Origin of the sequence: Streptomyces zaehneri, from assembly GCF_032248645.1 — a bacterium.
Classification (GTDB): domain Bacteria; phylum Actinomycetota; class Actinomycetes; order Streptomycetales; family Streptomycetaceae; genus Streptomyces; species Streptomyces coriariae.
Map to the genome: position 1 here is coordinate 57,672 of NZ_JASTTJ010000029.1, position 50,230 is coordinate 107,901.

Annotated in this window: 47 protein-coding genes, 1 tRNA gene and 1 riboswitch; of the genes, 15 read left to right on the top strand and 33 right to left on the bottom strand. The window is 71.7% G+C overall.

The features are described from left to right. Nucleotides 1–49: 49 nt before the first annotated feature. The 5 genes from QQM72_RS35270 to QQM72_RS35290 form a co-directional block, all read right to left on the bottom strand. Nucleotides 50–1,168, bottom strand: a complete 1,119-nt coding sequence (locus QQM72_RS35270; RefSeq protein WP_314224871.1) for a hypothetical protein — start codon at nucleotides 1,166–1,168, stop codon at nucleotides 50–52. Next, nucleotides 1,165–1,995: a hypothetical protein gene (locus QQM72_RS35275; protein ID WP_314224872.1), complete on the bottom strand. Its 831-nt coding sequence runs from the start codon at nucleotides 1,993–1,995 to the stop codon at nucleotides 1,165–1,167. The genes QQM72_RS35270 and QQM72_RS35275 overlap by 4 nt, the downstream gene beginning before the upstream one ends. Nucleotides 1,996–2,027: 32 nt before the next feature. Continuing rightward, nucleotides 2,028–2,753 (bottom strand): LPXTG cell wall anchor domain-containing protein, encoded by a 726-nt coding sequence (locus QQM72_RS35280; RefSeq protein ID WP_314224873.1) that lies wholly within the window; start codon nucleotides 2,751–2,753, stop codon nucleotides 2,028–2,030. Between the two features lie 522 nt (nucleotides 2,754–3,275). Next, the gene (locus tag QQM72_RS35285; protein ID WP_314224874.1) at nucleotides 3,276–3,824 is read right to left on the bottom strand and encodes an ATP-binding protein; all 549 of its coding nucleotides are present in this window, start codon (nucleotides 3,822–3,824) and stop codon (nucleotides 3,276–3,278) included. A gap of 202 nt (nucleotides 3,825–4,026) precedes the next feature. Beyond that, on the bottom strand, nucleotides 4,027–4,422 hold the full coding sequence (locus QQM72_RS35290; RefSeq protein ID WP_314224875.1) for an STAS domain-containing protein: 396 nt from the start codon (nucleotides 4,420–4,422) through the stop codon (nucleotides 4,027–4,029). Nucleotides 4,423–4,661: 239 nt separating this feature from the next. Here QQM72_RS35290 and QQM72_RS35295 point away from each other — a divergent pair, with 239 nt between their 5' ends. After that, nucleotides 4,662–5,597 (top strand): RNA polymerase sigma factor SigF, encoded by a 936-nt coding sequence (locus tag QQM72_RS35295; RefSeq protein ID WP_314224876.1) that lies wholly within the window; start codon nucleotides 4,662–4,664, stop codon nucleotides 5,595–5,597. Nucleotides 5,598–5,829: 232 nt separating this feature from the next. Beyond that, a complete protein-coding gene (locus QQM72_RS35300; RefSeq protein WP_314224877.1) occupies nucleotides 5,830–6,873 on the top strand; it encodes a DMT family transporter in 1,044 nt (347 codons plus the stop codon). Here QQM72_RS35300 and hutI read toward each other — a convergent pair. The 4 genes from hutI to hutU form a co-directional block, all read right to left on the bottom strand. Then, nucleotides 6,813–8,009: an imidazolonepropionase gene (gene hutI / locus QQM72_RS35305; protein ID WP_314224878.1), complete on the bottom strand. Its 1,197-nt coding sequence runs from the start codon at nucleotides 8,007–8,009 to the stop codon at nucleotides 6,813–6,815. The two genes, QQM72_RS35300 and hutI, sit on opposite strands and share 61 nt — an antisense overlap. Nucleotides 8,010–8,209: 200 nt before the next feature. Next, entirely contained in the window at nucleotides 8,210–9,559 is a 1,350-nt protein-coding gene (locus QQM72_RS35310) for a formimidoylglutamate deiminase (RefSeq protein WP_314224879.1), read from the bottom strand. Then, nucleotides 9,556–10,758, bottom strand: a complete 1,203-nt coding sequence (locus QQM72_RS35315) for an allantoate amidohydrolase (protein WP_314224914.1) — start codon at nucleotides 10,756–10,758, stop codon at nucleotides 9,556–9,558. Before QQM72_RS35315 ends, QQM72_RS35310 begins: the two co-directional genes overlap by 4 nt. A gap of 140 nt (nucleotides 10,759–10,898) precedes the next feature. Then, a complete protein-coding gene (gene hutU, locus QQM72_RS35320) occupies nucleotides 10,899–12,563 on the bottom strand; it encodes a urocanate hydratase (protein WP_314224880.1) in 1,665 nt (554 codons plus the stop codon). A gap of 419 nt (nucleotides 12,564–12,982) precedes the next feature. Here hutU and QQM72_RS35325 point away from each other — a divergent pair, with 419 nt between their 5' ends. Genes QQM72_RS35325 through QQM72_RS35340 form a run of 4 tightly spaced genes read left to right on the top strand, consistent with a single transcriptional unit; the run spans nucleotide 12,983 to nucleotide 15,313 of the window. Further along, complete coding sequence (locus tag QQM72_RS35325) at nucleotides 12,983–13,432, top strand: hypothetical protein (RefSeq protein ID WP_314224881.1); 450 nt, start codon at nucleotides 12,983–12,985, stop codon at nucleotides 13,430–13,432. After that, nucleotides 13,429–14,346 (top strand): transcriptional regulator, encoded by a 918-nt coding sequence (locus QQM72_RS35330; RefSeq protein ID WP_314224882.1) that lies wholly within the window; start codon nucleotides 13,429–13,431, stop codon nucleotides 14,344–14,346. Before QQM72_RS35325 ends, QQM72_RS35330 begins: the two co-directional genes overlap by 4 nt. A gap of 34 nt (nucleotides 14,347–14,380) precedes the next feature. Further along, nucleotides 14,381–14,917 carry a roadblock/LC7 domain-containing protein gene (locus QQM72_RS35335; protein ID WP_314224883.1) on the top strand — a complete coding sequence of 179 codons (537 nt, stop codon included), beginning with the start codon at nucleotides 14,381–14,383 and terminating at the stop codon, nucleotides 14,915–14,917. A gap of 21 nt (nucleotides 14,918–14,938) precedes the next feature. Then, nucleotides 14,939–15,313, top strand: a complete 375-nt coding sequence (locus QQM72_RS35340; RefSeq protein ID WP_314224884.1) for a roadblock/LC7 domain-containing protein — start codon at nucleotides 14,939–14,941, stop codon at nucleotides 15,311–15,313. A 52-nt stretch (nucleotides 15,314–15,365) separates the two neighbouring features. Here QQM72_RS35340 and QQM72_RS35345 read toward each other — a convergent pair whose 3' ends face one another. From QQM72_RS35345 to QQM72_RS35355, 3 genes are all read right to left on the bottom strand, one after another. After that, the gene (locus QQM72_RS35345; protein WP_314224885.1) at nucleotides 15,366–15,950 is read right to left on the bottom strand and encodes a hypothetical protein; all 585 of its coding nucleotides are present in this window, start codon (nucleotides 15,948–15,950) and stop codon (nucleotides 15,366–15,368) included. 112 nt (nucleotides 15,951–16,062) lie between these two features. Beyond that, nucleotides 16,063–17,004: a MurR/RpiR family transcriptional regulator gene (locus QQM72_RS35350; protein WP_314224886.1), complete on the bottom strand. Its 942-nt coding sequence runs from the start codon at nucleotides 17,002–17,004 to the stop codon at nucleotides 16,063–16,065. Then, nucleotides 17,001–18,509 carry an aromatic amino acid ammonia-lyase gene (locus QQM72_RS35355; protein WP_314224887.1) on the bottom strand — a complete coding sequence of 503 codons (1,509 nt, stop codon included), beginning with the start codon at nucleotides 18,507–18,509 and terminating at the stop codon, nucleotides 17,001–17,003. Before QQM72_RS35355 ends, QQM72_RS35350 begins: the two co-directional genes overlap by 4 nt. Before the next feature lie 329 nt (nucleotides 18,510–18,838). Here QQM72_RS35355 and QQM72_RS35360 point away from each other — a divergent pair, with 329 nt between their 5' ends. After that, entirely contained in the window at nucleotides 18,839–19,264 is a 426-nt protein-coding gene (locus tag QQM72_RS35360) for a hypothetical protein (RefSeq protein ID WP_020128496.1), read from the top strand. Nucleotides 19,265–19,861: 597 nt separating this feature from the next. Here the strand turns inward: QQM72_RS35360 and QQM72_RS35365 are convergent. After that, on the bottom strand, nucleotides 19,862–21,250 hold the full coding sequence (locus QQM72_RS35365; protein ID WP_054244172.1) for a cystathionine beta-synthase: 1,389 nt from the start codon (nucleotides 21,248–21,250) through the stop codon (nucleotides 19,862–19,864). A 160-nt stretch (nucleotides 21,251–21,410) separates the two neighbouring features. Between QQM72_RS35365 and QQM72_RS35370 the strand changes: the two genes are divergently transcribed. The 3 genes from QQM72_RS35370 to QQM72_RS35380 all read left to right on the top strand — a co-directional run bounded on the left by QQM72_RS35370 (nucleotide 21,411) and on the right by QQM72_RS35380 (nucleotide 25,022). Continuing rightward, nucleotides 21,411–22,448, top strand: a complete 1,038-nt coding sequence (locus QQM72_RS35370) for an SGNH/GDSL hydrolase family protein (RefSeq protein WP_314224888.1) — start codon at nucleotides 21,411–21,413, stop codon at nucleotides 22,446–22,448. Nucleotides 22,449–22,694: 246 nt separating this feature from the next. Then, nucleotides 22,695–23,915 carry an acetyl-CoA C-acetyltransferase gene (locus QQM72_RS35375; protein ID WP_314224889.1) on the top strand — a complete coding sequence of 407 codons (1,221 nt, stop codon included), beginning with the start codon at nucleotides 22,695–22,697 and terminating at the stop codon, nucleotides 23,913–23,915. A 297-nt stretch (nucleotides 23,916–24,212) separates the two neighbouring features. Next, the gene (locus QQM72_RS35380; RefSeq protein WP_314224890.1) at nucleotides 24,213–25,022 is read left to right on the top strand and encodes a hypothetical protein; all 810 of its coding nucleotides are present in this window, start codon (nucleotides 24,213–24,215) and stop codon (nucleotides 25,020–25,022) included. Nucleotides 25,023–25,025: 3 nt separating this feature from the next. Here QQM72_RS35380 and QQM72_RS35385 read toward each other — a convergent pair whose 3' ends face one another. After that, the gene (locus QQM72_RS35385) at nucleotides 25,026–25,337 is read right to left on the bottom strand and encodes a hypothetical protein (RefSeq protein ID WP_314224891.1); all 312 of its coding nucleotides are present in this window, start codon (nucleotides 25,335–25,337) and stop codon (nucleotides 25,026–25,028) included. A 104-nt stretch (nucleotides 25,338–25,441) separates the two neighbouring features. Between QQM72_RS35385 and QQM72_RS35390 the strand changes: the two genes are divergently transcribed. Beyond that, complete coding sequence (locus QQM72_RS35390) at nucleotides 25,442–25,669, top strand: DUF4287 domain-containing protein (protein ID WP_314224892.1); 228 nt, start codon at nucleotides 25,442–25,444, stop codon at nucleotides 25,667–25,669. 88 nt (nucleotides 25,670–25,757) lie between these two features. On the opposite strand, the gene QQM72_RS35395 is transcribed toward QQM72_RS35390, so the two are convergent. From QQM72_RS35395 to QQM72_RS35405, 3 genes are all read right to left on the bottom strand, one after another. Beyond that, on the bottom strand, nucleotides 25,758–26,651 hold the full coding sequence (locus QQM72_RS35395; protein WP_314224893.1) for a Bax inhibitor-1/YccA family protein: 894 nt from the start codon (nucleotides 26,649–26,651) through the stop codon (nucleotides 25,758–25,760). A gap of 233 nt (nucleotides 26,652–26,884) precedes the next feature. Continuing rightward, complete coding sequence (locus QQM72_RS35400; RefSeq protein ID WP_314224894.1) at nucleotides 26,885–28,060, bottom strand: 4-hydroxybenzoate 3-monooxygenase; 1,176 nt, start codon at nucleotides 28,058–28,060, stop codon at nucleotides 26,885–26,887. A 209-nt stretch (nucleotides 28,061–28,269) separates the two neighbouring features. Beyond that, a tRNA-Leu gene (locus QQM72_RS35405) sits at nucleotides 28,270–28,353 on the bottom strand. A 391-nt stretch (nucleotides 28,354–28,744) separates the two neighbouring features. On the opposite strand from QQM72_RS35405, the gene QQM72_RS35410 reads away from it, so the two are divergent. Then, nucleotides 28,745–29,515 carry an ABC transporter ATP-binding protein gene (locus QQM72_RS35410; RefSeq protein WP_314224895.1) on the top strand — a complete coding sequence of 257 codons (771 nt, stop codon included), beginning with the start codon at nucleotides 28,745–28,747 and terminating at the stop codon, nucleotides 29,513–29,515. Nucleotides 29,516–29,565: 50 nt separating this feature from the next. After that, nucleotides 29,566–32,094: an ABC transporter permease gene (locus tag QQM72_RS35415; protein WP_314224896.1), complete on the top strand. Its 2,529-nt coding sequence runs from the start codon at nucleotides 29,566–29,568 to the stop codon at nucleotides 32,092–32,094. 62 nt (nucleotides 32,095–32,156) lie between these two features. Here QQM72_RS35415 and QQM72_RS35420 read toward each other — a convergent pair whose 3' ends face one another. The 13 genes from QQM72_RS35420 to QQM72_RS35480 form a co-directional block, all read right to left on the bottom strand. After that, on the bottom strand, nucleotides 32,157–33,446 hold the full coding sequence (locus QQM72_RS35420) for a cyclopropane-fatty-acyl-phospholipid synthase family protein (RefSeq protein WP_314224897.1): 1,290 nt from the start codon (nucleotides 33,444–33,446) through the stop codon (nucleotides 32,157–32,159). Nucleotides 33,447–33,840: 394 nt separating this feature from the next. Next, nucleotides 33,841–35,235 carry an NAD(P)/FAD-dependent oxidoreductase gene (locus tag QQM72_RS35425; RefSeq protein WP_054244164.1) on the bottom strand — a complete coding sequence of 465 codons (1,395 nt, stop codon included), beginning with the start codon at nucleotides 35,233–35,235 and terminating at the stop codon, nucleotides 33,841–33,843. Between the two features lie 492 nt (nucleotides 35,236–35,727). Continuing rightward, on the bottom strand, nucleotides 35,728–36,681 hold the full coding sequence (locus QQM72_RS35430; protein ID WP_314224898.1) for a Ppx/GppA phosphatase family protein: 954 nt from the start codon (nucleotides 36,679–36,681) through the stop codon (nucleotides 35,728–35,730). Continuing rightward, the gene (locus QQM72_RS35435) at nucleotides 36,678–37,223 is read right to left on the bottom strand and encodes a DUF501 domain-containing protein (protein ID WP_314224899.1); all 546 of its coding nucleotides are present in this window, start codon (nucleotides 37,221–37,223) and stop codon (nucleotides 36,678–36,680) included. Before QQM72_RS35435 ends, QQM72_RS35430 begins: the two co-directional genes overlap by 4 nt. Nucleotides 37,224–37,363: 140 nt before the next feature. Then, nucleotides 37,364–37,840 (bottom strand): FtsB family cell division protein, encoded by a 477-nt coding sequence (locus QQM72_RS35440; RefSeq protein WP_314224900.1) that lies wholly within the window; start codon nucleotides 37,838–37,840, stop codon nucleotides 37,364–37,366. 158 nt (nucleotides 37,841–37,998) lie between these two features. Beyond that, nucleotides 37,999–39,285 (bottom strand): phosphopyruvate hydratase, encoded by a 1,287-nt coding sequence (eno, locus tag QQM72_RS35445; RefSeq protein WP_054244161.1) that lies wholly within the window; start codon nucleotides 39,283–39,285, stop codon nucleotides 37,999–38,001. 428 nt (nucleotides 39,286–39,713) lie between these two features. Further along, complete coding sequence (locus tag QQM72_RS35450) at nucleotides 39,714–40,430, bottom strand: transglycosylase family protein (protein ID WP_314224901.1); 717 nt, start codon at nucleotides 40,428–40,430, stop codon at nucleotides 39,714–39,716. 3 nt (nucleotides 40,431–40,433) lie between these two features. Next, a riboswitch (cyclic di-AMP (ydaO/yuaA leader) is annotated at nucleotides 40,434–40,620 on the bottom strand. Between the two features lie 205 nt (nucleotides 40,621–40,825). Next, nucleotides 40,826–41,851, bottom strand: coding sequence for a transglycosylase family protein (locus tag QQM72_RS35455; protein ID WP_314224902.1), 1,026 nt, complete (start codon nucleotides 41,849–41,851; stop codon nucleotides 40,826–40,828). A 204-nt stretch (nucleotides 41,852–42,055) separates the two neighbouring features. Continuing rightward, nucleotides 42,056–43,351: a cytochrome P450 family protein gene (locus QQM72_RS35460; RefSeq protein ID WP_314224903.1), complete on the bottom strand. Its 1,296-nt coding sequence runs from the start codon at nucleotides 43,349–43,351 to the stop codon at nucleotides 42,056–42,058. A 113-nt stretch (nucleotides 43,352–43,464) separates the two neighbouring features. Continuing rightward, entirely contained in the window at nucleotides 43,465–44,460 is a 996-nt protein-coding gene (locus QQM72_RS35465; protein ID WP_314224904.1) for a nucleoside triphosphate pyrophosphohydrolase, read from the bottom strand. Nucleotides 44,461–44,539: 79 nt separating this feature from the next. After that, complete coding sequence (locus tag QQM72_RS35470) at nucleotides 44,540–45,184, bottom strand: SurA N-terminal domain-containing protein (protein WP_142264683.1); 645 nt, start codon at nucleotides 45,182–45,184, stop codon at nucleotides 44,540–44,542. A gap of 146 nt (nucleotides 45,185–45,330) precedes the next feature. Beyond that, the gene (locus tag QQM72_RS35475) at nucleotides 45,331–45,831 is read right to left on the bottom strand and encodes a hypothetical protein (protein ID WP_314224905.1); all 501 of its coding nucleotides are present in this window, start codon (nucleotides 45,829–45,831) and stop codon (nucleotides 45,331–45,333) included. 27 nt (nucleotides 45,832–45,858) lie between these two features. Next, on the bottom strand, nucleotides 45,859–46,689 hold the full coding sequence (locus QQM72_RS35480; RefSeq protein WP_314224906.1) for a glycoside hydrolase domain-containing protein: 831 nt from the start codon (nucleotides 46,687–46,689) through the stop codon (nucleotides 45,859–45,861). 275 nt (nucleotides 46,690–46,964) lie between these two features. On the opposite strand from QQM72_RS35480, the gene QQM72_RS35485 reads away from it, so the two are divergent. Beyond that, complete coding sequence (locus QQM72_RS35485; RefSeq protein ID WP_314224907.1) at nucleotides 46,965–47,369, top strand: hypothetical protein; 405 nt, start codon at nucleotides 46,965–46,967, stop codon at nucleotides 47,367–47,369. On the opposite strand, the gene QQM72_RS35490 is transcribed toward QQM72_RS35485, so the two are convergent. The 3 genes from QQM72_RS35490 to QQM72_RS35500 all read right to left on the bottom strand — a co-directional run bounded on the left by QQM72_RS35490 (nucleotide 47,354) and on the right by QQM72_RS35500 (nucleotide 49,735). Next, nucleotides 47,354–47,479 (bottom strand): hypothetical protein, encoded by a 126-nt coding sequence (locus tag QQM72_RS35490; protein ID WP_314224908.1) that lies wholly within the window; start codon nucleotides 47,477–47,479, stop codon nucleotides 47,354–47,356. The two genes, QQM72_RS35485 and QQM72_RS35490, sit on opposite strands and share 16 nt — an antisense overlap. Nucleotides 47,480–47,882: 403 nt before the next feature. Then, a complete protein-coding gene (locus QQM72_RS35495; RefSeq protein ID WP_314224909.1) occupies nucleotides 47,883–48,719 on the bottom strand; it encodes a hypothetical protein in 837 nt (278 codons plus the stop codon). A 251-nt stretch (nucleotides 48,720–48,970) separates the two neighbouring features. Further along, on the bottom strand, nucleotides 48,971–49,735 hold the full coding sequence (locus QQM72_RS35500) for an HNH endonuclease family protein (protein ID WP_314224910.1): 765 nt from the start codon (nucleotides 49,733–49,735) through the stop codon (nucleotides 48,971–48,973). Between the two features lie 189 nt (nucleotides 49,736–49,924). Here QQM72_RS35500 and QQM72_RS35505 point away from each other — a divergent pair, with 189 nt between their 5' ends. Then, the gene (locus QQM72_RS35505; RefSeq protein WP_314224911.1) at nucleotides 49,925–50,110 is read left to right on the top strand and encodes an antitoxin; all 186 of its coding nucleotides are present in this window, start codon (nucleotides 49,925–49,927) and stop codon (nucleotides 50,108–50,110) included. Nucleotides 50,111–50,230: the final 120 nt, after the last annotated feature.

A 50,230-nucleotide genomic window follows, 5' to 3' on the forward strand; every position in this document is an offset into this window, starting at 1 on the left:
GCCGCTCGCTTCCGCGCGGGCGCACGGTCAGGTGATACGGCTCTCTCACTCACGTGGATCCCTTCCTGCCGGGAGTCGTGGGAGTCGTGGGACTCGTCGGATGGTCTTCGTGCGGTGCGGAGAGCCGGCCCGCCGGGCCCGGACCGGTGTCCGGGGTGAACCACGGCAGGGTCGTGTTCGGGGTGGGGGGCGCGGGCCTCGGGGGCGCGATCGCCGGCTTGCGCCTGCGTCCGTGCCCAGGGGCGTCGCGCCCGTGCCCGGGGGCGGGCGAGGGCCGTCGGGCGCCGTGGCGCGGGCGTACCCGGTCCACCACCGCCATCCCGATGCGGAAGACCGCCGCCGGCACCACCAGGCAGAGCAGGATCCAGAACAGGGTCACGCCCCAGGGGCGCCCCACCCCCCACGGCTGTTCGGCGAGGACCTTCCCGCCGTACCTGAGGGAGACGGTGTAGTCGCCGTGGGCGCCGGCGGTGAGTTCGACGGGCAGGTCGACACGGGTCTTCTCGCCGGGGCCGAGCGTGCCGTGCCACTGCCGCTCGTCCCACTGCGGGGCGAACACCCCGTGGGCGGTGCCGACCTGGAAGACGGGGTTCTCGACGGCCGCGGTGCCCACGTTGCCGACGGTGAAGGTCAGCGTGCGGGAGGGCGGCGCCCCGAACCAGGTCAGCAGGGAGCCGGAGCCGTCCAGCCGGGTGTCGCTGAGCACCGCCAGGCGTCCGCCGGCCGTCTGCGCGGGAAGCGGTTCGACCGGGTGTCCCGCCACCTGGAACACCGCGTCGGCCCGCGCCTTCGCTCCGGTCGCGGTGGCCACGTGCACCACACAGGGGCACGGCACCGGCGGCTCGGTCACCGGCAGCGTCCGGCTGAAACGGCCGTCCGCGTCGGTGGTGACGGCGCGGCCGTCGGCGTTGGCACAGGAGTTGGTGCCGCCGACCACGCCCCGGGCCGGTGTCGCCTGCCCGCAGACCAGCAGCATCAGCAGCGTGCGCGACCGCCAGCCGGTGCCGTTGACGGTGATCGAACCGCCCGTGCCCGCCTGCGCCGTGGAGAGGGTGACGGCCGGTTTGCCCTCCGCGGCGGCGGCCGGGCCGGCCGAGAGCGACGAGAGCGGGAGCAGCATCAGCAGCAGGGCCGGCAGCAGCGCCGTGATCCGGGGCTTGCCTCTCATGTCGGTGCTCCCGTCGCCGCCGCCCGGTTCGTGGCCGTTCCGCGCCCGCGTCGCCGTACGGCCACCGCGGCCGCCGTGACCGACAGCGCGCCGGCCGCCGTGCCCGCCGCCGCGCCCCAGGGCACGAACCGCGCCGACGCCCGCCCGGTGGCCCGCGCCGCGCCCGGCGCGGTCACCGTGAGGCGGACGGTGACGGCGTCCAGGGCCGGACGGTCGGGCCACGGTTCGTCGAGCGTGAGGCGGCGGCCCGGGGGCAGCCGGACGGGCAGGGTGCGCGGGGCGCGGTCCAGGACGGCGCCGAGAACGCCGTCCGCGTGTACGGCGAGCCGCGGGACGAGGTCCGTGGTGCCGCGGTTGACCAGCTCGTACGTGATGCGGTCGCCGCGCACGGCCACGTGCTCGACGGTCAGCGCGGCCAGCTCGGGGCCGCCGACCCGGATCAGCAGCCGGACGGCGGACTCCCGGCCGGTGGAGTCCCGTACGAGGAGTCGGCCGGCGCGGTCGCCGGGCGGCGCGTCCGCCGGGACCGTGACCGTGAACGGCACCTCGGCGCGGGTGCGGGCGGGGATGCCGAGGGCAGGTTCGGCGAAGGCGACCCGGAGCCCGTCGCCGGTGGCGCGCAGCCGTACGGTGAGCGGCCCCGTGCCCCGGTTGGTCACGGCGAGCGTGTCCTGGAGCACCGCGCCGGGCGTGCCCTCCGCGTAGAAGGACGGCCGTCCCCCGCCGGAGGGCGCGACCGACCAGCCGCCGGCGGTGGCCGGGGTGGCCGCGAGCAGCAGCGGCAGCGACAGGGTCAGCAGCAGGGCACGGGCGGCGGCGTACGGCATCGGCGGCTCCAGCACTCGTACGAGGGGGACGGTCAGCGGGGGGCGCGTGCCGTCCGGCCCCGCCGGGTCAGCCACAGGGTGCCCGCCGCGCCCGCGAGCAGCACCGTGCCGCCGAGGGTGCCGAGGGCGATGGCAGAGTCCTCGGGGCCGGTCTGCGGGAGGCCGCCGCCGGAGCCGCCGTCACTCGTGGCGCCACCGCTCGTGCCGCCACCGCTCGTGCTGCCGCCGCTCGTGCCGCTTCCTCCGCCCGACGCGGTCACGTCGAGGGTCAGCGAGGGGCCCGCGTTGTTGGCGGGCGTGCAGGTGGTGGTCGTCCCGAGCGCCTTGATGGTGAGCACGCCGGCCGTGAAGGTGACCTTGCCGGTCTTCTTCGGGGTGTACGTGCCGCTCAGGTCGTTGATCTTGATGGGGGTGTTCTCGGGGATCGCGGCCTGGTTGGCGGGGCCGGTGACCTCGAGGGTGCCGCTGTCGGCGCCGCCCAGTCGGATCGTGGCGCTCGGCTTCATGGAGCCCGCGCCGAGTTCGACGGGGCTGGACGAGACGCCCTTCTGCCAGGACATGGTGATCTTGTAGCCGCTGCCGCTCCTGACGCCCTTGATGTCGATGGGCGACACGGCGCTCTTGTCGCCGATGGGCGTCTTACAGGCGTAGTTGACGTTCACGACCTCGGCCATGGCCGCGGGGGCGGCCATCCACACCGCCGAGCCGGCCAGGGCCGCGGCAGTCGCGAGCGCGGCGGTTCGCTTCCGGTACGACACGGTCCCGTCCCCTCACTCCCACCGCCCCGCCCTTACTGACGAGGCATCAGATTGAGCCGTCAAGGTACGCCCGGGGCGATGAGGAGGGAAGAGAACATACGCCCCGGAGTTGTGGCGATCCGGCGTGCGGGTTCGGGGGGTTTCGAGGACGCCCGGACTCCCCCCCGGCGCCACAGCGACAGAGGAACGACGACCGCCCCGCCGGGCCGCCGACACCGCCCCGAATGACCGATCCGCCCACCGCGCTCCCCCGGGACCGGGGCCTGACCGACGGGAAGCGGGACCGGGGGTGCCGCCGGCCGGGAGCGGGCCCAGGAGCCGCTCGCCCGGAAGTCGACGCAGGAGCCCGCCGGGCCGGAAGTCGACGCAGGAGCCAGCCGGCCCGGAAGCCGACGCAGGACCCCGCCGGGCCGGAAGTCGGCACAGGCCGCCGGAAGCAGGCCCGGGGGGCGAAAGGTGGCCTGGGCCAGGGGTGGAAGGTTCCCGGATCCCGGAACGGAAGGTTCCCGGGCCCCGGGGTGGTCAGGCCGGGGCGCCCAGTTCCGCCCAGACCGTCTTGCCCGCGATGTCCGGGGTCCGTACGACGCCCCAGTCCAGGCACAGACGCTGGACGATGAACATGCCGTGGCCGCCGGGGCGGCCCGCCCGGTGCGGGGTGCGGGGGGCCGGCTGGCCCGTGCCGCGGTCCGAGACCTCGACGCGGATCACCTTGTTGTCGCAGCTGAGGACCATCGCGTCCGGCCCCTCGGCGTGCAGGCACGCGTTGGTGACCAGCTCGGAGACGACGAGCAGCACGTCCTCCGCGGCGGCCCGTCGGTCGGCGGTGGCCGCGGGCAGCCAGGCCCACGCGTAGAGCGCCTGGCGGGCGAAGTCGCGGGCGAGCGGGACGACCCCGCTGGCGCCGTCGAAGCTCAGCCGACGTACCTGGCGGCCGCCCTGCGACCCGGACGCCACGGTCGCCGCGCCCCCTGGGGACGCCTCGACTCCCGGTGCGCCCGCTTGGGACGCCCCAGGAGCGTCGCCGGGCTCCGGACCGCGGTCGCCCGGCGAACAAGGCCGGGTGGTGCTCATCAGCGCTTCACCTCACCGATTCCCCGATTCACCGGTTCACAATTCACAAGTCGGATCACTGCAAGTCTGCACATGGGCGGACGGCGTTCGCGTCGGCATTGCCGCCGACATGTTCGGGTTCTGGATGTCTCCTGCCCGAGAGAACCGCCGGAACACCCCCCGTTCACGTCCGTTCGCAACCGTTTCCGGCGGACGGCGAAGCTCAGCCGTCCTCGTCACGCTCGTCGTGCCCGTCGCTCAGGGCGGCTTCGACCGTGTCGTGCACGGTGAACACCGCGTCCGCGCCGGTGATCTCGAAGACCCGCGCCACCACGGGCAGCATGCCCGCCAGATGGACCCCGCCGCCGGCCGCCTCCGCCTTCAGGCGGGCGCCGAGCAGCACGTTGAGCCCGGTGGAGTCGCAGAACTCCAGACGCGTGCAGTCCACCACAAGGCGACTGAGCCCCTTGGAGAGGCAGTCCTCGAGTGGTTCACGCAACAGATCGGCGGTGTGGTGATCCAACTCACCCGCCGGGGTCACCACGGCGCTGGAGCCCTCTTGCCGCACCTCGACCAGAAGCCGGCCAGACTGTGCGCTGCCGACCGTCCCGCGGTCCATGCCGTCTCTTCTCCTGGGGTCGTTGACTGCTTCCTGACGCCCTCGCACCCTACGCCTTCGACCCGCACCTCAACACCCGAACAATCACACACAAACAGACATACTCGGACAAAATGCACTTGCGGCGGGGCAAGTAAAGCGGGTAGGGCTAGGAGAAGCACGTAACCGACACGGCCGGCTTCGGAGGCGCCGCACACCGCAGTGCACTCACTGGCTTCGGCAGCCATACGCCGAGAACGATGGAGGACATCATGTCACCCCGGCTCGACGCACCGCCTACCCGCGGAGCGACGTCGACACCCCCTCCGGAACAAGAACATCTGAAACCCATCGCGCAGGACGCGGCACCGGACGTCGACCCCACCGACGTCCTCGCCGGACTTCCGGAGATCCCCCCGTACGACGAGGTCGGAGCCGTCGACGCACGGGCCCTGTCCAAGACCCTGTTCGCACGGCTCGAATCCCTCGAAGAGGGCACGTACGCATACTCGTACGTCCGCAACACCCTCGTCGAACTGAACCTCGCCCTGGTCAAGTTCGCCGCCTCCCGGTTCCGCTCCCGCAGTGAGCCGATGGAGGACATCATCCAGGTCGGCACCATCGGCCTGATCAAGGCGATCGACCGCTTCGAGCTGTCGCGCGGCGTCGAGTTCCCGACCTTCGCGATGCCAACCGTCATCGGCGAGATCAAGCGCTTCTTCCGCGACACGTCGTGGTCGGTGCGCGTCCCGCGCCGGCTCCAGGAGCTCCGGCTCGACCTGGCCAAGGCGGGCGACGAACTGGCCCAGAAGCTCGACCGGGCGCCCACCGTCGTGGAGCTGGCCGAGCGTCTCGGCATCTCCAACGAGGAGGTCGTCGAGGGCATGGCCGCCTCCAACGCGTACACGGCCTCGTCGCTGGACGCGCAGCCGGAGGAGGACGACTCCGAAGGCGCCCTCGCCGACCGCATCGGCTACGAGGACCACGGACTCGAGGGCATCGAGTACGTGGAGTCGCTGAAGCCGCTGATCGCGGAGCTCTCGTCCCGCGACCGGCAGATCCTCTCCCTCCGCTTCGTCGCCGGTCTGACCCAGTCGGAGATCGGTGAGGAGCTCGGCATCTCGCAGATGCACGTGTCGCGGCTGCTGTCGCGGACCCTGGTGCGGCTGCGGAAGGGGCTGACGGTCGAGGAGTGACCCGTCCCGTCCGTGTCCGGGTGCGCCCCGGACACGGACGCCGGTGTCGCCCCGGCCTCTCGCCTCCGCCCTCCTCGGAAACCTCCCCACGGAACCGTCCGGTTCTCCGGGGCCCCTGGTGTCCTCATGCTGAAAACCCCCTGGCCGGATTCCCGTCGGTGACTACTCTGGCTCAGCCCTCTGACCAGCAGAGCCGCTGGGCCAGTCGCGTCATCTGCTCATGAGGAGCCCCATGCCCGACTCCCCTGCCTCCGCTCCTGCCTCGCCCGTTCCTGCCTCGCCCGTTCCTGTCCCGTCCGCCCCTGCTGCCGGTCCCTCCGCGCTCGGGCGGCTCGCCGATCTTCCCGTTCTGCTCGTCGCCGTCGTCTGGGGTTCCAGTTATCTCGCCGCCAAGGGCGTCACCACGGCGGACACCGTGCCGGCCGTGCTGGTGCTGCGGTTCGCCGTGGTGCTGCCGGTGCTGGTGGTCGTGGGGTGGCGGCGGCTGCGCGCGCTGAGCGGGCCGCAGTGGCGCGGGGCCGGGGTGCTGGGGCTGATCCTGGCCGGGATCTTCCTGCTGGAGACCTACGGTGTCGTGCACACCTCCGCGACCAACGCCGGGCTGATCATCAGCCTGACCATGGTGTTCACGCCGCTCGCGGAGAGCCGGGTGCGCGGGGTGCGGCTGCCGGGGGCGTTCATGGCGGCGGCGGGGCTGTCGGTGCTCGGCGTGGCGCTGCTGACGCAGGGCGCCGGGTTCACCGCTCCGTCCGGGGGCGATCTGCTGATGCTGGGGGCGGCCGTCGCCCGTACCGTGCACGTACTGGCCATGGCGCGCATGGACTCGGTACGCGGCGCCGACGCGCTGTCGCTGACGACGGTCCAACTGGGTTCCGCGGTGGCCGTGTTCGCGGTGCTGGTGGCGCTGCCGGGGGCGGGCGCCTCACCGTGGGCGGCCGCGGCGGACTTCGACGGCGGCGACTGGCTGGGGCTGGTCTACCTCTCCGTGTTCTGCACGCTGTTCGCGTTCTTCGTCCAGATGTGGGCGGTCCGCCGCACGTCGCCGTCCCGGGTCAGCCTGCTGCTGGGCACCGAGCCGGTGTGGGCGGCGGCCGTGGGCATCGCGCTGGCCGGGGACCGGCCGGGGTGGCTCGGCTACGTGGGCGCGGTGCTCGTGCTCCTCGGCACCGGATGGGGGCGGACGGTGGCGGACCGGGACAAGGGGCCGGAGCCGGCTCAGACGACCCGTACGCCGCGCCGCCACACCCCCGAGACGAGCGGCACGCCGGGCCGGTAGGCGAGGTGGACGTGGCTCGGGGCGTCCAGGAGCGTCAGGTCGGCACGGGCGCCGGGGGCCACGCGTCCCACGTCCGTGCGGCGCAGGGCAGCGGCGCCGCCCGCGGTCGCCGACCACACCGCCTCGTCCGGTGTCATCCCCATGTCCCGCACCGCGAGCGCGATGCAGAACGGCACCGACGAGGTGAAGGACGAGCCGGGGTTGCAGTCCGTGGAGAGGGCGACGGTGACGCCCGCGTCCAGCAGCCGGCGCGCGTTCGGCCACTCGGCCCGGGTGGAGAACTCGGCGCCGGGCAGCAGCGTGGCGACCGTGTCGCCGCTCGCGAGGGCGTCCACGTCCGCGTCCGTGAGGTGGGTGCAGTGGTCGGCACTGGCCGCGTCCAGCTCGACCGCCAGCTGCACGCCGGGCCCGTAGGAGAGCTGGTTGGCGTGGATGCGGGGGTGCAGTCCCTTCGCCCTGCCCGCGGTGAGGATCGCGCGGGCCTGGTCGCCGTCGAAGGCGCCCTTCTCGCAGAAGACGTCGATCCAGCGGGCGTGCGGGGCGCAGGCGTCGAGCATCTCGCCGGTGACCAGGGCCACGTAACCGGCCGGGTCGTCGGCGTAGTCGGGAGAGACGATGTGCGCGCCGAGGTAGGTGACCTCGTCGGTGTGGGCGGCGGCGAGGCGCAGGGCGCGGGCCTCGTCGGCGACCGTCAGGCCGTAGCCCGACTTGGTCTCGAAGGTCGTGGTGCCCTGGCGCAGCGCCTCGGAGAGGAAACGGGTGAGGTTCGCCTCCAGTTCCCCGTCGGTGGCCGCCCGGGTGGCCGCCACCGTCGTGCGGATGCCGCCCGCCGTGTAACCGCGGCCCGACATCCGGGCGTTGAACTCCTCGGTGCGGTCGCCCGCGAAGACCAGGTGGGAGTGGGAGTCGACGAAGCCCGGGAGGACCGCCCGGCCGCCGGCGTCGACCCGGTTGTCAGTGGCGGGTGCTTTGCTTGATTCACCGGTCCACACGACGCGGTCGCCCTCGATGACGACGGCCGCGTCCCGGACCAGCCCGAGCGGGGTGCTGTCGCCGAGGGAGGGATCGTTGGTGACCAGCGTGGCGATGTTCGTGATGACGGTGGTCGTGCCGGTCGTGCCGGTGCTGCTGCTCATCGTCGTGTCCTCGTGGGGGGCGGGAGCCGGTGGTGGTCGCTGGGGCGTTTCTTTCGGATCGGTTCGGATCAGGCGGCCGTGTCCGGTGCGGTGCGTCGCGAGGCGGAGCATGATCCGCGTACCGGGTGTACGCGGGTCGTGCGACAACGCCGCGAGGTGCCGTGCCGGGCGCCCTGGACCCGGGCTGACCCGAAAGCGCCCTAGGCGTGCAGGGCCGCCACGGCCCGCGCGAGGGCCTGCGGCACATCCGGTACGAGCGTGTGCGCCCCGTCGCGTACGACGTGCCGCCCGGCGACGACCGTATGGCGTACGTCCGCCGCGGTCGCCGCGAATACGGCCGTCTCGGCGCCGAGCCTGGGCGGCGGGCCCGCCGTCCTGACCGAGTCGAGCGCGATGGTCGTGAAGTCGGCGGCCGCGCCGGTCTCCAGGGTGCCCGCGTCCGGGTTGCCGAGGGCCGCGTGGCCGTCGGCGGAGGCGGCGCGCAGCAGGGCGGACGCCGTCCAGTGGCCCCGCGTGCGGGTGCGCAGCCGCTCGTTCAGCTCCATGGCGCGGGCCTCTTCGAGCAGGTCGATGACGGCGTGGCTGTCGGAGCCCAGGGAGAGTGGTGAGCCCGCGGCCTGGAGGGCGACGGCCGGGCCGATGCCGTCGGCGAGGTCCCGTTCGGTCGTCGGGCACATGCAGGTGCCGGTGGCGGAGCGGCCGAGAAGGGCGATGTCCTCGTCGGTGAGATGGGTGTTGTGGACGCCGGTGGTACGCGGTCCGAGGACGCCGTGCTCGGCGAGCAGCTGCGTGGGCGTACGGCCGTGGGCCGCGCGGCAGGCGTCGTTCTCGGCGGTCTGCTCGGACAGGTGCACATGCAGCGGCGCCCGGCGCTCCTCGGCCCAGCGCGCCACCGTCGCCAGTTGTCCGGCGGGCACGGCCCGTACCGAGTGGATCGCCGCCCCGATCCTCGCGTGATCCCGTTCCTTGAGAAGTGCGCAGCGTTCGGCCCAGGCGTCCGCGTCGCCGTCGGAGAAGCGGAGCTGGTGGGCATTGGGGGGCTGTCCGAAGCCGGCGGACAGATAGGCGGTGTCGAGGAGGGTGATCCGGACACCGGCTTCGGCGGCGGCCTCGATCAGGGCTTCGCCCATGGCGTTGGGGTCGGCGTAGGGGGTGCCGCCGGGCGCGTGGTGCAGGTAGTGGAACTCGCCGACGGCCGTGATGCCGGCCAGCGCCATCTCGGCGTACACGGCACGGGCCAGCTGGTGATAGGTGTCCGGGGTGAGCCGGTCGGCGACCGCGTACATGACCTCGCGCCAGGTCCAGAAGGTGCCGGAGCCGACCTGCACGGTGCCGCGCAGGGCGCGGTGGAAGGCGTGGCTGTGGGCGTTCGCCAGGCCGGGCAGGGTGAGGCCGCGCAGGATCTCGGCGCCGGGCGGCGGGGTGCCGACGCCCGTCCGGACGGCGGTGATGCGGCCGTCCGTCACCTCCAGGGCGACGCCCGGCTCGACGTTCGTGTCGAGCCAGGCGTGCTCCAGCCAGTACGTCCGTGTCCGCTGCGTGGGGGTCACCGGCAGGCCAGTCCTTCCAGTACGTCGGCGAGGGCGTGCACCCCGGCCACGCAGTCGTCCTCGGCGGCGAACTCGGCCGGGGAGTGCGAGACACCCGTGGGGTTGCGCACGAACAGCATGGCGGTCGGGATGGTCCCGGAGAGGATTCCGGCGTCGTGTCCGGCGCCGGTGCCCAGGACCGGGACCTTGAGGTCCGTGTCGCTGCCGAGGATGCGCGCGAGTTCGTCGCGCAGGGCGTGGTCGAACTCGACGACGGGCGTGAACGACTCACGGACGACGGCCAGGTCGATGCCGTGGCTCTCGGCGTACTCGCGGGCGGCCTTCTCCACACCGCCGACCACGGTGTCGAGAGCGTCCTGGTCGGCGGCGCGGGAGTCGAGCCAGCCGCGCACCAGGGAGGGGATGGCGTTGACGCCGTTCGGCTCGACGGAGATCTTGCCGAACGTGGCGACGGCGCCCGCGAGCCGGGCCTCCCGGCGGGCGGCCAGCACGGTCTCGGCGTACGGCAGCATCGGGTCGCGCCGGTCCACGAGGCGGGTGGTGCCGGCGTGGTTGGCCTCGCCCCGGAAGTCGAACCGCCAGCGTCCGTGCGGCCAGATGGCACTGGCCAGGCCGACCCGGTCGCCGCTCAGGTCGAGGGCGCGCCCCTGCTCCACGTGCAGCTCCACGAAGGCGCCGATCCGGGCGAGCCGCTCGGGGTCCGCGCCGATGGCGTCGGGGTCGTGGCCGGCGGCCTCCATGGCCTGCGGAAGGGTGATCCCGTCGCCGTCGGTGAGCCGGTGGGCCTGCTCCGGTGTGAGCCGGCCCGCGGTGAGCCGGGAGCCGACACAGGCGAGTCCGAAGCGGGCGCCCTCCTCGTCACCGAAGTTGACGAGAGCGAGCGGCCTGGTGAACGTGACGTCCCGCGCGCGGAGTTCGTCGAGCGCGGCGAAGGAGGACACCACGCCCAGGGGCCCGTCGAAGGCGCCGCCGTCCGGCACCGAGTCGAGGTGCGAGCCGGTGACGACGGCGTCGCCGGCCGCCGGGTCCCCGAGCCACGCCCACTGGTTGCCGTTGCGGTCGACCTCGTAGGTCAGGCCCCGCGCCTCGGCCTGTTCCCTGAACCACGACCGGCAGTCGGTGTCGGCGGCGGTCCAGGCGTAGCGGCGGTAGCCGCGGGACTCGGAGTGCCGTCCGACGGGCGCCAGCTCACGCCACATCTCCTGGAAGGAGGTATTGGCCGCCGCCGGCCGTGGGCCGTCGTCGCGCGGGGCGGGGCCGGTGGGCGCCGGACCCGCGGTCGGCGACGAGGGCTCGGCTCCCGCCGGACCGTGGCCGCCCCGCTCGTCTCGCGGAAGGGTCACGCGTCGTCACCTTCACGCATGGGCACCCGCACGCCCCGCTCGTCGGCGACCGATTCCGCGATGTCGTACCCGGCGTCCACGTGCCGGATGACGCCCATGCCGGGGTCGTTGGTGAGGACGCGGCGGATCTTCTCGCCGGCGAGCTTGGTGCCGTCGGCCACGGAGACCTGGCCGGCGTGGATGGAGCGGCCCATGCCGACGCCGCCGCCGTGGTGGATCGACACCCAGGACGCCCCGGACGCCACGTTGACCATGGCGTTCAGCAGCGGCCAGTCGGCGATCGCGTCGGAGCCGTCGAGCATCGCCTCGGTCTCGCGGTACGGGGAGGCGACGGAACCGCAGTCGAGGTGGTCGCGGCCGATGGCCAGCGGGGCCGCCAGCTCGCCCGACGCCACCATGTCGTTGAAGCGCTCGCCGGCCTTGTCGCGCTCGCCGTAGCCGAGCCAGCAGATACGGGCGGGCAGGCCCTGGAAGTGGACGCGCTCGCCGGCCAGCTTGATCCAGCGGGCCAGCGACTCGTTCTCCGGGAAGAGGTCGAGCATCGCCCTGTCGGTCTTGGCGATGTCGGCCGGGTCCCCGGAGAGCGCCGCCCAGCGGAAGGGGCCCTTGCCCTCGCAGAACAGCGGGCGGATATAGGCGGGGACGAAGCCGGGGAAGGCGAACGCCCGGTCGTATCCGGCGAGTTGGGCCTCGCCGCGGATGGAGTTGCCGTAGTCGAAGACCTCGGCTCCGGCGTCCATGAAGCCGACCATCGCCTCGACGTGCTTCGCCATCGACTCGCGGGCCCGGGTGGTGAAGCCGGCCGGGTCCTTCTCGGCGGCGTCGGCCATGTCCTCGAAGGCGATACCGGTGGGCAGGTAGGCGAGCGGGTCGTGCGCGGAGGTCTGGTCGGTGACGATGTCGATGGGGGCGCCCGTCGCGAGGAGCTGCGGGACCAGCTCGGCGGCGTTGCCGAGGAGGCCGATGGAGAGCGGCTTGCGCTGGTCGCGGGCCGCTACGGCCAGCTGGAGCGCGTGGTCCAGGCTGTCGGCCCTGACGTCCAGGTAGCGGTGCTCGATGCGGCGCTCGATGGCGCGCGGGTCGCAGTCGATGCAGATCGCCACGCCGTCGTTCATCGTGACGGCGAGCGGCTGGGCGCCGCCCATGCCGCCGAGGCCGGCGGTGAGGGTGATCGTGCCGGCGAGGGTGCCGGAGAACTTCTTCGCGGCGACGGCGGCGAAGGTCTCGTAGGTGCCCTGGAGGATGCCCTGGGTACCGATGTAGATCCAGGAACCGGCGGTCATCTGGCCGTACATGGTCAGGCCCAGCTGCTCCAGCCTGCGGAACTCCTCCCAGTTGGCCCAGTCGCCGACGAGGTTGGAGTTGGCGATGAGGACACGCGGGGCCCACTCGTGGGTCTGCATGACGCCGACCGGGCGGCCGGACTGCACGAGCATGGTCTCGTCCTGCTTGAGGGTCCTGAGCGTGCGGACCATCGCGTCGAAGGAGCGCCAGTCGCGGGCCGCCTTGCCGGTGCCGCCGTAGACGACGAGCTTGTCGGGGTGTTCGGCGACCTCGGGGTCGAGGTTGTTCTGGAGCATCCGCAGCGCGGCTTCCTGCTGCCATCCCAGGGCGCTCAGTTCCGTACCGCGTGGCGCTCGTACGGGGCGGGGTCCTGACATGGTCTGCCTCCTTGCGGATGGGTGATCCCGGCGGTTGTTGCTGTTGTTATTCACATCCTGACTCGATGAATAGGGCTAGTCAATACATCGGGGCCATGGCATCGCGGTCGCGGCATCGCGGCCATGGCATCGGGACCACCGCGCGCGGAGGCGTTGACGGGAAGAAGGGGGCGCGCGTTTTCGCGTTCACCACCCCGCAGGAACATGCGCGCCGTTGACGCGCGCCGCTGGGCTGGTGTTGAACGGTGGAGAAGGGGCGCATGGGGCGCCGATTCGGCCCGAAACGGGGTCAGTCGACCCACGTTAGCCGCCCCGCCGCATGTTCCGCCGGAAAATGCCAGAAGACTCACCCCTCGACGCCTACGTTGCGTAGCTTCTTCATCACTCAGCCGAACCGAAGGCGGGAGGGGAGCCCAACGGTGCCCGGAATCGACGAGTGTCTACTGGAGGCCATGCGGCTGCCCGGTGCCCGGGGTGCCGCGCTGGTCGACTGGACCAGCGGGCTGGCCCTGGGCGCGGTCGGGGAGTTCCCCGGCGGCGACCACGAGGCGGCGGCCGCCGAGGCCGCCGAGGTGGCCCGGCTCACGGCCGAGCAGCGGGCGTTCGCACCCGACGGCTACGACCGTCGCGACGGCCAGGACGACCACGACGGCCGCCAAGACGGCCAGGGGAGCGGGGGCGGGGTCGCCGATCCTCCGGTCGAGGACCTGATCATCAGCAACCGGGACAGCTACCACGTGCTCCGCTTCGTACCGACGTCCTTCGACAGCAGCGTGTTCCTGCACGTGTGGCTGGCCCGGCCGGACGGCAACCTCGCGCTGGCCCGTATCCGGCTGGGCGAGATGGCCGGACGGCTGGTGCTGGGGTGACCGCGGTGAGAACGACCCCGCAGGGGACGACCCCGCCGCCCCGGCTGCCCGTGCGGGAGAAGTCGGCGGCCCGGGAGCGCGGCGGCGGACTGTCGCCGATGCTGAACCGGCTCGCGGCCGAACGGGCGACCGGTGTCCTGGAGTGCGAGCGCGGCTCGCTCTACCTCGCCGAGGGCCGAGTGGTGCACGCCGAGAGCCCCCTCGCCCCGGGCCTCGACGTGCTCCTCCTGGCCCACGGCACGCTCGCCCCCGCCGTCTGGCAGGACGCGGTGGACCGGGCCGACGAGGAGTACGGCGTCGCCCGGCTGCTGCTCGACGCCGGTCGCGTCCCGCGCGGCGCGCTGGAACTGTGCCACCTGGAGGCGGTCTTCGACGCGGCGTACTTCGCGCTCACCCCCAGCAGCACTCCCGGCCGCTTCCGGTACGGCGCCGGGCACTGGCTTGGCACGCTCCGGCCGGTCCCGGTCGAGGCGGTCGAACGCGAGACGGTGCGCCGGCGTGAGCTGCTGCACCGGCTCTGGCCGGACCCGTTGACCGACGCGGCGCCGCTGCGGCGGGCCGAGACCGTCGCTGCACCCGCGCCGACCGCCCGGCAGAGCGCCGTGCTCGCCTCGGTGGACGGCGTACGCACCGCCTCGGACATAGCCCGGGAGCTGGGCCGGCAGGCCTTCCACACCCTGGTGGACGTCCGGCGGCTGGCTGCGGCGGGGCTGCTCACCGCCCTCTTCCCGCCACCCCGGCAGCACCGCCTGCCGCCGGTGGCGCCCCCGCTCCGTCCCGGACCGGCCGCAGGTCCCGCCGTGAGTCCTGCCGCCCCCGCCCCCGACCCGCCACCGGGCATCACCCTGCCCCGTGTCAACGACCCCGACATCACCTTGCTGAAGAGGCTCAGGGATGCGCTGGAGGCCCTTTGAACGGCAGCGACCGCGCGCCGAGAGGAGCGAGCTGATGGTGTCCGAGCCAGAGATACTCGACGAACTCCGGCGGCTGCGGGCCCGGGTGCCCCAGCTGACCGGCGCCCTGACGGCCGGCGTGGACGGTCTCGTCCTCGCCCACGACACACCCGGCGTGGAGCCGGAGGTCGTGGCGGCCCTGACGGCCGCCGCCCTCGGCGTCGCGGTGCGGATGGCGGACACCACCGGCCAGGGCGACTTCCGCGAGCTGCTCGTGCGCGGGGTCTACGGCTATGTCGCGACCTACGCGGCCGGTGAGAGCGCCGTGCTGACCCTGCTCGCACAGGACCGCGTCAACGTCGGCCGGCTGCATCTGGAGGGCCGCCGGTCCGGGGCCCGCATCGGGGAGCTCGTCGACGCGTGGGAGGCGAAGGCGCGGGAGGCCAAGGCCGCCGCCCCGCCACCGGCCAGGGCTGCGGCGAAGACCCCCGCGAAGGCGCCCGTCCGGACGCCCGCAAAGCCACCCGTCGTACGGACCAGATCGGCGCGCGGATCGGCCACCACCAACGCGCGCACCACCACGGAAAGTTGAGAAGGAACCGAGGAGCACAGCATGGCCAACACCGAAACCACACTGAAAGAGTGTCTCGCCTCGATCGAGGGCGCGACCGGAGTGGCTCTCGTCGACTACACCAGCGGCATGGCGCTGGGCACGTTGGGCGGCAGCAAGACCTTCGACCTGAACGTCGCCGCCGCCGGGAACACCGACGTGGTGCGCGCCAAGATGCGCACCATGGAGCACCTCGGGCTCAAGGGCCAGATCGAGGACATCCTGATCACGCTGAACGACCAGTACCACCTGATCCGGCTGATCAGCGGCCGCGGCGGCAACGGGCTCTTCATGTACCTGGTCCTGGACGCCAAGCGGGCCAACCTGGCGATGGCCCGCCACCAGTTGAAGAAGATCGAGGAGGACCTCGAGGTATAGCCCGACCGGCCGGACGTGTCCCACCGGCCGGACGTGCCGGACCGGCCCGCGTCTAGACCAGCGCCGCGGTGCGGCGGCGGGACCCTCCCGGGGCCGCGTCGCCGGCCGCGATGCCGGTGCTGCGGTACGCCTTGACGGCCTTGCCCGCCGGGCGTCCGCCGCGCCGGTCCAGCCAGTCGACGCGCACCCACAGCAGTGCGTCCTCGGCCCGCTCGCGCCGTCCGATCCAGGCGGCCTTCAGCCGCAGTCCCGTCCCCCAGCCGGCGAGCAGCAGTCCGGCGGCCGCGGGGACCGCGAAGGAGCTGCCGAGCGCGGCCAAGAAGGCGAGCAGCAGCCACCAGCGGTGCCCGCGCCGCCAGGTGCGCACGGTCACCGCCCGGTCCTGGAGCACGTCGTGCTTGCCGGCCCGGGCGGCGCCGCGGCCGAGTCCGGTGATCCGCCTGTGGCCGCGCCGCGCCACCACGGCGACGGCGACGATGAACAGGGCGGCCCCGGCCAGCACCCCGATCCGCCGTCCGGTGAGGCCGGGCACCAGGACCCCGACGCCCGCCGCGAACACCCCGCACCACCACAACGGCGCGGCTCCGGCCCGTACGACGACGGCCACCCGAGCCAGCCCCTGCCCTCCGCGCGCCACGTCCGCCTCCTGGTCTCTCCGGCACAGTCTCGTGACCGTTCAGACTAGTGAGCGAACGTGAGACGAGTCTGAGAGAACACCCCGATAAATCGCGCCCTCCGCGAGCGGCGGCCTACTCCACGAAGAGCCCCCGCGCCGCCGCCCGCGCGTCGAACTCCTCCAGCCGGGCCTGCGCGTCGGGCAGGTCGTCGCACATCGCCTCCAGCAGCACCCGCCCGAGCAGCATCGGCGCGCACGCCGTGTCGAAGGCGAGGCCGGTGCCCACGGCGGCCGGCAGCAGCAGGTCGGAGACCTTGGCGACCGGCGCGAACGCGGAGTCGGCGACGGTCACCACGCTCAGCCCCGCCTCCCGGGCGTAGCCGAGGGTGTCGACGACCTCGCGCGGATGCCGGGGCAGCGCGAAGCAGAGCAGGGCCGAGGCGCCGGCCCGGACGGCGGCGTCGATCCGGTCGTGGATCATCGTGCCGCCCTCGTTCAGCAGCCGTACGTCCGGATGGACCTTGGCGGCGAAGTAGGCGAACCCGTACGCCTGGGAGGCGGCGGCCCGCAGTCCGAGCACGGGAAGCGGACGGGAGGCCGCCAGCAGCCGGCCCGCCCGCTGCACCGGCCGGGGATCGCCGAGCAGTTCGGCGAGGTGCTTCAGGTTCTCGATCTCGGCCTCGACGGCCTGCTGGTACTCGTTGTACGAGGCCGGTCCCGCCGTCTGTTCGGCGGGGGCGACCTCGCGCAGGTGCCTGCGCAGGGCGGGGTAGCCGTCGAAGCCGAGGGCGACCGCGAAGCGGGTCACCGACGGCTGGCTGACACCCGCGAGTTCGGCCAGCTCCACGCTGGACAGGAACGGCACGTCGGCGGCGCGCCGCACCATGCTGTGCGCGATGCGCCGCTGGGTCGGCGTCAGCCGGTGCCCCTCGAAGAGCGCCTGCAGCCGGGCGGCGGGACTGTCCGGCGGACCGGCACCCGGTGCCCCCGGATCCGATGCCGCCGGGCCCGTCGCCCCTGGACCCGTCGCCGCCGGACCCGGCACTCCCCCACCGATCCCCGTCTCCGCGCTCATGCCCCGCTCCCCCTCCAGATGTCCGTGAACCGGTCCAGCAGTCCGGCCGCCGCCCGCACGTCGTCCGTGAGCGGCCGGTCGGCCTGTTCCGCGTCGAGCACCGCCTCGGCCAGCTCCAGCGCCCGGCCCGCCGGAAGTCCCGGCTCGGGCCGCAGTTCGCGCTGGCGCAGCGCCCGTACGGCGGCGACGAGTTCGCAGCCGACGACGAGACGGTACGCGGCACAGGCGCGCAGTGTCTGCCGGGCGGCGAGCGAGGCGAAGCTGGCCTGTTCCTCGACGCCCCGGGAGAGTACAGCGTGGCCGAGCGAGGCGGGCGCCGAGAAGGCCCGCAGGTCACCCAGGGCGGCCGCGGCGGCGTACTCGAGGATCATCACGCCGGAGGAGGCGGGCTCGGGGTCGGCGAGGAAGGGGCGCAGCCGGGTGTAGGCCGGTTCGTTCAGGGTGGAGAGGCGGGAGGTGGACAGCCGTGCCACCTGGGTCAGCGCCAGCCTGAAGTGGTCCAGGGCGAGGGCGAGCTGGGCCTGGTAGAAGCCGCCGTGGTGGTAGGCCGTCATGTCCTCGGGGGAGATGAGCGGGTTCTCGGCGGCCGCGTTGATCTCGATGCCGACCACGTCCTCCAGGGCGTCCGCGGCGTCGTGCGCGGGGCCGTGGATCTGGGGCAGGCAGCGGAAGCCGTAGGGGTCCTGGATCCTGCCGAGGGGTGGCGTGGGCCGGTCCTGCGCGCCGATCAACTCCCGCATGCGGCGGGCGACCTCGGTGGATCCGCGGTGCGGGCGGGCGGCGTGCACGGGGGCGGCGTAGGCCTCGTGCGAGCCGTCCACGGCGAGCAGCGAGAGCGCGGCGACGACCTGGGTGGCCTCCAGAAGCCCGCGCAGTTCGTGCAGGGCGAGGGCGGACTGGCCGAGGGTGAGGGCGTTGCTGCTGATGAGCGCGAGGGCGTCGTTGTTGTCGAGCTGCTGCGGTTCGGGGATCCCGGTGCCGCGCCAGGGGTGCTCCCCCACCAGCGCGAGCCCGACCTGTGCCAGCGCCGCCAGGTCGCCGGTCCCGACCGAGCCGAACTCGTTGACGACCGGATACGCCCCGCTCCCCAGCGCCTCGCACAGCGCGGTGACGACGCCGGGCCTGAGGCCGGCGCCGCCGGCGAGCAGTTGGTTGGCGCGGACGGCGAGCATGGCCCGGACCTGGCGGGCGGGCAGTTCCTCGCCGATGGCGCCGGCGTGGCTGCGCAGCAGGCGCAGGCCGTGCTCGGCGGCCGCCTCGGTGGGCACGTCCTCGTTCCGGTTGGCGCCGACCCCGGTGGAGCGGCCGTAGACGCGACCGGTGGCGGCGATCCGGCGGGCGGCGTCCCAGGACTCGGTCATCCGCTTCGTCGCCTCGGTGCCGGGGACCGGGCGGGCGGCCCGGTCGGCGAGGCGGGCGACGTCCGCGACGCCGAGGGCGATCCCGTCGAGGACGACGAGACCGGAGCCCACTCCGGAGGGGGCGTCCATCATCCGAGACGACATAAGGCCACGAACTCCCATCAATCCGGACACTCGATCTTGCCTGCCGGTCATCCGTCACCTCGGATTAACACCGAACCGTTGACAAGCTATTCACCTACCGAGAACTCTGCATGACGTTATACAGCCGGACAAGGGAGATCCTCATCCCCGCGCCCGGGGGCGGCGACATCGACCTGCGCCCCGTGTACCAGGGCGCGATGCAGAACACCCTCGGCGCCGCCCTCCCGGCCGCCCTCCCGCGAACCCGACTCCCGACAGGGGGGCTATCCCCAGTGCGGCGGGCGTTCCCGCTGCCTAGCCTGGTCGGCATGACGGGATGGGAGACCACCATGGAAGCGCGCGACACGGACCTGAAGAAGGAACTCGACGCCACCCTCGCGACCCGCAGGGAACTGGGCGAGGAGTACGAGTCCGCGCTGGTGGACTCGTTCCTGGAGAAGGTCGACCAGCGCATCGACGGCGCGGTGGAGCGCCGGGTGCGGCGGCAGTTCGCGGAGCAGCAGATGGTGGCGGCCCGGGACGCCCGCTCGCCCAGGGCGACGGACTCGTGGGGCGAGCGCTTCGGCTTCGGCATCGTCTCGCTGGTGCTGGCGGTCCCGCTGTCCGCGATCGGGGCGGGCACCGCGCACCTGCCGGGCCTGATCGTCTCCTGGGTGGGCATCGTCGGCGTCAACGTGGTCCAGGCCGCCCGCTCCCACCCCGGCCTCTTCGGCATCCGGCGCGGCTCCTCGAAGGGCGGCGACTGGGAGGAGTGACCCGGGCCGGGGGCCGGGGAGCGGAGTCACGCCTGGCGGGTCGGCAGCACCGTGATCCACCGTCTGCCGCAGGTCGAGGTGCCGGGAGCCGCTGGTGGCGTACACCCCGGAGCCAGGCTCCGAGACGGAGGAGCGACTGCGGCTCCTGGGCGGCCGGAGGGCGACGCCGGTCCGGACATGCGTGGTCCGGGTCCGGCGGACACGACTCAGGGCCTGTCCGGTGGACAGGCCCTGAGTGGCGGAAGCTTGCGCGGGGACCGCCGCACCCCCGTTACCGGGGGGCGGGACGACGGCGGTCCCCGCGAGGGACGCGGGCCGGGTCAGGCCGGGCTTGCGCGTCCGTGGCGTCGGTGGAGGTCCGGGAGCCGCTCCGGAGGTCCGTGACGCCGTTTTGGTGCCGGTGGGGCGGGGAGCCGCTCCCGCCCTGCCGACATCCACAAATATGCCGGACGCGTGTTAACCGAGTGCTGCGTGGACGTGACACCCTCGTACCACTTCCGCGAAGTCCACCACTTCGGTAGGCAAACGGAAGTTCAGCGCCCACAGGGGCCGTTCACCGGAGGTTTCCCCGAGGTTTCGGCCCCTGCTCCCCGGAAGTTACTTCCCGCCCTTGGCCAGGAAGGCCAGCAGGTCCTGGCGGCTGACGACCCCGGTGGGCTTGCCCTCGACGAGGACGATCGCCGCGTCCGCGGTGCCGAGCACGGACATCAGGTCGCCGACCGGCTCACCGGAGCCGACCTGCGGCAGCGGGGCGGACATGTGCTTCTCCAGCGGGTCGTCGAGGGAGGCCCGCTGGGTGAACAGCGCGTCCAGCAGCTCGCGCTCCACGACCGAGCCGACGACCTCGGCGGCCATGACGTCCGGGTGACCGGCGCCCGGCTTCACGATCGGCATCTGGGAGACCCCGTACTCGCGCAGCACCTCGATGGCCTGGCCGACGGTCTCGTCCGGGTGCATGTGGACGAGGGACGGGATGGCGCCGTGCACCTTGTCGTTGAGGACGTCGGCGACGCGCGCGCTGGGGCCCTCGTCCTCGAGGAAGCCGTAGTCGGCCATCCACTCGTCGTTGAAGATCTTCGAGAGGTACCCGCGACCGCTGTCGGGCAGCAGGACGACGACGACGTCGTCCGGGCCGAGCCGCTCGGCGACGCGCAGGGCGGCCACGACGGCCATCCCGCAGGAGCCGCCGACGAGCAGCCCCTCCTCCTTCGCGAGCCGCCGGGTCATCTGGAAGGAGTCCTTGTCGGACACCGGGACGATCTCGTCGGCGACGGTCCGGTCGTAGGCGGTCGGCCAGAAGTCCTCGCCGACTCCCTCGACGAGATACGGCCGCCCGGACCCGCCGGAGTACACGGAGCCCTCGGGGTCGGCGCCGACGACCTGGACCCGGCCCTCGCTGGCGTCCTTCAGGTAGCGCCCGGTCCCGGAGATGGTGCCGCCGGTGCCGACGCCGGCGACGAAGTGGGTGATCCGCCCCTCCGTCTGCTCCCACAGCTCAGGGCCGGTGGAGTGGTAGTGGGAGAGCGGGTTGTTCGCGTTGGAGTACTGGTCCGGCTTCCACGCGCCCGGCGTCTCCCGCACCAGCCGGTCGGAGACGTTGTAGTAGGAGTCCGGGTGCTCGGGGTCCACGGCGGTGGGGCAGACGACGACCTCGGCGCCGTACGCCCGCAGCACGTTGATCTTGTCGGTGCTCACCTTGTCGGGGCACACGAAGATGCACTTGTACCCCTTCTGCTGCGCCACGATGGCCAGCCCGACGCCGGTGTTTCCGCTGGTCGGCTCGACGATCGTGCCGCCGGGCAGGAGCTCCCCGCTCTTCTCCGCCGCCTCGATCATGCGCAGGGCGATGCGGTCCTTCACGGAACCGCCCGGGTTGAAGTACTCCACCTTGGCCAGGACGGTCGCCTGGATGCCCTTGGTCACGCTGTTGAGCTTCACCAGCGGGGTGTTGCCGACGAGGCTGATCATCGAGTCGTGGAATTGCACCGTTGTCTCCGGTTGCTTGCAAAAACAGTGGTCGTAGTGGTTACGCCAGGGTACGGCCCGGGCGGCGGCCGGGTCGGCAGTTCACTCCCGGCTGAGATTGGGCGACGGTCCGTACGGGGCAAGGAGTGGGTGTACGGACACGAGGAGGTGGCGTCGAGGCATGACGAGCATGTCGAGGGCGAGAGTGGCCCGGCGCATCGCGGCCGGCGCGGCCTACGGCGGCGGCGGCATCGGACTGGCCGGGGCGGCGGCGGTGGGGCTGGTGGTGGCTGAGGTGCATCTGGCGCGGCGCCAGGTGAACAACGGGGCGCATCCGCACGTCCCGCAGGCGGAGGGCCGCTACGGCCTCGCCTACGACGCACCCGGGCCGGGCAAGGAACCCCTGCGCCTGACGATGCTGGGCGACTCCACGGCGGCGGGCCAGGGCGTGCACCGCTCCGGGCAGACCCCGGGCGCACTGCTGGCCTCGGGCCTGGCGGCGGTCGCCGAACGGCCCGTGGAGCTGCGCAACGTGGCACTCCCGGGTGCGCAGTCCGACGATCTCGACCGCCAGGTCGCGCTGGTCCTGTCGGACTCCGACCAGGTGCCCGACGTCTGCGTGATCATGATCGGCGCGAACGACGTGACCCATCGGATGCCGGCCACCCGCTCGGTCCGCCACCTGTCCTCGGCGGTACGACGGCTGCGCACGGCCGGCGCCGAGGTCGTCGTCGGCACCTGTCCCGACCTGGGCACGATCGAGCCGGTCCAGCAGCCGCTGCGCTGGCTGGCCCGCCGGGCCTCACGCCAGCTGGCGGCCGCCCAGACGATCGGCGCCGTCGAGCAGGGCGGCCGCACGGTCTCCCTGGGCGACCTGCTGGGCCCCGAGTTCGAGGCCAACCCGCGCGAGCTGTTCGGCCCCGACCACTACCACCCCTCGGCGGAGGGGTACGCGACGGCGGCGATGGCGATCCTCCCCACGGTCTGTGCGGCCCTCGGCCTCTGGCCGGCCGAGGAGGAACGCCCGGACGTCTCCCGCCGCGAGGGATTCCTGCCGGTGGCCCGAGCGGCGGCGGAAGCGGCCTCGGAGGCCGGCACAGAAGTAGCGGCAGCGATGCCGACCGGCCCCCGCGGCCCCTGGGCCCTGCTGAAGCGCCGTCGCCGGCGCCGGGTCTCGGAGACAGAACCCGCGTCCCCTGCCAGCCCGTCCGGCGTTTGAGGAGGAGGCTCCTTCAGGGCCGGCGGGGGTCTGGGGGCACAGCCCCGAGGGGCCGGCGGGTGGACCCGCGTGGACCCGCCCGCACATTCCCCGGCCGCATATTCCCCGCCCACCGCCGGAGGCCCAAGCAAGCGCTTAGTAAATTGCGGCGCGAGTCACACGGCCACACCAGTGACCCAGTCCATACGTACGGGTAACTTCCCAGACAGCCGTGCCCGTAAGAACACCCTCGCCAATGGAGCCGTGATGCCCGAAGCCGTCATCGTCTCGACCGCCCGCTCACCCATCGGCCGCGCTTTCAAGGGCTCCCTGAAGGACCTGCGCCCGGACGACCTCACCGCCACGATCATCCAGGCGGCCCTCGCCAAGGTCCCCGAGCTGGACCCGAGGGACATCGACGACCTGATGCTCGGCTGCGGCCTGCCCGGCGGCGAGCAGGGCAACAACCTGGGCCGCATCGTGGCCGTGCAGATGGGGATGGACCACCTCCCCGGCTGCACGATCACCCGTTACTGTTCCTCGTCCCTGCAGACCAGCCGGATGGCCCTGCACGCCATCAAGGCCGGCGAGGGCGACGTGTTCATCTCGGCCGGCGTCGAGACGGTCTCCCGGTTCGCCAAGGGCAACTCCGACAGCCTGCCCGACACGCGCAACCCCTTCTTCGCCGAGGCCGAGGCCCGCACCGAGGCCGTCGCCGCGCAGGAGGGCACCACCTGGCACGACCCGCGCGAGGACGGGCTCGTCCCGGACGCGTACATCGCGATGGGCCAGACCGCCGAGAACCTCGCCCGCCTCAAGGGCGTCACCCGCCAGGACATGGACGAGTTCGGCGTCCGCTCGCAGAACCTCGCCGAGGAAGCCATCAAGAACGGCTTCTGGGAGCGGGAGATCACCCCGGTGACGCTCCCCGACGGCACGGTCGTCAGCAAGGACGACGGTCCGCGCGCCGGCGTCACGCTGGAGGGCGTCCAGGGCCTGAAGCCGGTCTTCCGCCCCGACGGCATGGTCACCGCCGCCAACTGCTGCCCGCTGAACGACGGCGCCGCCGCGGTCGTCGTCATGAGCGACACCAAGGCCCGCGAGCTCGGCCTCACCCCGCTCGCCCGCATCGTGTCCACCGGCGTCTCCGGCCTGTCCCCCGAGATCATGGGCCTCGGCCCGGTCGAGGCGAGCAAGCAGGCGCTGCGCCGGGCCGGCCTCGGCATCGGCGACATCGACCTGGTCGAGATCAACGAGGCGTTCGCCGCCCAGGTGATCCCCTCCTACCACGAACTCGGCATCGACCTGGACAGGCTGAACGTCAACGGCGGCGCCATCGCCGTCGGCCACCCCTTCGGCATGACGGGCGCCCGCATCACCGGCACGCTCATCAACTCCCTCCAGTTCCACGACAAGCAGTTCGGCCTGGAGACGATGTGCGTCGGCGGCGGCCAGGGCATGGCCATGGTCATCGAGCGCCTCAGCTGATCGCCCGGACGCAGACCCCCAACAGGGCCCCTGCGTAACCGATTCGGCACCTGTGGTGACGGATCAGCCCGGAGTCCGGAAAGCCCCTGGACTCCGGGCCGTTTTGTGATCCAATCTCCCCCAGGATGTGACCTATCTCCCTCCCCGGAGGGATTTACGCAGCTCAGCGCCTTTCGGCACCAAACCCCAGGCCCAAAGTCCTGCCCGTTTCGTGACGTTACGCACTGACAGGTGGATAGTCCACCCTTCAAGCTGATGTAGGAAGTCGGGGGTCGACTTTGAACCGGGAGTACGTCAGTGAGCGCCATGCCGATCGCCTTGCTGGTCACCACGGCCGCCACGGGCGCCGTGGGCGTCGCCGTCCTGCGCACCCTCTTGCAGTTGCGCCGGCAGGTCGCCGCCCTGCACACCCAGCTCGCCAGGGACGCCAGGAACGCCGAGGAGACCGCCGCCGAACTGCGCGGCTTCGTGCCGGCCGCCCGCGGGACCGCCGACGCGGCTGAGATACGCGCCGCCGTCGCCGACGCGCTGGCGGAGGAGCGGGAGCGGGAGCTGGCCGAGGCCCGCGCCTTCTGGGCCGCGCAGGAGGCCCGTGACGCCTCCGACGTGCCCACCCTGCTGGGCCTTCCGGACAGCGAGCTGTTCCTGCCCCGCCAGGCCGACTTCGTGGGCCTGGAGCCCCTGGAGTCGGTGAGCGAGCCGTCCGCGGACGCCGACGAGTTCGCCGGGGACTCCGCCGAACTGGCCGCGGCCCGCCGCCGCCACCCGTCCCACCCCGACTTCGTACCGGTCCAGTCACCGGTCGTGAACGACCACGAGCGCACGGTGGCGACGCTCGAGGAACTGGCCGCGTCCCAGATCGAACTGACCGACGTCCGACCGGGCCCGCTCGGCACGCTCGACGTCTACGTCTTCGCCGACGGCACCACCCTGTGCATGACCCCGGGCCACCGCGAGACGGCGGAGCGCCTGGCCGCGGCCCTCACCGCGGGCGAGACGCCGTTCCTGCTGGGCGGGTCGGGCATCTCGGGCGCGTACACCCTGACGTTCCAGTGCGGGGCCGAGAACGTCTACATCCTGGCGGACCGGGTCATAGCGAGCCTGTGAGGCTCACACGCCCGCCCGTTTCTGCGCCTGCGCCACCAACTCCAGAGCTTCCTGGACCTGGCCCTCGTCCGTGAGCACGAGGGCCAAGTCGTGCGCCGCGACGGTGATCTGGTCGGCGGCGGCGAACATCCCGGCGTCCGGCATCTCGCGCGGCAGGGCTCCGGGCTCCTCGATGAGCTGCGCGCGCCGGACCAACTCTCTGGCCAGCGCCAGCGCCTCCGTGGCCGCGCCTCTCTGGAGCCGGCTCTGCGAAGCGGCGCGCAGACGATCGGCGAAGTGGTCCACCGCACGGGTCAGGGACGTCGTATCAGCCACGCCGCGAGAGTACGCGTCGCACCGGCACTGTTGCCAACGGGCGAACACTCAGGCACGGTGACCTGAAGGACCGGCTTACATCCCCTTTGCTACCGGAGGCGCCGATGTCCCATGTCCTCTCCGAGGAGACCCACCGCAACATACTGGCCCGCATCCCCCATTGCACCGGTCGTGAAGTCGCCGACTGGCTGCGCACCGTCGACGAAGGCCCCGCTCTCCGCTTCGAGGAGAAGGTCAGCTGGCTGCGCGCCGAGCACGACCTCGCGTACGGCCACGCCAAGGCGATCATCCACGAGTACGACCTGAGGAGGGCCGCGCGCAAACTCCTCTAGCGCGCACGCGACACACCACCCTGTGGACACGGGGAAGGGCCCCGGGATCGGATCCCGGGGCCCTTCTCGCTGTCACTGTCCGGGTGGATCAGTCGCTGTTGAGGATCGAGAGGAGTCGCAGGAACTCCATGTAGATCCACACCAGCGTCAGCGTGAGGCCGAAGGCGGCGAGCCAGGCCTCCTCGCGCGGGGCGCCGTACGCGATGCCGTCCTCGACCTGCTTGAAGTCGAGGGCGAGGAAGCAGGCGCCGAGCAGGATGCCGATGACACCGAACACGATGCCGAGCGGACCGCTGCGGAAGCCGAGACCGTCGCCGCCGCCGAAGACGGTGAACAGCAGGTTCACTGCCATCAGCAGGACGAAGCCGAGCGCGGCGGCCATCACGAAGCCGTAGAAGCGGCGGTTGACGCGGATCCAGCCCGCCTTGTACGCGACGAGCACACCGGCGAAGACGGCCATGGTGCCCATCACCGCCTGGGCGACGACGCCGTCCGCGATGTACGTGGAGACCGCGCTGGAGATCACGCCGAGGAAGACGCCCTCGAGGGCGGCGTACGACAGGATCAGCGCGGGGGCCGCGCGGCGCTTGAACGACTGGACCAGGGCCAGCACCATGGCGACCAGACCGGCGCCGATGGCGATGCCGTACGACTTGCCGAGGTTGGCCTCGTCGACGGGCAGCAGCACCCAGGACAGCACCGCGGTCAGGACCACCAGGCCGAGCGTGGTCGCGGTGCGCGCGACGACGTCGTCCATGGTCATCCGGCCGGTGGCGGCCGGGGCCTGCGGCGGGGCGCCGTACGAGAGGTCCTGCTGGGCGTAAGGGTTCTGCGCGTACGGGTTGCCGGCCTGCTGGGCGTAGGGGTTGCCCTGCTGCGTGCCGACTGCGGGTCCCCCGGCCTGCGGCGCGGCGTTGAAGCCCGCGTAGCCGTTGTCGCGGCTGAACCCCCGTCGCGAGAAGACCGGGTTTCTGCTCCTCATTGCACTCCTCCGTGGCCACACTGCGCGGCCTTGAGCTCAAGGGTAATGGGTAGGCAAAGGATTGACCCTAGTGCTTGGGGAGGATCTTTCCCTCTTCCTGCTGGCCAACACGCTACGTGGCGTCGTGATTCCCGGCACAGGAGGGCCGTATTCATGACCAAGCCGCGACATGGCCGGTACCGCGCGGAGACCGGACGGGCCCGGACGGGCCCCCGAAGAGACCCGCTGTCCGATCACCCGAACGGGAACCCGGTGTACGCCTCGGCCAGGTCGGTCTCGGCGGCGCGGGAGGAGGCGATCCGCTCCAGCCCGGCCAGCTGGAGACGGTCCTCGAAGGGGGTGGCGTCGGGGGCGCGGTGCAGGAGGGTGGTCATGTCGTACGAGAACCGCTCGGCCTGCCACACCCGCCGCAGACAGGTCTCGGAGTAGGCGTCCAGGGCAGCGGTGGACCCGGTCTCCCCGCGGTGCGTCAGCGCCCGCGCGAAGGTGACGACGTCCCCGACGGCCAGGTTCAGCCCCTTCGCCCCGGTCGGCGGCACGATGTGGGCCGCGTCCCCGGCGAGGAAGAGCCTGCCGTGCCGCATGGGCTCGTGCACGTGGGAACGCATGGGGGTGACCGACTTCTGGGTGATCGCCCCGCGCTCCAGTTTCCAGTCGTCGTCGGTCTCGAGGCGGCGCTCCAGCTCGTCCCAGATCTCCTCGTCCCCCCACGCCTGGGCGTCCGTGCCCTCGGGCACCTGGAGGTAGAGGCGGGAGACGGACGGGGAGCGCATGGACAGCAGCGCGAAGCCGCGGTCGTGGCGGGCGTAGACGAGCTCGTCGTGCGAGGGCGGCACGTCGGCGAGGATGCCGAGCCAGCCGAAGGGGTAGGTCCGCTCGAAGACACGGGTCGACGCGGCCGGGATCGCCTGCCGGGCGACGCCCCAGAAGCCGTCGCAGCCCACGACGTAGTCGCACTCGAGGACGTCCTCGACGCCCTCGTGGCGGAAGCGGATCCGCGGGTGGTCGGTGCCGGCGTCCTCGACCGCCAGCGCCTCCGCCTCGAACAGCAGCGGGCCGCCGTCCGCGAGCTGGAGCGCGATGAGGTCCTTGCACACCTCGGTCTGCGCGTAGACCGTCACCGACCGGCCGCCGGTGAGGGCGGGGAAGTCGACGCGGTGACGCCGCCTGGCGAACCGCAGCTCTATGCCGTCGTGGCGCAGCCCCACGCGGTCCATGCGCTCCCCGGCGCCGGCCGCGCGCAGCACGTCCACCGTGCCCTGCTCCAGGATCCCGGCGCGCTGGCGCTGCTCGACGTAGGCCCGGTCGCGGCTCTCCAGCACGACGGAGTCGATGCCGGCGTTGTGCAGCAGACGGGCGAGGAGGAGGCCGGCGGGGCCGGCGCCGACGATGCCGACGGTGGTGCGCATCGGGCGTTTCCCTTCACTGTTCGCACAGTGAAGTTTTCTTCACTGTCTTGGGACGTGAGTCTGCGCCCCTGTCCACCGGGTGTCAACGGTCGAGGCGACGAGACGCGCGGGCGGGCACGGGCGGGCGGGGAGAGGCGGAGGGAGGAGGCCGACCGCCGCGGCGGTCAATGCCTCGATGAAGGATGCGGCGATCGCCGGGACGTCGGAAGTGCCCAGAGCCGGACTTGAACCGGCACGCCCGCGAAGGGGCAGCGAGGTTTAAGCTCGCCGTGTCTGCATTCCACCATCTGGGCAGGCCTGACGGCTCCGTTGGAGCTTCCGACCCTATCGGGATCCGTCCCTCGAACAGCGGAACAGCGGACCGATGTTGTCTTATTTTATTGACGTCTGAGGGTGCATCAGCACCTGGAACTGGCCATCTGCACTTGCCAGTAGCCTCGCGCGCGGCAACCGCTTGCGCACGCGGAATGACGGAATTTCACCGTCCGAACGAGGTTGCTCCACCGGTTCTTGACGACGTGGCCCTCAGGGACGGGCGTCATCCCCAGGTATGACACGGCGGTCCGCCGTCCGACCCGAGTCTGCCCTCGGAACCGGAACAGCGGGTGACTACACGGCCGTCGGCGGCCGGGACGATGGTTCACGTCCCCAAGACTTGCCGTCGTCCCGTCAGGAGCCACGCCCGTGACCACCAGCCCCCTCGCCGAGCGGACCACCGCCGTGGCCGCACGCGCCACGGACCTGTCGAAGATCTACGGACAGGGCGAGACCCAGGTGGTCGCTCTGGACCGGGTCTCGGTCGACTTCCGGCAGGCCGAGTTCACCGCGATCATGGGGCCGTCCGGCTCCGGCAAGTCCACGCTGATGCACTGCGTGGCGGGCCTCGACAGCTTCTCCTCCGGCTCGGTGCGCATCGGTGACACCGAGCTCGGCACGCTGAAGGACAAGCAGCTCACCAAGTTGCGCCGGGACAAGATCGGGTTCATCTTCCAGGCGTTCAACCTGCTGCCCACGCTGACGGCGCTCGAGAACATCACGCTTCCGATGGACATCGCGGGGCGTAAGCCGGACAAGGAGTGGCTGGAAAAGGTCATCCAGATGGTGGGGCTCGCCGACCGGCTGAGCCACCGGCCCTCGCAGCTCTCCGGCGGTCAGCAGCAGCGGGTCGCCGTCGCCCGTGCCCTCGCCTCCCGGCCCGACATCATCTTCGGCGACGAGCCGACCGGAAACCTCGACTCGCGTTCGGGCGCCGAGGTGCTGGGCTTCCTGCGCAACTCGGTGCGGGAGCTGGGGCAGACGGTGGTCATGGTGACCCACGACCCGGTGGCGGCGGCCTACGCGGACCGGGTGATCTTCCTGGCGGACGGGCGGATCGTCGACGAGGTGTACGGGCCGACGGCCGACTCGGTGCTCGACCGGATGAAGCAGTTCGACGCCAAGGGCCGCACCAGCTGATCCCCCACCGGGACCGACCGCTCGTCGACGAGCAGGACTGAGAAGAACCCATGTTCCGTACCGCCTTGCGCAACGTACTCGCGCACAAGGCCCGGCTCCTGATGACCGTGCTCGCCGTGATGCTCGGCGTGGCCTTCGTGTCGGGGACCCTGGTCTTCACCAACACCCTTTCCGGCGCCCTCCAGAAGAGCTCCGCCAAGGGCTTCGACCAGGTCGACGTCGCCGTCACCGCCGAGGTCCAGGACGACGTCGGCGACCGCATCGTCAAGACGCCCGAGCTGACCCAGGCGCTGCTGGAGCAGAGCGCGAAGGTGCCGGGCGCCGCGTCCGCCATCGGCGTCGTCAACGGCTTCACCGCCATCGCCGACAAGGACGGCAAGCTCGTCGGCGGCGGCTTCCAGTCGCAGGGCGGCAACTACTGGGGCGCCAAGGACGCCCGGTACCCGCTCGCCGCCGGGCACGCGCCGAGCGGCGCCGACGAGGTCGTCATCGACTCCCGTACGGCCGAGCGGGCCGGGTACAAGGTCGGCGACACCGTACGGATCTCCGTCGACGGCCCCGTCCTCAGCCCGAAGATCACCGGCATCTTCACCACCGACGACGGCAACGTCGCGGCCGGCGGCAGCCTCGCCCTGTTCGACACGGCGACCGCGCAGACCCTCTTCGGCAAGACCGGCACCTACGACGAGATCGACGTCCGGGCCGCCGCCGGGACCTCGCAGAGCGCCCTGAAGTCCGCACTGGACAGCGCCCTGCCGAAGGACAGGGTCGAGACCGTCACCGGAAGGCAACTCGCCGACGACCAGGCGGAGATGATCGCCGCCTCGATGAGCGGGATGAAGCAGGGACTGCTGGTCTTCGCCGGGATCGCGCTGTTCGTCGGCACCTTCATCATCGCCAACACCTTCACCATGCTGGTCGCCCAGCGCACCAAGGAACTCGCCCTGATGCGGGCCGTCGGCGCCTCCCGCCGGCAGGTCACGCGGTCGGTGCTGATCGAGGCGTTCGTCGTCGGCACGGTCGCCGGGGTGACCGGTCTGGTCGCCGGGGTCGGCATCGGGGCCGGGCTGCGCTCGCTGCTGGGGACGCTCGGGGCGACCGTCCCCGACGGACCGCTCGTCGTCTCGGGCGGCACGGTCGCCGCCGCCCTCGTCGTCGGCGTCGTCATCACCATGCTGGCGGCCTGGCTGCCCGGCCGACGGGCCGCGAAGATCCCGCCGGTCGCCGCGATGAGCAGTGTGCACGCCACCGCGAGCACCAAGTCGCTGGTGCTGCGCAACACGCTGGGCGCGCTGTTCTCGGCGGCCGGCGTCGCCGTGGTCCTGGCCGCGACGACGATGAGCGGCTCGGACGGCCAGGCCCCCATGGGTCTCGGCGCGGTCCTGCTCATCATCGGCGTCTTCATCCTGACCCCGCTGCTGTCGCGTCCGCTGATCGCGGCCGCCGCGCCCGTCCTGCGCGTCTTCGGGGTGTCCGGCAAGCTGGCCCGGCAGAACTCGGTGCGCAACCCGCGCCGTACGGCGGCCACGGCCTCCGCGCTGATGATCGGTCTGACCCTGATCACCGGTATGACGGTGATGGCGGGCAGCCTGCAGAAGTCCATCGACAAGATGGCCTCCTCCGCGATCAGGGCCGACTACGTCGTGTCGATGGCGAACGGCAACGAGCTCTCGGCCGACATCGACGCGAAGCTGAAGGCCACCGACGGGGTCACCGCCACCAGCCCGATGCGGGGCGCGCCCGGCCGGATCGACGGCACGACCGAGTACCTCACCGGCGTCACCGGCTCCACCATCGGCGCACTGACCGACCTCGAGGTCCATGACGGCTCCTTCGAGGTGGGCGGCGGGCAGGTCGTCGTCGACGACACCACCGCCGAGTCCCACGGCTGGAAGGCCGGCTCGTCCTTCACGGTGAACTACGAGGACGGCAAGAAGCAGCAGTTGACGGTCTCCGGGGTCTACGAGGGCAACGAGCTGATCGAGGGCATCCTGCTGGACAACGCCGCCCTCACCCCGCACCTGACGGACCCGGCCGACATGCGGGTCATGGTCAAGACGTCCGGCGGCACCTCGGACGCCACGAAGGACCGGCTGGAGAAGGCCCTCGGCGCCAATCCGGCCATCAAGGTCCAGAGCAAGCAGGACCTCTCCGACGAGGTCGCGAAGATGTTCACGCTGATGCTGAACATGCTCTACGGGCTGCTCGCGATGGCCGTGATCGTCGCGGTCCTCGGGGTCATCAACACCCTCGCGATGTCGGTCTTCGAGCGGTCCCAGGAGATCGGCATGCTGCGGGCCATCGGCCTGGACCGGCGCTCGGTCAAGCGGATGGTCCGGCTGGAGTCCCTGGTGATCTCGCTCTTCGGCGGGGTGCTCGGCATCGGCCTGGGCGTGTTCTTCGGCTGGGCCGCAGGCGAACTGCTCGGCACCCGCATGCCGACGTACGAACTGGTCGTGCCGTGGGCCCGGATGGCCGTCTTCCTGCTGCTGGCCGCCGGGGTGGGCATCCTCGCCGCGCTGTGGCCGGCCCGGCGGGCGTCGCGCCTGAACATGCTGGCCGCGATCAAGTCCGAGTAGGCCGCGCCCGGTCGGGGCCCCGTCGCGCGATGCGGCGGGGCCCCTCGCGCGTCGGGCGGCCGTCAGTTCCAGGTGCGGGCGCGCAGCGGCATCCCGGAGTCGCCCGAACCGGGGGTCCGGACGGCCAGGACCTGGTTGACGCCGATCTGGTTGCGTTCGAAGGCGACGGCGGAGGCGGCCATGTAGAGCCGCCAGACCCGGGCGCGACCGGGGCTGGTGAGGCGGACGGCCCGGCCCCAGCCGGCCTCCAGCCGGGCGACCCAGCGGCGCAGGGTGAGGGCGTAGTGCTCGCGGATCGACTCGACGTCACGGACCTCGAAGCCCGCGCGTTCGAGCTGGCCGACCGTGGCGCCGACGGGGGCGAGTTCGCCGTCCGGGAAGACATAGGCGTCGATGAACGCGTCCACGCCGTACGCCGACTCGTCGCGCTGCGGACGGCGGGCGATCTGGTGGTTGAGCAGCCGGCCGCCCGGCCGGAGCAGCGCGAACAGGACGTGCGCGTACTCCAGGTACTTCTCGGAGCCGACGTGTTCCGCCATGCCGATGGAGGAGACCGCGTCGAACGGCCCGTCGGCGACGTCCCGGTAGTCCTGGACGCGGATCTCGACCTTGTCGGTGAGCCCGGCGTCGGCGACGCGCTTGCGGGCGAACGCCGCCTGCTCCTGGGAGAGGGTGATCCCGACGACGGTCGCGCCGTGCTCGCGGGCCGCGTGGATGGCGAGGGAGCCCCAGCCGCAGCCGACGTCCAGCAGCCGCGACCCCGGTCTCAGGTCCAGCTTGCGGCAGACGAGTTCGAGCTTGTCGCGCTGGGCGAGTTCGAGGGTGCTGTCCCCGGACTCCCAGTAGGCGCACGAGTAGACCATGGACGGGCCGAGGACGAGCGCGTAGAAGTCGTTGCCGACGTCGTAGTGGTGGCTGATGGCGCGTCGGTCGGTGCGGCGGGTGTGGAGGTGTCCGGTCCGGCGGACCTCTTCGCGCGGCGGGGCGGGCGGCAGCGGCGGTCCGGCGAGTTTCAGCAGGCCGCGCACCGCCGAGCGGAAGTCCGGGTCGCGCAGCGCCCGGCCGAGCGTACGGGCGTCCTCGCCGCGCTGCCAGATCAGGCCGGAGAGCAGATCGAGAGCGGTGTACAGGTCCCCCTCGACAGTCAGGTCGCCGGCCACCCAGGCGCGGGCGAGGCCGAGTTCGCCGGGCTTGAAGAGGAGCCGGCGCAGAGCCCGGCGACCGCGCACCACCACGATCGGCGCATCGGGCGGACCCGCCTGCGAACCGTCCCAGGCGCGGACGCGCACCGGGAAGGGGGCTCCCAGCAACTGCTCGACGAGGGCATGGAGCCGCGGCGCGACCTCAGCCATGATGCACACCTCCGTGACGGGTGATCCCGCAATGTCCTGACACCACGTAAACACGGAAGCGCGCGGCGTCCAGTCCCGCGCGGCCGTCACGGCTCGGCAAAATACATGCACAGGGCACGCGTCACCGTCGGCATTCGGCGCGAGGCCCGCCAGGGGCACCGGCTCGGGCACGGACACCGGCACCGGCACGGACACCGGCTCGGGTTCGCCGCACCGGCTCGGGCACGGACCCCGGCTCAGGCTCGGCGCACGGGCTCGGGCTCAGGCGCGGCGCACGGGCTCGGGCAGCTCGGCGCACGCCGAAGGGGCCGTCCGCACCACGGATGGCGGACGGCCCCTTCGGGGGTGTTTCAGTGACCGGTGGCCCGGAGGCCGGAGGCCGGGTGACCGAGGGTCAGGAGGCCTTGGCCTTCTCGTTCTCGGTCTTCTCGGCGGCCGGCTTCGCGGCGACCGGCGCCGGCTTCGCGGCCTCGTAGAACTCCTCGCGCGGGGACTCCAGCGCACCCAGCGCCACGACCTCGCGCTTGAGGAACATGCCGAGCGTCCAGTCGGCGAAGACGCGGATCTTACGGTTCCACGTCGGCATCGCCATGCCGTGGTAGCCGCGGTGCATGTACCAGGCGAGGCGGCCCTTGACCTTGATCTTCATCTTGCCCATGACGATCATCGCGACGCCCTTGTGGAGGCCGAGGCCCGCCACCGCACCCTTGTTGGCGTGCGAGTACTCCTTCTGCGGGAAGCCCCGCATACCGGAGATCACGTTGTCGCCGAGCACCTTGGCCTGGCGCAGCGCGTGCTGCGCGTTCGGCGGGCACCAGGCGTTCTCGACGCCGGCCTTGCGGGCGGCGACGTCCGGGACCTGGGCGTTGTCGCCGGCGGCCCAGATGTAGTCGGTGCCCTGGACCTGGAGGGTCGGGGCGGTGTCGACGTGACCGCGGGGGCCCAGCGGCAGGCCGTAACGGGCCAGTACCGGGTTGGGCTTGACGCCGGCCGTCCACACGATGGTGTTGGAGTCGACCTCGAGGCCGTTCTTCAGCACCACGTGGCCGTCGACGCAGGAGTCCATGGAGGTGGAGAGGTAGATCTCCACACCGCGGCCCTCGAGGTGCTCCTTGCCGTACTGGCCCAGCTTGGGGCCGACCTCGGGAAGGATCTTGTCGGCGGCGTCGACGAGGATGAAGCGCATGTCCTCGCGGGACACCGTCTTGTAGTACTTGGCCGCGTCCCGGGCCAGGTCCTCGACCTCACCGATGGTCTCCGCACCGGCGAAACCGCCGCCGATGAAGACGAAGGTGAGCGCCTTGCGGCGGATCTCCTCGTCGGTCGTGGAGTCGGCCTTGTCGAGCTGCTCGAGGACGTGGTTGCGCAGGCCGATGGCCTCCTCGACACCCTTCATACCGATGCCCTGTTCGGCGAGGCCGGGGATCGGGAAGGTGCGGGAGACCGCGCCGAGCGCGATCACCAGGTAGTCGAAGGGCAGCTCGTACGCCTCGCCGACCAGCGGCGCGATCGTGGCGACCTTGCGGTCCTGGTCGATGGTGGTGACCCGGCCGGTGAGGACCTCCGCCTTGGGCAGCACGCGTCGCAGCGGGACGACGACGTGGCGCGGGGAGATGTTGCCGGCGGCGGTTTCGGGGAGGAAGGGCTGGTAGGTCATGTACGACCGGGGGTCGACGACCGTGACGGTCGCCTCGCCGTAGCGCATCTTCTTCATGATGCGCCGAGCTGCGTACAGGCCTACGTACCCACCGCCTACTACGAGGATCCTGGGACGCTCCGTGGTGCTCATGGGATCGAGTATCCACCCGCTCGAGGGGGGTCGCTCGTGCGCCCCTTCACAAGCTTGCCGGGGGTGTGTGCTATCCTCCGCGACCCGCGTGATCCACGTCATGGCGCGGAGTGGGAACCAGCGTGTAGTGCACGGCGTTGTCAATGCCGCGTGAGCTGCCTCTCCGGGCTCGGAAGGGCTCCGTGAGGGCCGCCGCGGACCCCTTCCCCGGACCTTCGCGATACGTCCGCGCGCGCCTCTTTTGAACACGTTCACAGGGGTGCTGGGCCCCCGGAAGGGCCAACAGGGACACCTCCGTCCTCCGACAGGGCCGAATTCCTTGTGAAGAACTTCACGAACTTTCCCGAGGGGGTGCCCCAGGAACGCGCCCGAGGGGCCACGAAGGGCCCCTCGGGACTGCTCATCCGCGCATCCTGCCTGCTCAGCAGAGTGCAAGTAGCGGGTTGGCCGGGCTCACGCGATGGACCAGGGGATGCCGTCGAGGATCGCCTCCTATCGCGACTCGAGTGCCGCGTGGAAGGCGATGCCGTCGAGGATGTCGTGCTCGCTCACCACGACCTCCTGCGCGCCGATCCGCTCCATGATCGCCAGCAGGACGAGCGCGCCCGCCGCGATCACGTCCACCCGGCCCGGGTGCATCGCCCGATACGCCGCGCGCTGTTCATGGGTGGCCCGGAGAAGGTCGTCGCTGATGCTCCTGACCCGGTCGAGACCGATCCGCGCGTGGTGGATCTTCGTGGAGTCGTACGCGTCCAGTCCCAGGGCGATCGCCGCGACCGTCGTCACCGAGCCGGCCAGGCCCACCAGGGTGTGCGCCTCGCGCAGCGGGACCGTCCGCTCGGCGAGGTCGAGGGCGGCCTCGACGTCGGCGCGCATCGCGGCGATCTGCCCGGCGGTGGGCGGGTCGGTGACCTTCCCGTCCACGACCAGGTGCCGCTCCGTCATCCGTACGCAGCCCACGTCGACGGAGCGCGCGGCACGCACCCGGTCGTCGCCGACCACGAACTCGGTCGAGCCGCCGCCGATGTCCACCACCAGGAAGGGCTCGGCCAGGTCGGCACGCCCGTCGAGTTCCCTCGTGGCGCCGGTGAAGGAGAACTCGGCCTCCTGGTCGCCGGTGATGACCTCGGGCTCGACGCCGAGGATGTCCAGCACCCCGCGCACGAACTCGTCCCGGTTCTCCGCGTCCCGGGAGGCGGAGGTGGCGACGAAGCGCAGCCGCTGCGCGCCGTGCTCCTTGATGGCGGCCGCGTACTCCCGGCAGGCCGCGAAGGTCCGCTCCAGCGCCTCGGGGGCGAGCCGTCCGGTGCGGTCGACGCCCTGGCCGAGGCGGACGATCGTCATCCGGCGGTCCAGCTCGACCAGCTCGCCGGTCTCCGGGTCGGCGTCGGCGACGAGGAGGCGGATCGAGTTCGTACCGCAGTCGATGGCGGCGACCCGGGTCACCGGGCGGCCGCCTTCGCGTCGTCCCGCTCGACCGGCACCACACACGTGCCCTTGCGCCACCACTGCGGGAGCATCTCCAGGGCCTCGTCGCCGAGGGGGTTCACACCCGGGCCGGCCGCCAGGGAGTGCGCGACGAGCACGTGCAGGCACTTCACCCGGTCCGGCATGCCGCCCGCGCTGGGGAAGTTCTTCAGTTCCTCGATCTCGTCCCGGCGCCGGATGTAGTCCTCGTGCGCGGCACGGTAGGCGGCGGCCAGCTCCGGGTCGGCCTGGAGCCGCTCCGTCATCTCCTTCATCACGCCGTTCGCCTCGAGCGTGCCGATGGCCGAGTTGGCCTTCGGGCACGTCAGGTAGTACAGCGTCGGGAAGGGCGTGCCGTCGGGCAGGCGGGGGGCCGTCTCCACGACGTCCGGCTCACCGCACGGGCAGCGGTGCGCGATCGCGCGCAGACCGCGCGGCGGCCGTCCGAGCTGCTGCTTGAAGGCCTCGACGTCCGCGTCGGTGGGCTCGGTGCGCGGGGTGGTCGGCGGGGGCGTTTCCATGCCTGTCTTTCTATCGGTTCTGGCCACCGGCTCCGGCCACCGGCTCTGGGTACCGGGTTCCGGCTGCCGGCTCTGGCTGCCGGCTCTGGCTGCCGGCTCTGGCTGCGGGTTCTGGCTGCCGGTTCTGGCTGCGGGTCGGTTCACTGGTCGGAGGCGTCGGACTTGTCGACGCCGTCCCAGACGTTCGAGTACCAGGGGCGGTCGGCCGCCCCGAGGTCGGTGCGGGACTGCCTGGCCGCCTCCGGGTCGATCACGACGAACCCGGTCTCCCCCGGCAGCACGTAGTGCAGCCGCTCCCGGATCTGCTGCTCGGCGTAGGCGTCGTCCTGCCAGCGCGCCTTGAGGTCGCGCAGCTGCTCGACGCGTTCGCCGGCCTGCCGCTTCTCGCGCTCCAGATCGGCGATCTCGGCGCGCTGGGAGACGTACTGCCGCATCGGGTAGGCCAGGGCCACGATCAGCGTGCACAGGACGAGCGCGAGGAGCGCGGCACGGCCGGTGAGCCGGGAGCGGCGGGCCTGGCGCTTGGTCTGGGAACGGTAGACCCGGGCCGCGGTCTGCTCGCCGAGCAGCTTGATCCTGGTCGCGGTGGAGAAACGGTCCCGGTCCTTCACGGCCACTGCTTCCCGCCTCCCGTCTCACACGTGCGTACGTCCCCGCACACGGTACGGGACCGGTACGGGGACGTACGTACGACTGGCGGAGCCTTGACCCGGTTAGGGTCGGCGGCTCAGCCCTTGCTGTGCCCGAGGTCCGCGGAGCGGACGCGCGGGAGGGTTCAGCCCTTGAAGCGCGGGAAGGCGCTGCGGCCGGCGTACACCGCGGCGTCGTCGAGGATCTCCTCGATGCGCAGCAGCTGGTTGTACTTGGCGACGCGGTCCGAGCGGGCCGGGGCGCCGGTCTTGATCTGACCGCAGTTCACCGCGACCGCGAGGTCGGCGATGGTGACGTCCTCGGTCTCGCCGGAGCGGTGGGACATCATGCACTTGAAGCCGTTGCGCTGGGCCATCTCGACGGCGTCGAGGGTCTCGGTCAGCGAACCGATCTGGTTGACCTTGACGAGCAGGGCGTTGGCGGAGCCCTCCTCGATGCCGCGGGCCAGACGCTCGGGGTTGGTGACGAAGAGGTCGTCGCCGACGATCTGGACCTTGTCGCCCAGCTTGTCGGTGATGACCTTCCAGCCGGCCCAGTCGTCCTCGTACAGCGGGTCCTCGATGGACACGAGCGGGTACGCGGAGACGAGCTCCTCGTAGTACTCGGTCATCTCGGCGGCCGAGCGGGACTTGCCCTCGAACTCGTACTTGCCGTCCTTGTAGAACTCGGACGCGGCGACGTCGAGCGCGAGCGCGATCTGCTCGCCGGGGACGTAACCGGCCTGCTTGATGGCCTCGATGATGAGGTCGAGCGCGGCGCGGTTGGACTCCAGGTTCGGGGCGAAGCCGCCCTCGTCGCCGAGGCCGGTGGACAGGCCCTTGGTCTTCAGCACCTTCTTGAGGGTGTGGTAGACCTCGGCACCCCAGCGCAGGGCCTCGGAGAAGGACTCCGCGCCGATCGGGGCGATCATGAACTCCTGGATGTCCACGTTGGAGTCGGCGTGCGAGCCGCCGTTCAGGATGTTCATCATCGGCACCGGCAGCAGGTGCGCGTTGGGGCCGCCCAGGTAGCGGAACAGCGGCAGGTCGCTGGCCTCGGAGGCGGCGTGCGCGACGGCGAGCGAGACGCCGAGGATGGCGTTGGCGCCGAGCGAGCCCTTGTTGTCGGTGGCGTCCAGGTCGAACATGGCCTGGTCGATCAGGCGCTGCTCGGTGGCGTCGTAGCCGACGAGCTCCGGGCCGATCTGCTCGATGACGGCGAGGACGGCCTTCTCGACACCCTTGCCGAGGTAGCGGTTGGGGTCACCGTCGCGGAGCTCGATGGCCTCGAAGGCACCGGTGGAGGCGCCGGACGGAACGGCGGCACGACCCGTGCTGCCGTCGTCGAGGCCGACCTCGACCTCGACCGTGGGGTTGCCTCGGGAGTCCAGGATTTCCCGGGCTACGACGACGTCGATGGACGGCACGAGCATCTCCTTCTTGGGATGTGACGCTGGTTGTGCGGGGCCCGGGGGCCTTGATGAGCCCTTGCTGAGCCTTGCGACTAGAGCCTAACCGCCCCGGGACCGTCGGCAGCCGACCGACCGTCCCGTGGACAGACAGACGGTACCTATTGTTTCCGCCCGGAACAAAGGGAGTGGCCGAGAAAAGCCGACAGGAGGTGACGAACGGGCAAAGAGAAACCCCGCTCCGGTGCGTACGGGGGAACACGCACCGGAGCGGGGGGCCCGTGGGGACGGGGGGTGACCCTCACGAGGTCTTCAGTGTGCCGACCTCGCATATGAGGGCGCTGTGGCTTCTCTGGGGGCCAGGTGTCACTTCACGTGAGGTGACACCCCCAGGCGCCGCGACACCCCAGATGCGGTGTCACTTCAGGCGCCGTGACGCCTCGGGCGCGGTGTCACTTCAGGTGCAGCTGCTGGCCCGGGTAGATCAGGTCGGCCTCGACGACGATGTCCTTGTTCAGCTCGAACAGCTTCGCCCAGCCGCCCTTGACCTTGTGCTTCTCGGCGATGGAGCTGAGGGTGTCGCCCTTGACGACCTTGTACTCGCCGTCGCCCTTCTTGACCTTCTTGCCGGTCGGGGTGGTGACCGTCTTGGAGGCGGCCGGGCGGTCGGTCGAGCGGGAGGCGCTCTGCTCCTCGGTCGAGCGGCTGCTGGTGCTGCCGCTGTTCGACGAGCCGGCGGAGCCGGAGGAGCTGGACGAGCCGGAGCTCGAGGAGCCGGCGCTCGAGCCGTTGTAGGCGGCGCCGGACAGGCCGGTGCCGCAGACCGGCCAGGCACCCTTGCCCTGGCCCGCGAGGACCTTCTCGCCGATGGCTATCTGCTGGGACTTGGAGGCCTGGTCGGCGGTGGAGGCGTAGGCGGTGCCGCCGTACGCGGCCCAGGTGGACGCCGAGAACTGCAGACCGCCGTAGTAGCCGTTGCCGGTGTTGATGGACCAGTTGCCGCCGGCCTCGCACTGGGCGACCGCGTCCCACTCGGAGGCGGTGGCGGCGGAGGCGTTGCCGGCCGCCATCAGCGGGGCGGCGATGGCGACGCCGGTGACGCCGGCGAGCGTGGCGACGCGGGTCGCCTTGGAGGGACGGCGGTGCTTGCCCTTGGCGGAAAACAGCATGGTGGATCCCCTCACCGACGCCTGCGAGGTGAGCTGTCGGGTTCGGGCCGTGTGAGTTGCCCGGCCACTTCCTCGCCCGTCGGAGCGCTGCTCCGTGGGAGGTGTGGCTTCACCCCGAGCCGTTCCGGTCAACCGACCGGCGCGGCACTTACCTTGGGTCCCCCGCTCCTGCCTACGGCGCTTGACGCGACGACTGTTCCCGGGTCGTCGCTGGCAGGATTCGGCGTTGCGACGGCCGGGGCCCGGGTTGCCGAGCGGCCTCGACCGTAGACACGCGATCGGCGGAATTTCAAAGACGATCAGGGCTTCTGAGACTCATCCCACACTTTCACCAAACCGGACATTCGGCGCGAAGCGTGACGCGAACTGCCACTGTTTTTCTTGGGCTTTGCGCCCTATTCCACCCCTGTGTCGAGGGTCTGACCGGCGGCGATGTTGCTCGGGTCGACACCGATGAGGTCCCGGTTCTCGGCATAGAGGGCGCGCCATCCGCCGTCGAGGCCAAGGGAGTCGGCGATGGACGCGAGGGAGTCGCCCTCCTGGACGACATAGGTCGCCGCGGCGTGCCGGCCGGCGGAGGCGGTGGTGGTGCCGTCCAGGCCGTCGTCGGTCGCGCTCTTGGTCGTGGCCTCGTCGGCGGTGGCGCCGCGGTGCTTGCCCGAGCCGAGGGAGCCGGTGTCGACGAGGCTCCAAGAACCTTCGTCCTGGACGTATTTGTCCGAGTCGTCCGCGCCCGGGGTCGCCGTGGACGAGTCGTCGCCCGTCGAGCCGTCGCTCCGGCCGCCGGAACCACCGGAGGTACCGGAGTCACCCGTGGCGGCGGAGGAAGGGGACGAAGGGGAGGAAGCGGATGCCGAAGGCGAACTGGATGAATCAGCGGACGAGTCGGACGATCCGGTCGAGGAGTTCTCGTCGGCCGTGGAGCCCGAGGCGCCCGAGGATCCGGACAATCCCCTGGACAGGTCGGACAATCCGGAAGAACCAGACGAGTCTGACGAGTCGGAAGAATCGTCCGCCACGCCGGTGTCCACGTTCAGCGCGCCGTTCTCCTGGGTGAGCCCGGAGGTCAGCCCGCAGGTGCCCCACGCGCCGATCCCCTCGGCCGCGAGCACCTTCTGCGCGACGGCGATCTGCTGGCTGCGGCTGGCCAGGTCGGGGCTGGTGGCGTAGTCGAGGCCGCCGTGCGCCTCCCAGTCCTTCTGGGTGAGGCTCAGGCCGCCGTACTCGCCGCCGCCCTCGTCGGCGCTCCACGAGCCGCCGGTCTCGCACTGCGCCACCTTGTCCCACACCGTGCCGTCCGCCGCACTCGCGCCGGAGGCGGCGAGCAGCGGGATGGCGATGGCGGAGCCCGTCACTCCGGCCGCGACAAGGAGGGCCGGGGCCTGGCGGGGGCGACGGTGACGACCGTTCCCGGAGAGCATGCGAGGGGCCTTTCTCTGGACAGCACTGACCGGCGCGGCAGGTGGAACCGATGCGTCGCGCTGACGAGAGAACGTATCGGCAGACGATCACTTGTCACAAGTTAATGCCGCGCAGATCACGTGAAGATCACAGACTTGAGTGTTGGTCACCTTTGCTCCGCCGAACGGTCACACTCCGGCTGACATCCGGTCAGATGCGGATCCTCATGAACCGGAATGCACCGGAGTGAACTCGACCGGCAAAGTCCGCAGTCCGCGCATGATGAGCCCGCCGCGCCACCTCAACTCGGCCGGATCCGCGGCCAGTCGGAGATCGGGCAGCCGGGTGAGCAGGGTGGCCAGCGCGGTCTGGCCCTCCAGCCGGGCCAGCGGCGCTCCCAGGCAGTAGTGGATGCCGTGGCCGTAGCCGAGGTGCTGGTTGTCACGGCGGGACAGGTCGAGGGTGTCGGGGTCCGAGAAACGCGCCGGGTCACGGTCGGCGGCCGCCAGCACCACGAGCACGGGGTCGCCCGGCGCGATGTCCTGCCCGCCGATGCGCAGCGGCTCGGTCGCGAACCGCCAGGTGGCGAGTTCCACGGGGCCGTCGTAGCGCAGGAGTTCCTCGACGCCCGTTTCGAGGAGGCCGTGCTCGCCGTCGTCCTCGGTGAGCGACCGCTGGAGGCGTGCGCGCTGCTCGGGGTGGGTGAGGAGGGCGTAGGTGCCGTTGCCGATGAGATTGACGGTCGTCTCGAAGCCGGCGAACAGCAGGATGAAGGCCATGGCGGCGGCCTCGTTCTCGGTGAGGTGCTCACCGTGGTCCGAGGCGCGGATGAGACCCGAGATGAGGTCCTCGCCGGGAGCCGGGTCGGCGGGAAGCTCCGCGCGCTTGCGGTGGATCAGCTCCAGCAGATATCCGCGCATCTTCTTCACCGACCGCGCGACACCGCCCCGCGGGCCCCCGCCGTGCCGGATCATCATCCCCGCCCAGTCGCGGAAGTCGTCCTGGTCCTCACGGGGGACGCCCAGGAGGTCGCAGATCGCGTAGATGGGGAGAGGGAAGGCGAAGTCGTGGATGAGGTCGGCCTTCCCCTCGGCGGCGAACCGGTCGATGAGCTGATCCGTCAGCTCCTGGACCCGGGGCGCGAACTCGGCGACCCGACGCGGGGTGAAGGCCTTGCTGACGAGCCGTCGCAGCCGGGTGTGGTCCGGCGGGTCGATGTTGAGCAGATGCGTCATCAGCTCGGCCTTGCGCTCACCGGGGATGCCGGTCTTGCCCTTGGCGTGCGCCGGTTCGTCGTGGTGCGCCGGGTTCTTGGAGAGCCGCTGGTCGGCGAGGGCCTGTTTCGCGTCGGCATACCGGGTGATCAGCCAGGCCTCGACCCCGCTGGGAAGAACGGTGCGGTGCACGGGCGCGTGCTCGCGCAGCCAGGCGTAGGCGGGGTAGGGGTCGGTCGCGAACTCCCAGGTGAAGAGTTCGGGAGCGGTGCGGTCCGGGTTGTCGGTGTCGGGCTGCTCGGTCACTCCCCGACCGTAGCGGTGTCCTCGCCGCGCTCCGCGAGGGCCTTCCGCGCGGCGGGCTAACACCATGTGGGCGGCTTCGCGGTATCGGAGGGCGGCATCAGCGGCGTCGCCTCCTAGCCATCGGCCCCCTCGACACCCCGGATCGCGTCCCGGTACGCCCGCGCCGCCGCGCGCAGGGCCGCCTCCGGGTCGACGCCCTCCGACTCGGCTCGTGCCGCCAGGGCCAGCAGTTCGTAGCCGATGCCCTCGGCCGTCGGCAGCGGTACCTCCAGCCGTGCCGTGCGGGCCCGGGACACCAGCTTCGCCGCGAGGGCGAGACCGGGCTGGTGAAGGGGGACGCCGTCGGTCACCGACTCCCGCCGCTTCTCCGCCGCCTTCGTGCGCAGCCAGTGCTCCTTCACTTCCTCGGGGGTGGTGGCCGTGGCGTCGCCGAAGACATGGGGGTGGCGGTGGATGAGCTTGGCGACGATCGTGCCCGCGACGTCGTCGACGGAGAACGGGGACTCCTCGTCCTCCTCGGCGATGCGGGCGTGGAAGACGACCTGGAGCAGGACGTCGCCCAGTTCCTCGCGGAGTTCGTCGTGGTCGCCGTCCTCGATCGCCTCGACCAGTTCGTACGACTCCTCGACCGCGTACTTCGCCAGGCCCTTGTGGGTCTGCTGGGAGGACCACGGGCATTCGGCGCGGATCCGGTCCATGACCTGGACGAGGTCGAGCAGCCGGGCGCCGGGGAGGTCGTAGGAGGCGGGGAGCAGTTCCAGGTCGGGCATGGACACGCGGCCGGAGCCGGCCAGGCGGGCCAGGCCGTCGGTGAGGGCCGGTTCGCCCTCGCCGGTGGCCACGACCACGACCGTGCGGCCGCCGGCGCAGGCGGCGAGCAGTTCCTCGGCGGTCGGGGAGGTCTCCTCGACGGTGATGCCCGCCTCCCGCAGATAGGGCAGCTGCGGATGCGCGCCGTCCGCGCACAGCACCCGGTCCGCCGTGCGCAGGGCCTGCCAGGCGGGCCAGGACAGCAGGCCGGGGGCGACGCGGTGGCTGGTGGTGAGCAGGACGACGCGGCCGGGGGCGTCGGCCGGGGTGTGGGCGGCGGCGGAGCTGATGGCGTTCACACCCCGAACGTAACCCACGCCCGTCAGCGGCCCCGCGAGTTATCCACAGGAAGGACCGCCCGGTCGTACGATCACATGGTCACGTCGTCTGCTGCGTCCCGGCCGCCGAGATCTCCCGTACCCAGGGCGTCTTCGCGTCGACGCGGGCGACCTTCTGCGCGTCCCAGTTCCCGTAGCGCGGGTTGAGATCCACGTCGAGTGCCTTGGACGCCTTGGACAGCGCGTTCCAGAAGGCGGGCTGACTGGTGTTCGTGCCGAGCTCGGTGGCGAGTTTCTGGGCCTCCAGCTGGAGGCGGAGGTTCTCGTCGAGACGCTGCGGCGGAATGCCGTACTGCTGGAGCCACGCCGTCTCCAGGCCCTTCGCGCCGCCCGCCTGCTGCTCCAGGCCGGCCCGCATCTCCTGGACCTCCCGGCGGCTGACGGTGATGCCCGCGTCCTCGGCGGCGCGGTGCAGCACCTTGTCGAGGACCATGCCGTGCAGGGTGTCGCGGGCGAGGGAGCCGGTCTGGGCGACGGCCTGCGCGTACTGGGCGTCGTCGGTGACCGCGGCCCGCTGGGCCGTGCGCACCTCGTTCACCCGGCTCTCCAGTTGCGCGACGGTGATCCGCTGGTCGCCGACGACGGCCGCCGCGCCGGGATGCGCGTCGTTCCCGCAGGCGGCGAGGAGAGGGGCCGCCACGATCGCGGCGGACAGCAGGAGCGCGGTACGACGACGGCGGTGCAAGGGAAACCTCCCGAGGAGATTGTGCGACGGTGCACAAAGTCTTGCGGTGATCGATGTTAGGCAGTGGGGCGGCTGGGGCCAACCCATTCGACCAACGATTCACCAGGACTTCGGGCACCGCCGCGCCCGCTCTTCGGTGCGAGGGCTCAGCCCCGCGCGTCCACCGCGTGCTCGACCGCTTCCGCGACGCCCGCGCGCAGACCGTCGCCCGTGGGGACCGTGCGCACGTTCCCGCTCGCGCGGGTGGCGCCGCCCACCGGGACGAAGTCGACCTTCCTGTACCGCGCCGCCGTCGATTCCACCGCGGTGACCTCGGGATCGCCGACCGCCAGGACGACGTCGCAGGAACGCTGGAGGAGGCCGTTGAGGAAGGGGCGCGCGTTGCCGGTGCTCTGTTCGCCGGTCACCGGCGCGTAGCTCACGCGCGCGTGCGTCTTCACGGACGCGTCCCGCATGCCCTGCCAGACGGTGGCCGCGGTGCTGTCGGCGGTGATGCCCTTGTCCCCGGTGAGGAGGCAGGCGTCGACGTCGGTGTAGGCGCGGGCCCGGGTGGCGGGGACGGCGGGACGGTCGTACGCAGCGCCGCGCCGGCCACCGCTCCCGCGAAGACCATCCTCATGTCCCGCCCTCCCCCGAACGTCCTGCACCGTGCCTGCGGTCTGGTGTGATCCGGTTCAGCCGACGATGGCGACCGGGGCGTCCCAGGTGTCGCGGTCCACGGTGATCGTGTAACCGCCGCGGGTCTCCTTGCTGTTGACCTGGTACTGGTGGCCGCGGCTGTGGCCGGTGAACTGGGTGGCGCCCCACGGCCAGTCGGTGGTCGTGGTGTCCTTCTTGTCCCACAGGGCGTACCAGAGGTTGCCCGGCAGGTCCGTCTTGTTCGTCGCGGTGGCGATGGCCTTGGCGCTGGAGCTGCTGAAGCCGTAGTAACCGGCCCGGTAGATCTTGGCGCGGAGGGTCTTGGTGAACGAGCGCACATACGCCAGCACGGCGTCGTTGCACGCCTTGTCGGTGATGTCGTACGCCTCCATGTCGAGGTAGACCGGGCTGCCGGCCTTCATGCCGAGCGCCGAGGCCTTGGCGACCGCGTCGGCGCCGTCCGTCGCGCCGAGGGAGGTGGCCGTGGCGGCGGTGATCTTCTCGGGGCTGGAGCCCGTCTGGCAGGGCGGCTGGGCGCCGACGTAGAGCGGGATCAGCTTCCAGCCGACCGTGTTGACCGACTTGACCCAGGAGGCGGTCAGGTTGGGCTGCGCGCAGCCGCGGTTCTTGCCGCCGACGTAGACGGCCGCGCCGCCGTAGTACCCGTCGGTCTTCCAGGCCTTCATCGCGGCCAGCGAGGGCGCGGTGCAGGCGTCGAAGGCGCGCCCGGTGTAGGTCTTCTGGGCGGGCCAGGTGGTGGCCGCCATCGAGGTCTGCGCCGCTATCCCGGCCCCCGCGAGGACGGCCGCGCCGGCCACGCCCCACGTGATGTATCTGCGCTTCCTGGACTGCCGGTGCTCGGCCATCCCCACCCCATCGTTCGTCTCCGTGTGCGGCGCTTGCCGCGTGGGCCTGTGGCGTGTGCCCGTGCCAGGCCGAAGTCCCCTGATCCGATGCGACGATACGGTCTCGACCCGACGTCCGCACCGGACGGATCGCACCGTAACCCGCGCCAACCCACTGATCGGGAAACACAGGTCCCGCATAGCGACAAGATTCGCTCATGTCACAGTAAAGAAGCGACGCCCTGGAGCGGCCCGTCCGTGTCCTACCCTTAGCCCCTGGTGACTTGGGGGGCGACATGACGATGCCGACGACATCGACGGCGGCGGGCGCGGAGAGACGGCTTGCGGGCGGCTGGTTCCAACGGCTCGCCTGGGGGGTCCTGGTGTGGGGCTCGCTGGGCCTGCTGGTCTGGGTGCCCTTCCTCTACGTGGCGATCCGCCGCGGCCATTCCTCGGACTGGGCGGCCTTCGCCTCGTTCGCGCTGTACGAGTGCGTGACCCTGCCCTGGGCGGTGATGACGGCCGACGGCGACGGTGACCCCTACCTCGGCATCGCCGTCATGGTGTCCCTGCTGACGGCTACGGGCATGCTCCTGTTCGCGATGTTCGACAAGAGGCTCCCGGCCCCGCAGCCCACCTACGGCACGGCCATGCACCCGCAGGGCCAGCCGTACCAGCAGGGGTATCAGTACGGGAGGTAGGGGCCGCGGGTGCCGTGCGGCAGCATGTCCAGGTGCCCGACATCCTCGATCCACGTACTGCCATGTCCCGCTCCACTCTGCTCGCCGAGCGGCTGTTCTGGCTTCAGCACCTCTATTCCTGCGCCCAGCCAGGGCCCTGCCGGTACTGCGCGGTGGACCACGACCCACGCGGGCGGGCGGATCAACGACGGCCGCTACTCATTCCGCAACCCCGCACAGCCCGTCGCCCTCGACGACGGCGGTCTGCGCCGGGTGTCCGCGGCTCCCGCCCCATGAGGACGTCGAGCGGGGCCGGCAGCTCACGGGCCGGGCGGCGGCCACCAGGGCCAGGCGCCCGCGCCGCAGGGTGAAACGGCCGGCCGAGTCGCGGGGACAACACCTGCCGTCGCCCACGGTCCCGGTCCCGGTCTCGGCAGCGCCCCGGCGAGCCGCCTCTTGCGCCAACAGAATCGTGGCGCCGGCCTCCTGAGCCCCGGTCGCCCGCACGCACATCCCAAAGATTCATGTCAGACCTCACGGCTCGCGAACTACGCCAGTGTCCTCACTGATCCCACGAGGCCACCGGGGCCGGCCGGCTGCGTCGACGCGAGAAGGACCTGGACTCCAGTCGCGTGGGAACGCCGAGAGCACCGCCACCATCTCGCGGCTGTAGTCGTCGCACAGGGCCAGCAGCTCGCGTCCCGTCGTGGAGGCCGGCAGGTCGGTCCCGTCGGTGGCGGTCAGGACCGCCTCGTGGCACCGGCCCTCGACTTCGAGATTCCGGGTGGCGAAATAGCCCAAGCCGTAGCCGCGGAGGGGGTCGGCGACGTTCGCCAGGTAGCACTCCCGATCCTTCTCCCCCGGCACCACCGTCAACGTGTCGTCCACGCACCCGTCGAGGTAGCGGGCGAGTTCCCGGGTGCGGACGACGATGGTGTCCGTCTGGTCCTCGGTCATCTCGCCCAGGGCCTGGCCCAGCAGCATCCAGCCGCTGATGGCCTCCAGTTGAAAGGTCTCGGCGAGTTCGGGATCGACCTCGGAGTCGAACAGCGGCGCCCGGCTCAGCCGGTCGAGGGCCTGTTGGAAGTCGTCGTCGAGCTCGCCGTCCAGCCGGGCCGCGCCCTGGTGGAGGAGGCCCTCGACCGCTGCCTGGTCCACGCCCCACTCCTGCGGCATCGCGATGTCCGACAGAGGCGCCTGCAGTCGGCGCACCGCGAAGAACGCGGCCTGGTGCCGCCGGGCCCGGTCCATCCGCCGGATCTGTGCTGTCAACCTGTCGTCGAGACGCCAGTCCACCGGGCTCTCCAGGGGTAGCACGGATCCGTTCATGAAGGCGTACTCGGCGCCGCCGGTCGGCCCGCCTTCTCCCACTCCACGAAGGTGTTCGTACGGGCGTGGACGAATTCTCTCACCGGGTCGACCGAGTAGTTCCACAGCACGCTGCCTATGCAGCCGCGACCGCGCGGAACTGCTCGACCGCCTCCGCATACCGCTCCATGCGCAACAGGGCATCGGCCAGGTGCCGCATCCACACGTTGGGCTCGGACCTCGGCGACTTAGCCGGGCGCCGTAGGGCCGACGTGAGGCCGCCCTGGGGACGCCGCCGGTCTGCCGGCCCCCGCTCACCCCGCGTGGAAACGCTCCGGTGCCTTCGTGGGGTTGCCCCCGGTGGGGAGTTTCTGGGCGGGGCAGGTCTCCAGGACCTTCTCCATCGCGGACTTCTCCGCCGCGGTGACCCACAGTTCGTACTTCTTCTTCACGGCTACCTGCGCCGCCACGTACGTGCACCGGTAGGCCTTGTTGGGGGGCAGCCAGGTCGCCGTGTCGCCGTCGCCCTTGGAACGGTTGGTGCTCGCGTCGACGGCGAGGAGGTTGAGCGGATCGTTGGCGAGCGCTATGCGCTTGCCGGCGTCCCAGTACTTGGCGCCCTTCTGCCAGGCGTCGGACAGGGCGACAATGTGGTCGATGTCGACCTTGCTGCTGCCACGCCGGTACGTCACGTCCTTCCCGGAGTACGGGTCCGACTCCAGTACGCCGTAGGACACCTTGCACGCGCCGCCGGTGAACTTCACCTCCTCCAGGTCGCGCTTGAGTATGTCGTCACGGGTGTCGCAGGAGTTGGAGTCCGTGTCCGCCCAGGCGGAGCCGAACTTCTCCCGGTCGTAGCCGGTCTTGGGCGCCCGCCCCTTCACGGCCAGCGACTCGGCCGCCGTGAGAGCCGCTCCGCCGCTCCCCGCTCCACCGCCCGCCGTCGCTCCCGCACCACCGGCACCCGAACCCGTTGCGGAACCGGAGTCCGACCCGGTGACCTGCTCCTTGCATCCGGCCACCGAAACAGCACACATCAGCACGGCGGCGACCGCCGCCCCACCCCTCAGACGCTTCACGCGCCCCTCCCCTTGCCGGCCCTATGCCACCCCGCACAGGGCGCTTTCCCCTGACGGGGACCGGCACACACGTTAGCCAGGGGGCGCTCGGGGGCGGTCGGGAGGTCCAGACCACCACCGATTCAAGTGGGCATCTCGCACTTATGGGGAATATCGTCGGTGGAGAGTCACCTCCGGAAGGAGCTCTGGATGGGCATCCTCGACAGGTTCAAGAGCAACAAGGCGGCACAGGACAAGGCCAGGAGCATGTCCGACGCCGCGGAGCAGAAGGCGAACGAGAAGACGGGCAACAAGTACGAGTCCCAGGTCGACTCCGGGCAGCAGAAGCTGCACGAGCGGCTGGGCATGGACGAGGAACGGCCCGACCAGCCCTAGGTTCTGTCCGGCGGATCATGTGACTTTTTGACTGGTCGCTCGTTGGTTGGGTCATGGGTCGGGGGGATCTGACGAATCGCGAGTGGTTACTGCTGGAGCCGCATCTGCCGCCTCCAGGTG

What these genes read in the sequence shown, in the direction of transcription:
- QQM72_RS35270 (WP_314224871.1), bottom strand. Translation starts at nt 1,168, where the DNA reads ATGAGAGGCAAGCCCCGGATCACGGCGCTGCTGCCGGCCCTGCTGCTG.
- QQM72_RS35275 (WP_314224872.1), bottom strand. Translation starts at nt 1,995, where the DNA reads ATGCCGTACGCCGCCGCCCGTGCCCTGCTGCTGACCCTGTCGCTGCCG.
- QQM72_RS35285 (WP_314224874.1), bottom strand. Translation starts at nt 3,824, where the DNA reads ATGAGCACCACCCGGCCTTGTTCGCCGGGCGACCGCGGTCCGGAGCCC.
- QQM72_RS35290 (WP_314224875.1), bottom strand. Translation starts at nt 4,422, where the DNA reads ATGGACCGCGGGACGGTCGGCAGCGCACAGTCTGGCCGGCTTCTGGTC.
- QQM72_RS35295 (WP_314224876.1), top strand. Translation starts at nt 4,662, where the DNA reads ATGGAGGACATCATGTCACCCCGGCTCGACGCACCGCCTACCCGCGGA.
- QQM72_RS35300 (WP_314224877.1), top strand. Translation starts at nt 5,830, where the DNA reads ATGCCCGACTCCCCTGCCTCCGCTCCTGCCTCGCCCGTTCCTGCCTCG.
- hutI (WP_314224878.1), bottom strand. Translation starts at nt 8,009, where the DNA reads ATGAGCAGCAGCACCGGCACGACCGGCACGACCACCGTCATCACGAAC.
- QQM72_RS35315 (WP_314224914.1), bottom strand. Translation starts at nt 10,758, where the DNA reads ATGTGGCGTGAGCTGGCGCCCGTCGGACGGCACTCCGAGTCCCGCGGC.
- hutU (WP_314224880.1), bottom strand. Translation starts at nt 12,563, where the DNA reads ATGTCAGGACCCCGCCCCGTACGAGCGCCACGCGGTACGGAACTGAGC.
- QQM72_RS35335 (WP_314224883.1), top strand. Translation starts at nt 14,381, where the DNA reads ATGGTGTCCGAGCCAGAGATACTCGACGAACTCCGGCGGCTGCGGGCC.
- QQM72_RS35340 (WP_314224884.1), top strand. Translation starts at nt 14,939, where the DNA reads ATGGCCAACACCGAAACCACACTGAAAGAGTGTCTCGCCTCGATCGAG.
- QQM72_RS35350 (WP_314224886.1), bottom strand. Translation starts at nt 17,004, where the DNA reads ATGAGCGCGGAGACGGGGATCGGTGGGGGAGTGCCGGGTCCGGCGGCG.
- QQM72_RS35355 (WP_314224887.1), bottom strand. Translation starts at nt 18,509, where the DNA reads ATGTCGTCTCGGATGATGGACGCCCCCTCCGGAGTGGGCTCCGGTCTC.
- QQM72_RS35360 (WP_020128496.1), top strand. Translation starts at nt 18,839, where the DNA reads ATGGAAGCGCGCGACACGGACCTGAAGAAGGAACTCGACGCCACCCTC.
- QQM72_RS35370 (WP_314224888.1), top strand. Translation starts at nt 21,411, where the DNA reads ATGACGAGCATGTCGAGGGCGAGAGTGGCCCGGCGCATCGCGGCCGGC.
- QQM72_RS35375 (WP_314224889.1), top strand. Translation starts at nt 22,695, where the DNA reads ATGCCCGAAGCCGTCATCGTCTCGACCGCCCGCTCACCCATCGGCCGC.
- QQM72_RS35390 (WP_314224892.1), top strand. Translation starts at nt 25,442, where the DNA reads ATGTCCCATGTCCTCTCCGAGGAGACCCACCGCAACATACTGGCCCGC.
- QQM72_RS35395 (WP_314224893.1), bottom strand. Translation starts at nt 26,651, where the DNA reads ATGAGGAGCAGAAACCCGGTCTTCTCGCGACGGGGGTTCAGCCGCGAC.
- QQM72_RS35400 (WP_314224894.1), bottom strand. Translation starts at nt 28,060, where the DNA reads ATGCGCACCACCGTCGGCATCGTCGGCGCCGGCCCCGCCGGCCTCCTC.
- QQM72_RS35415 (WP_314224896.1), top strand. Translation starts at nt 29,566, where the DNA reads ATGTTCCGTACCGCCTTGCGCAACGTACTCGCGCACAAGGCCCGGCTC.
- QQM72_RS35420 (WP_314224897.1), bottom strand. Translation starts at nt 33,446, where the DNA reads ATGGCTGAGGTCGCGCCGCGGCTCCATGCCCTCGTCGAGCAGTTGCTG.
- QQM72_RS35425 (WP_054244164.1), bottom strand. Translation starts at nt 35,235, where the DNA reads ATGAGCACCACGGAGCGTCCCAGGATCCTCGTAGTAGGCGGTGGGTAC.
- QQM72_RS35435 (WP_314224899.1), bottom strand. Translation starts at nt 37,223, where the DNA reads ATGGAAACGCCCCCGCCGACCACCCCGCGCACCGAGCCCACCGACGCG.
- eno (WP_054244161.1), bottom strand. Translation starts at nt 39,285, where the DNA reads ATGCTCGTGCCGTCCATCGACGTCGTCGTAGCCCGGGAAATCCTGGAC.
- QQM72_RS35450 (WP_314224901.1), bottom strand. Translation starts at nt 40,430, where the DNA reads ATGCTGTTTTCCGCCAAGGGCAAGCACCGCCGTCCCTCCAAGGCGACC.
- QQM72_RS35455 (WP_314224902.1), bottom strand. Translation starts at nt 41,851, where the DNA reads ATGCTCTCCGGGAACGGTCGTCACCGTCGCCCCCGCCAGGCCCCGGCC.
- QQM72_RS35480 (WP_314224906.1), bottom strand. Translation starts at nt 46,689, where the DNA reads ATGGCCGAGCACCGGCAGTCCAGGAAGCGCAGATACATCACGTGGGGC.
- QQM72_RS35485 (WP_314224907.1), top strand. Translation starts at nt 46,965, where the DNA reads ATGACGATGCCGACGACATCGACGGCGGCGGGCGCGGAGAGACGGCTT.
- QQM72_RS35505 (WP_314224911.1), top strand. Translation starts at nt 49,925, where the DNA reads ATGGGCATCCTCGACAGGTTCAAGAGCAACAAGGCGGCACAGGACAAG.